Source organism: Candidatus Bathyarchaeia archaeon (assembly GCA_035935655.1).
Classification (GTDB): domain Archaea; phylum Thermoproteota; class Bathyarchaeia; order 40CM-2-53-6; family 40CM-2-53-6; genus 40CM-2-53-6.
In genome coordinates, this window is the sequence record DASYWW010000062.1 from 115,343 (window position 1) to 171,810 (window position 56,468).

Consider the following 56,468-nt stretch of genomic DNA (forward strand, 5'->3'; position numbering starts at 1 on the left):
TCTCGACACGGTTATCGTTCGTGGTCAGTGTCGTACTGGTGCCTGGCTGTGCAGCGTTCGGTCCAATCACGCTGGTCGCGATTGAGAAGCTGCTGGTGCTGACTGTTACGGTTGCGGGAGGTAGACCTGTGAGTGATACTACGGTCTCGGTGGTTGTAGTGCTAGCTGGGTCGGGCACACATGATCCAGTGCAGTCGGTTACCATGTAGAAGGTGGTGGAGGAGGAGAGGTGTTGTGCGGGGTGCAGTGAGAACATGTTCGGGTCCGGGGTATTTGTTGCAAAGTGGATGGTAGTGGCTCCGGCTACGAGCTCTGACTTGTTCACGGCCCAGTAGTGGACACCAACGTATGAGGTGCCGGCAGAGTTGAAGTCGTTCACCGAGATTACGTACTTGTCATCGTTGGTTCCTGTGACAGGCTGGTCAGGAAGATGACCCGAGTCAGAGACAGAGTACAGGTTGAAGGTCCCTGTGGGGTCATTGCTTGTCGAGACGGCGAAGACGACTCGAGCGTTAGGAATGTCAATGATCGATGCGAACCATCTGCCGCTACTCGAGTCATAAGAGACTTGCGGGTCAGACATTGACGAGGCGGGGAGGCCGAAGAAGCTGTCCAGTCCGAAAGTCGCCTTGGCAACAGCTCCAGTTTTTGTGTAGATTATGCCGGCGAGGTTGACCATTTCGAAAACATGGTTTGGCCCTGCGCCGACGATCACGTCGGGAGGCGAACAGCCACAGGGATTCGGTGATCCGCCTGGAGCTCCCTCGAGGATGAGACCCACGGTCACGGTCTGTGGTGTGGGAGTGCTCGGTGCGGTTGCAACTGTCTTTGCGGCTTCACCTGTTGGGACGTATCCTGTCTGTTCGGCCTGTGTCTTGGCTTGATCGTAGGCTTGGAGGCCCTGCGAGTGCAAGGGCGATTGGTTAGTGTTTGTTGTTGACTGTCCTGTCTGCTGGAGACTGCTCACATCCACAGTGCCGATGAGACTGGTTGTTCCCGGTGTTAGCGTAGTTGAAACGGTTGATTGTGCTCTTGCTGCGGTTGGGAGGAGTAGGAGAAAGCTGGCGAAGAGGAGGAGTAGTACGCGACTATTTTTCATGAAAAACACCGGGGCTACCGGTTTTGAATATAACAGTTTCCGGAAAGAGTGTGTGTGTCGAGGATAGTGCGCGGCCGGCAAGAAATGTACGTGTTCGACGAGACGCTCTTTCGATGGCATTAAACGCCACCAATTCTTGCTCTCGGTGATTCGACAATGATGCCGTTCGAGGAGGAGCATTTCATCGGAGGAGTTGCAAGCACGGGGATGGCTCGAAGAACTCGGAGTTTCAAGTCTGCCTACTACATTAGCACTGGTGGCCCTGTAGGCTACGGAATCTACTTGACTGACAAACGCCGAGTAGGCGTTTCATACAACAGAATAGTCTCTAGGTCTTTTTACCCGGCCTACGCGCTTTTCCTCATCTGGATTATCTCTCTCATCGGCCTCATTGCCTATGCGAGACTGACAGGCTCTCAGGAACTTTTGCCACTCCCGTTTGTGATGGGCTTGGCTGTGGTAGCCTTGGTGTTTCTCGTCTACTGGAGTCCAAAACAAGCATTAAAGAGAGTCGAGCATAGTACCATTGCCTCGATTGAAGGACTTAGGAACGCGACCTCTGACATTGCGCTGAATAGAGCCGATATCTCCAAAGTGACGGCTCGACCGGGCTTAACCATGATCACTATGAAATCCGGAGAAACACACGCGTTCCTCAGCGGCCTTAGAGGAAACAAACCCAAACGTTTCCTCAGCCTGTTAAAGGCGTTCTGTTCATTGACTCCATCAATTGAGATGACCTTGTCCGATTCTTCAGGAAAGAACATGCAGGAGGTCGTAGGACCGATCCGACACGCCTAACTACCGGCAGCGAAGCGCGGCTTCATTCTGACGAAGTCGTTCATCCATCCTGCGTGATTCGCTGAGGTTGGCTGATACAAGGCTCCAGGCGGAAAACTCGTCAGGGTCCGAACTATCTTTCCTATGGTGGTTGCTATGCGAGCAAACTCTATTGAGGTTATGAATTTCCTGGGGGCGTAGTATCATTGTCCGAAATCATACTCTTCTTGGCGACGATGCGCTCGGTTTTCTCGATGACCTTCCGGACTATGCCCAGATATGTTAGAGCTTCATGGATTCCTGTTGCCGCGAATCCGACACCTTGAGCAATTTCCTTATTCGAGAATTTCTTCGACATGCGGCTAAGATCCCTCTCCACACCTTCCAAGTAGCTCTTGAACTCCTTTATGGCAAGCAAGGTCTTTTCTGCCCTTTCACTCTGGGTCTGTTCAGACTCCCTTCCCAACCTAGTTGCCTTTCTAATCAGGGTCGTAGCCGGTTAATGGGGGTCTGAAATATTTGGTCCCGTTGACCGGGATAGATTGACTGGCGCATCATGTCCGGTGCGATTTCTCTGCGCTCTAGGGAACGAAGGTTCATCCGCGATGCCATCGAGGACGGATTTGTCTGAAGGTTCCCGCTTACCCATTCCGGGACAATGACTGCTCTGAGGAGTTGTTGCACTGTGACGTCTCTTCTCCTAGCTTCAGAGGCTAGGACCTTGAACGTGCCGTCTCCGACAGATAGGATAAACTTGGCCATCTATTAAGCACCCGACCATTGTCGGTCAACCCCAGCCTTAGCGTCTGATCCGTTCTTCTTGTCTACTCTTCCCTCGACTTTGAAATAGACATCTCGATCACTCATCCAGTCTCCGTGGACTTGTTCGTCACCGATATCAGTGTACACCCCGTCAAGCCAGACCCTAACGTCCAGTGCTTCTGAAGAGTCGATGAGGTCGGCTAGTAGGTCTTTCAGACGGCCGTTTTCATTGTTCGAGAGAGTCGCAACCATTCTCCATCAATCGTTATCTTTCTCTACTTTTCTATATAACCACGATGTTTACAACTTAACACAGTGTGGACACCCAGCTCGTGTCTAAGTTCCTAATGTTGGTTCTTCGCAAATACGTGGCCAGGAATCGCAGGATATTTTTCCTGTAGCTTCAGATGGTATTCGACACAGAAGCTTATCGCAAATCATAATCGAATTCTAGGATTGTTCTTCTTCCTGTACATTGAGGCTATCGCGCCTATCGTACCGATTGCTGCAATCACGTTGCCCGCAACTATGATCCCAACAGGGTCGAAGACTGTTTGCGAGCCCTGACCCTTTGGCGTCGAAGGGCCCTTTGGATTGGAACCAGACGTGGTCATCGATGGTTGATTATTGTTGGAACCCGACGGGCCTTGCGGATTAGGAGATCCAGAAGGCGGAGATTGTGGCGGACCTTGTGCGCCTGTCACTTGGACCGTTACGATAAGCGATTGCGAAGCTGCCAACGGAGCGGAGCCAGTTACGTTGATCTTGTATTCCCCAAGCTGAGCAGAGGTCGCGTTTATCTCAAGAGTGGAGGCCGCGTTTCCTCCAGGCAATACGGCAATCGTCGAAGGGTCCGCTATAGCTTGAACCCCAGAGCTCGGGGAAACTGAGGCGGTGAGAGATACTGGCCCGGTTAGACCCTGACTGGTTACAAGGATGGCACCGTTTGCGCTAGTGCCGTTGTGAATGTTGAACGTGCTGGGTGTCACAGAGAGATTGAATCCGACTAGAGACGCTTGCGTTGTGCTCAGCGTTTGGCCTGCGACACGAGCCGGTGAAATTGGGATGACGAGGGCCATAAAAATTAGGATGACAAGTGAGATCCGCAATTCTGACCACGATTTGGTTGTCTTTAGTAGCTCCTTGCTCATTGGAGCATATTAGCTCGAAGTGTATAGGTGAACGCATCTGAACACAATGAAACACTGTGATCGCGGAACTCAATATCTACCTGTCAGACTGGACAGGGGTAATCGGAACAATAGTTGGATACAGTGTCGGTTTTCGCGATCGTCTACGTCATGGGCAGTTTCGTCAGGATTCTAGGTTCGACATGCTGGCCGCTTTCAGACCTGAGAGCTCTGAGGAGCCTCTGGAAAAGTCTGTTGAGAAAATAACCAGCATCAATGGAATCACAGCCAGCGAGACCCTCATATCATTCAGCCTTCCCGAAAACCTCTAGATTCGAGCCATCGGACTCTCCAAAATCCACCTTTTTCTCGCGACCGAGACCGGCGAAGACTCTGCGCATATCTACCTAAAGTGTTCGAAAGTAATCAGTTCTGGGACTCTGTGGACTGACCACTCAAATACATCGGCAGAGAGGGTTACCTTGGGGACCCGTCAAGAGATTGCTATCGAAGAACATGATAGCTGTTCGCATTCTCCCTGTCACACTCATCGTCCTAGCGGGAACCATAGGAATATTTGGCGTGTCACAAATGGTCAATCAGGTTGGCGCCGCTGCAACCGTGCGCGGCACTTACTTCGATCATGTCGTGATCGTTGTCATGGAGGATCATGGCATGATGGAGATTTGTGCGCAAAACCCACCCCCTTGTTCCAGTTCAAATGGAGACCCTTACATTTCCGGTCTAGCGAATACCTACTCGATAGGAACCCAATACATCGGAGTTTCTCACTTCAGCCAGGCAGATTATATCGCGCTTTTGGGGGGAGGAACCTACGGTTGCGTCAGCTATCCATGCCAACCATCATCACACTTGAACCTTGTAGACCGTCTTGAAACAGCGCGGTTGCCCTGGAAGGGCTACATGGAGAACCAGGGTGCGGCGAGTGGTTGCGATCTCAATTACAATCAGCCATATACCCCAGAACATAATCCGTTTGTCTTCTTCAAAGATATCACATCCAACGCTGCACGATGTTCCAAAATTGTCCTAGCAAATCCAACCGGCTGCTCCGCGACTGACTGCGCGTTGATCAATGATCTGAACTCTGCCACCGCGCCCAGCTTCATGTGGCTCACACCGAACAATTGTAACAACATGCATGGCTATCCCAGTGGATGTGCTTCCTCAGTTCCGACGGGGGACAACTACCTTAGCAGTCTGGTTCCCAACATTCTCGGAAGCCAGACATTCAAGACAAAACGTTCTGCTCTTTTCCTCGTCTTCGACGAGGGAAACGGCTACTGTCCCCTTGACGGCAGCTCTAAAGACTGTGTCTACGCCGTCTGGGCCGGCCACGAAGTCAAGGCCAATTTCGTCACGAACAAGTCCTACGACCACTACTCGTTCACACGGACGATCGAAGACAACTGGAAGCTGGCTAGCTTGGGATCTAAGGATGTCTCCGCAACTCCCATGACAGAGTTCTTCTCAAGCACACCACCGCCGAGCAATCTAGCTACGGGTTTCACCTATAGCCCATCCTCACCACAAGTGAATCAACAGGTTACTTTCACAGGCTCGGCGACAGGTGGAACTGAACCATACACTTTCACCTGGGCCTTTGGCGATGGTTCAACAGGGACAGGAAATACCGCAACCCACGCCTACCAGTCAACAGGAAACTTCAACGTAGTCCTAACTGTGAACGACAATGGGTCGCCGAAACAAACCGCAAACTCACAGCACTTGGTCACAGTATCCAGCCCTCCTCCTCCACCACCTTCTACCCTGACAACTAGCTTCAACTACAATCCACCATCACCGACTGCTGGCCAACAGATCACGTTTACGAGTTCCGCCGGCGGTGGAACTGCTCCCTACGTCTTCAACTGGAGTTTCGGCGATGGATCAACCTCGACAGGCTCCACCGCGACACACACTTATCCCACTGCGGGATCATACACGATTGTCCTCAAGGCAACTGATAGCGGATCTCCCAAGCAGACAGCGTCTTCTCAACAAACCATGACCGTCACCAGCCCACCCCCACCACCTCCCCCGCCATCCACTCTCACAGTGAGCTTCACCTACAGTCCATCCTCGCCTCAAACAGGACAACAAGTAACATTTATCGCCACAACATCAGGCGGCACAACGCCATACTCTTACGCCTGGGATTTCGGCGACGGCTCGACAGGAACAGGTCCTTCACCAACCAACACTTACTCGTCGGGGGGAACTTTCACAATCATCCTGACCGTCCGAGACAGCGGGTCGCCGCAACAGTCGGCCACCTCTCAGCAATCAGTCACGGTCACCACTCCGCCACCTCCCCCTCCTCCGCCCACGCCGTTGACCGCTAGTTTCACCTACACCTCGTCAAACCCCACCGCGCTGGAACTCGTACAGTTTACAGGAATCGCTTCTGGAGGGACGCAACCTTACACCTTTAGTTGGGACTTTGGCGACGGATCCTCAGCCACCGGTGCCTCGGTCAGCCACTCCTATCTCCTCCCCGGAACCTACACGGTAACGCTGACCGTGTCGGATGCGAACGGCCAGACAGCTACACTATCGAAAACCATCACCGTCAGCGTTCCTCTTATTGGCCCCTAGTCCCGCGATCCTAGGTGGATACTGCAAAGGCAGGAGCGATGAAGCTGCAAATCTACGCGGTCCGAAGAGATTAGACGCGTGCAATCGAGGGAACCTAGTCCTCAGCCTCCAATTGTTCTCTTTCAGAATCGCGCCGAACACAGGTGTTCGCTTGTGTTCGATGGTGTTCCATTGTGGACAACTCGGACGTGTTCTGTCAAGTTACGGAATGTTTCTCCCAGAAAGACAACTCTTTCTGACAGGAGTGTCCCATGTTCGTCAAAAATGATCTCGTAGCAGACGAAACCGCGATAGAACAGGAAACCGAAACAGAAAGGGCCGGCATCGAGCCAACAGGGCCAGACGACCTGCTGAGTCTATTGTCGAAGTTCCTCGAGTCTCCCGGTAATGTATTGCTTGTCAGAGGACCACCGGGCGCCGGAAAGACCACCCTGGCATTCGAACTGCTCAAGAAGACGAAAGGGCCTCGAATTGGCCGTCACATGATTCCTCCCAACAAGGTCTACGTGTCCAGTCGAGTCTCGCCGACAAAGCTGCGGAAACATTTTCCCTGGATAAACGAGGTAGTCGACTCAATGTCCGGCAGAGTCGCAAGACAAAACTGGACAGAGTCATCGCAAGATCTACTGGTCACAGAGACGGACAACATCCTAAGCAAGGTTGTCGCTGCAAAGCGCTCAAAACAGAGAGGGCTCCTCGTAATTGACAGTTGGGAGGGAGCACTCCGGAACACTCCAGAATCCGGGCGCCTAGCTCTCGAGTCAAACATCCTGTCAGAACCTGGCGAGAGCATGGTGGGAGTGATACTCGTCAGTGAAGACGGGGAACTCGGACTCGCTCACCTCGTCGACGGCATTGTCACACTATCCTCATCCCTGCTGGAAGGAAAAAGAATCCGGACAATCTCTATCAATAAGCTTCGGGGACTGCGAGTCCAGACACATCAAGCGCTCTTCTCCCTAGACGAAGGTCGATTCAATATTCTGCCCCAGGCAGAATTCCTAGTCCCCGCGGCGTCAAGCCCTAGAATTCTTGCGGCAATTCCCGACTCCGAGCACTCCTTCTCCACAGGAAATTCGGATCTCGACAAGATGCTGAGCGGCGGAATCAAAAAAGGCTCATCCCTCCTGATTGACATTGACAACAGCGTATCGCCTGAAGCGGTAAGACTCCTTCTCAATATGTTCAGGGCCAACTTCGTTAATCAAGGAGGCGCATGCTTCATTATTCCCCTCGGCACATTCAGCTCAGAGAGCGAGGCAGAATCCCTCATACCGCTCGTTGGAAACAAATCGTTCGGGGAAAGAGTCCGAACCGGAGAGTACAACCAAGAACTTCCAGCAGCAGAGTGGAGAGTTCACCTCAAGGGCAAACTCATCGAGGACCTCTCTCAGTTTGACAGTTCCTGGAAGGAGCTCGGAACGATCTCGCAATCAAGGATGCTGACCGCCGATATCGACAAGGTCGTACAAGTCTATGGAGAAGACCTAACACTTCCAGGCCTCAGTGAGATCGGGGCGAGCGTTCGTGATTCAAGGGCCCTCAGTATCGGTGTAGCCTCCCGGCCGACCAAAGTCCGAGAGGACTTTCTAAGAATAGCAGACTATCACTTGAAGCTAAAGAGCATCGATGGTTCCCTTGTTATGTACGGGATGAAACCTTCCACAAACATTCACGGGATCTCATTCTCCTTTGAGAAAGGATTGCCACTAGTCAAATTGACCGAGGTGGTCTAACCCCGAGATGAAAGATTCTGGTCTAAGACCATGACTCCAGAACCTGAGAAACCGAGCTTCTTCGTTAACGAAAAGGAAACCGTCGATCCCAATGTGGAAAGTATGCATGAAAGGCCCAGTAACAATACCTTTAGGGGAACGATTCCAAATGCTCCTTGCAGGCGGAGAAGAAAGCTAATAGTAGCTCACAAAAGAGACAAGTCAAGCAACACCATCGTTCTTGGACTAGGCACGGCACCTCAAAAAGGACGACCGTCACAAAATCACTCTTTCAGACTAGATCAGGATACGATTGATGGGTTGCATGCCATTTCAGAAAAGGAGAGAGTCAACGTCAATGCTCTGGCCAACAAGGCGCTTAGGAGATACGTAGAGTATGATGTTCTAGCCGAGAAATTCGGACTCATAACCATATCCAAGGCATTGTTGAGAACTCTCTTTGCTTTAATGACTGAACAGCAGGCTAGAGATTTAGGCCGGAAGTCAGGGCATGAAGCAGGCCCAGGATTCGTAACTTTCTGGTACAAGAAGTTCGATGTTGAGAACACGATCAAGGCCATTGGGAAAGTGACGTCTGAGTATGGGAGAAACTTTAGTTTCGACTCATCTTTCGACGGCAAGACACATGTTCTCGTTATGCGGCATGAAAGCGGGAAGAATGCTTCTGCGTACTATGGAGAGTCTGTGAAAGCTGTGTTCGCGATGCTCGGACTTGATTGCAAAGTAGAAGAGAATGAAGACCAAGTCACGGCACACGTTGACATTCTTCCCTCAATCAAACTACCCCCATCTACGCCGAAAGTTGTAACGACTTCCACCTGACCGTGCCCGAGTCGCGGGGATCGAACCCAGACGTTTGTGGGCCAATTCACGCTTTTTCTTGCTTGAATGAAACTACGGGAGCCGGCAGCCCCTAACCCGAATGATGCAGGGTGTGCCTGGATTTAAAACCGGGCCCCACATCGTTCTCCTCCAACACGAAAGATGGAAAGATCCGCAGACTACAAGGCCTCAGGGGGAAAGTTGGTCCGGATCAGACTGAAAGAAGAACACGGCCTAATCAGAACGATCAAGATTACCGGAGATTTTTTTCTGATCCCTGAGGAGAGTTTGCGGAAGCTTGAGAGGATGTTGGAGGATGCGCCGTTGCGGGAGCCGGAATTGCGTCTTCTTGTCAATCGTTTTTTCCGTGGGACTCAGGCCCGGGGGCTAGGTGTTTCTTCTGATGATTTTGTGAAAGCAATTCTCTCAGCGAAGGAGACGATTTAGATCTTGGAAACTTGGCGGCTGGTTGATCTAGAGTATCGGGATAATCCGTTCATGAACCTGGCTGTTGAAGAGGCGATACCGCGAATGGTCGGGGAGGGAAAGGCTCCAAGCACGGTCCGTTTCTGGCATAACTCCAACACGATCGTCATCGGCTGTTTCCAGTCTGCAAAGTTGGAGGTGAACATGGAGGCTTGCAAAGAGACCGGGACCGAGATTGTTAGGAGGTTCACGGGTGGAGGTGCGGTCTATCATGATAGTGGGAATTTGAATTATGCGATATCGTTGCGAAAAGGTGATCCCATCGTCCCGGATCAGAATCTACAATCTGTATTCCAGAGATTATCTGAAGGCGCGGTCGATGGCTTGCGAAAACTGGGCGTAAGGGCAGAGTTTCAACCGGTCAACGATATCCAAGTTGACGGGAAGAAGGTTTCTGGGGCTGCGGGAAGCATTCGGTGGAACACAGTCTTCCATCACGGATGCATTCTTGTCAATTCCGATCTCAGCATTCTTGGAAAGGTCCTGAATGTTCCCCGAGTGAAGTTGGAGGAAAAACATGTTGCGAGTGTGCTGAAACGAGTGACGACTGTGCGAGATGAACTGGGCCGGGATGTATCCACTCGTGAGGTTCGGGACGCTATTGTGGATGGGATAGAGAATTGTTATGGGGTTAGAGTGGAGCCTGGTGACTTGAAGAAAGAAGAATTGGGGTTGGCGAAGGAGTTGTATCAGACCAAGTATAGCCGGTTGGAATGGAACTTGGAGCCCTGATCAAGACTCGGCTCCGGCTTCGTCAAAGGCTGTATTCTAGCTCTAGCTTCAGGCATCGTGATCTTTGTCAGAAGCTCGCCGTGTGTTCTGAACCAGTCCGGTATTATGACCGCGCGCAATAGCTCCTGGACTGTTACTCCGCGCTCTTTTGCTTCACTGTCTAGGAGGTCGAAAGTTTGCTGTCCGAACGCTACCATCACTTTTATCGAGGACACTTTTCCGTTTTCACACCATTTTCGCGAGTATCCCTGAGGTCCTACAAAATGGACCCGAGAGATGTTCACACTATCGACTACGCTTACCAGCTAGAATTGATATAAGTCTGCCGGAAATAATCCTATCAGGAAACCGAAAGAGCGACTCCTAATTGGCGACAAGGGCTCGGCTTATAGACTCGATTGCTGGATGAGGAGAGAACTACCACTAGTACAGCTACTGGAATGGTGGCGCGAGAGGACCCACACCCGACCACCTACTGCGCAATGAGTCTTGTCCTGCTGGATCTGAGGACCGGTCGGGGTGTCGGGGCTTAGAATGTCTAAATTGCCTTCGCTGGCAGGACTTCGCGGGACAGTTGGTCTGACATGTTGCCTTGTGGCTTGCTATCGCTCGTCCGCCGATGATTTAGTGTGCCTTCGAAGCTGAAGCTCACAGAGTTCGGACTCATGGCCTCAAAGGTGACGCTCGTCCCGACGGTGCCCCCGCCTCGGAGGGCTCTAGAAGTTTGTTTTTCTCGTCCTGCCACGCTGGGACAGGCCCTCCTTGAGGGCTGATCCTTCTGGTCCGTACCCGTAAGTTCTGAGCCACAGCTTGACGATCCCGATACACGTTCGACAACGGATCCTCTTGGCTTGGACAAGCTTCCTCTTCCATATTTCCCTAGTAGCGTTCCAGCTCTCCTGGCTGGCCTTTCTCAACTGTCTACTCCGGTTATAGTAGTTCGTCCAGTAATCAACCCAACCCTCAGGTGTTGTGGGTGGGTGCAGACTTTCCATGTCCTACAGGATGATGCCCCGTCATTCTAGTTCTACCGATCGAGATGATCAGGCATCGGTATGACCTTTTCCACGTGTCTTGATGATGATATCAAACTGGGGAGATCTTGAGAAAACTTATCTTCGATCGTTTCGATCTCTCTTCTGATCTTCGATAAGGCGAGTGAGCGATTCAACATGTCAGAGGATGCTGGGAAACGTCGACAACCTGCTCGTAACAGCAAGAGCAGGCGTAGTCGTAGGCAGAGACGGTTCGAATCGAAGAAACACAAAAAGTAGGACGGACTTCTGAATTCCTGCGGGAACTCACATTGCGGGGTCCACCCAAGTGTCCAGAAAAAAGCTCTCGGGGAACCGCGCTCTTCTCAAATCCTAAGGCAAACTTGAGATCTGTCTCAGGTAATTGTCAAACTATCGGTCGCGCAACAGGATTCTATTCGGGGGTCTAAAAAAGGGGGGAGGTTGTCGGAGCTATTATCGGATGATTACGCTTTGAAGAACGGTGCATAAGCGAGAAGTGTCTCGCTCTTGAAAATTCCATCAAGGTGACTAACTCTCTCAACGGAAGTCTTCACAATGTCTTCAGAGGTTCTTGCTTGCCAGAGGGCGACTATGTCGAACTGTCCGGGTACCGTAGATGCTTCTACGAAGCCTGGGATGCTGCTGAGCTGCTTGATGACGTTCTCGCTGGTAGTGTGCTCACATGTTAACAAAGAAACGCCGAGAGCCATTTGGTTCTCGAATTTCTTAGTAGGCTGAATACCGTCGAAGCCCGTGTGAGTGTCGGTGGTGCGGATGTCGGTGATATTGCGGATTTCTTTGACTGTCTGGTATACGTTGTGTGGTGTGTTTGGTTTCAGGCGTAGAACTAGGTCGTATCGGCCTGTAACCGGTGCGATGAGGTCAATCTGGCTATTGCGCTTTAGCTCCTCAACCACGTTGGTGCTGCGGCCCGGATTGACGGTCGCGAACACGTAGGTCGGGAAATTCATATTGGTTTGCATTGTTGTTTTTTCTACTGCATTTTATTGCAGAGTAGTAATACCCATTACTTGCTTATAAGACTTTTATTTGAGACCATACGCTATGTTACATGAGGATAGAAGGTCACAAGGCTCATGGCAGCTCAAAGGAACAGCGTCAGCGTCCCCGAAGCGGTACGCGAGATTCTGACCAGAAACTACCCCATCTACCAATGTTTGAAGATGAAGCTCATGAATTTCCACTCCCTCGCACAACTCATCCAACCCCAAGTCAAACAGCTCAGCGGGAAAGATGCAACCATCAACACTCTAGTCGTAGCGATCAAAAGATTCTCAGACACATTATCCAACGACAAAAGCCCTGACGCCTCAAGAGTCCTCAAAGACGCGAGAATATCCCTTTCAAGCGGCATAGTCGATGTGACGATAAGAGCGCCTAAGACGCAGTTCTCAACCATCATCAAAGAATTGTCAGAGGTCTGGGGCGATCTCTCAGAGTTCCCGCATGTTTTCCCATTATCAAACTCGATTAAACTCATCCTCCCAGGAGAAGACTACGCTCTGGTCCGTGGAAAGCTGGAACATCTTCGGGAAGCAACCACACAGGCGAACGTGGCCAAGCTGACACTCAACCTCCTGCCCCGCGCCGAGATGACCCCTGGAATAGCATCATACATAACGGAATTATTGTTCAGAAACGGCATCAATATCCTAGACGCATTTCTGGGCTACGGAGACATCATAATGGTCGTTGACGAGAGAGACGGACCCCTGGCCTACGACATTCTACAGGGAGAAATCCACGGCTCCACCAAATGGAGGAGTGGAAACCACGAGCCCCCACGTTAAGGCGGACCCTATCTCGTAAACCGTGCAAACTTTCTTGAGCAAGAAACACCGGCCCGTTTCCCATGCCAAAGTCGTACGTAGCTAGGCAATCATACTATTTCGAGAAGGCGCCGCCTGAGAAGGTGTTCCTGGCCCTAACAGAGCCGAAGATGCTTGTGAAATGGTTCCTCTCGAGAGCAAAAGTCGAACCGAAGAAAGGTGGAAGTTACTCCTTCGATTGGGTCGGTGGATATCACATGACGGACAAGGTGAAGAGATTTGAGGCGAACAAGGCCGTATCGTTCGCCTGGTCAGACAAAATAAAAAACGGAGAGATCGCGAAGACCACTGCCTCGTTCGAAGTAGCCAAGAAAGGAAAAGGGACGCTATTGAAGCTGCGCCATACCGATTTCAAAGACCCCGAACATTTCGCTGACTGTTCGTCACGATGGGCGTACTACTTGACGAATATGAAGTCGGTTTTGGAGCAAGGCGTCGACCTACGTTCAAGATACGATGGGTAAACGTGAGTCCAAGTGAGGACAGTGACTCTCGTGCACGTACGCACACACTGTGTGTATAAGAAGGGGCCAGTCGGGCCTCTGGGGAGGTTGAACTGCTGGTCGCGGTCTTACCAGACCACTTAAGTAGTACTGGAGACCTTGGTACTACCGAGAAACGTTGGCGGAACGGCTTGTCAAGGTAACCAGAAAAGGCCAAGTTACGATACCATTGGAGCAGAGGAAGAAATACAGCATACGCGAAGGTATGAAGCTTCTCGTCAAGGACAGCCCTCAAGGGATCCTGTTGAGCCCGGTCAAGCCAGTAGAGGATCTCGCTGGGATCGACGCGGGAAAAACCAGTATTGAAGATATGAAGAAGAAACTTGACAAGATGCGCTCCGAGGACCGTTATTGAGCCCGCCGCAAACCGTTGACACTCGTTTCTTCCTCACCCATTTCCTTGCGCATACCGATTCTCTGAGAGATAGGTCGCGACGAAAGATCACTGAGCTGCAGCGCCAGAACGCAATAGTTCCCACAATAGTTGTTCACGAGGTCTACAAGTACGAATATGAAGAATCGGGGGTGGAGGTTGCGAATTTGCGGATCGATTCGATACTGAGGTCCAGCTTCAGGATCATCGATCTCTCCACGCCGATAGCCATCACTGCTGCAACCCTAAGAGCTCGCCACCGGGGACTTCCAACCGCGGACGCTATAATCGCAGCCACAGCCCTGCACCAAAAGGCTAGAAGAATCGTCTCAGACGATCCACATTTCTCGAGGATCGAAGGACTCACGACAGAATGGCTGTAAGAGTGGACAGCAGTGTCGAAGGAAAAAATTGCAATAGAAAACACTCATTCGGTATTGAGAAATTCTTCCTGTGGAGCGAATAGGTCTCAATCACGTCGTCTCTCGGTTCGTCTTCGCTGTCAGTGGTTTTTGTCCTCAAACGTAATATTAGTCAAGTAATCAGCCGACGAAGGGATTGGGAGACTGAGACTATCCAGAGTGTAGGTAAAAAACGGTCGTGGGTCCAAACCTATGCCAGGATTGCCGGGATAATCTTCCTGGTCGCAGTTGTAGCAGGCCTCATCGGCGAGGCCACTGTTCCATCAATGCTTGTCGTGCCAGGAGATCCGGCTGCTACCGCGCGCAACATCGTTGGGAACGACTTGCTCTTTCGTCTCGGCTTCGTTGCCTACATTGTAGAGGCGTTGACCGATGTGGCTCTTACCTTCCTGCTCTACGTCCTGCTCCGGCCTGTCCGTGCAAATCTGGCCTTCGCCGCTGTACTCTTTCGAGTCATGGCCACTGCAACGTTCGCGTCCGGCGAAATCTTCTACTTCGCCCAGAGACAGATTCTAGGAGGAGACCAATACCTGAACAACTTCACGACTCCACAATTGCAGACGCTTGCACTATTGTCATACAACGTCTCCATCGCGGCCGGCAACCTCTCCACCATATTCTACGGGACAGGCTCGATCATCCTCGGATACTTGATCTGGCGATCAGGATACCTTCCGAGAATCATGGGCCTGTTATGGGTTATCGGCGGAATAGGATTCGCCACCGGAACCCTAGTATGGTTCACAGCTCCAGCTTATGCTTCCATCCTCTTGATGCTGCCGATGATCATCGCGCTAATCATACTGGGCGCGTGGCTTCTCGTCAGAGGAGTCAACCTGGCGAACTGGAGAGAACGCGAGCCGGGCGGAACCGTCTAGAGTGTCGATCTGATAACAGATTATACCTGCCTCTTACAGGCTATCATCTGATGCTAATTGTCGAAGGATCAGAGAGAGACTAGTAGGATAGAGGCGTTCAGCGACGGGGTCATAGCCTTCGCCATCACACTCCTGGTCTTGAATCTCAAGGATCCTTTGCTAGATCCGGCTTTGAGTCGGGGATCACTGTTTCAGGGATTATTGACGCAGTGGCCTGCGTTCTTTGCTTTCGTCACGAGTTTCGCGACGATACTGATAATGTGGGTGAACCATCATAACATGTTCACATTCATACGGCGGGTGGACACGACCCTATTGTTCTTGAATGGTCTCTTGTTGTTCTTTATTGTCCTGACAGCTTTCACGACCTTGCTCGTCGCGAACCACGTTGGTCTAGGCCAAACCAATGATGGAAGAACCGCTGTTGCTATCTACACTGGGAACGCTATGATACTGGGTCTGGTCTGGTCGACAATATCGTACTACTGTGCGAAGACTGGGCTCGTCCCTGCCGCTCCAGGCGGGATACGATATCTCATTGGTCCGGTCCCCTATGCAATCGCTTTCGGATTGAGCTTCGTCAACGCCTTCGCTAGTTTGGTAATAGTCTTGATTATCGCTGGATTCTGGACCCTGGCTTCAAGGGGTTTCTGGAGAACGGCACTAGCAGAAACCGCGTGATTGTGAATTGAAAAAGAAACTGTGGGGAGTCTGCGATAGCTTGGGAGCTTGGAAAGCGAAGAACCCATCCGAACCAAGAGTGAGTATCGTTACACTGCTCGGCTAGAGCGCTCACTCGAGCGAGTGGCCGCAGCTGGGACACTTGTCTGCGGAATTTCGAGAGACGGCGGAGCCACAGTGGGGGCATAATTTAAGATCAGCTTCGTCAACAACTTTCGGCTTTGTCATGTTTTCTATTTCTTTCTCTCGGCGCGAAGGACCAATCGGAACAGGATTCGCGATTTGACTTGTCCGCAATTGACGCAGAGTGGCCCTCATGCTGCGCCTCAAAAGCAAGAATTGGACGATGAAGTAAGCCAAGATGTAACCATAGAAGATTCCGGCTGCCAGTTTTCCACTGATTCCCAGAGCTGGGAGGATGATAACGATGGGAATGAAACCCAGGAGAAGAGGAACAAACATCCGAATGGCAAACCATTGCCGTGCCCGTCCGGCCTCCTTCTTCGCTTGCCCCCTTGAAGATGATGACTGACTCATCCGGCTCCCTTTTTTCGAAAGATACTAGTCCTTCACGCTACCTTTTGATAACGATTCTAGGGTTGCTTTTGAGCGGGTCCGGTCTGTCCGCTCTCACGACACAAAAATCTTGAAACGTATCCCCCTTTTCTCAAGTCTATTTTCGTTGTCTTGCACTGATAATGGGCGAATTGTCGTGTTTGGGGCGTGATATGGATTGGAATCGTGGGGTGATTGTCGGGCCGGTCAAGAAGGATTTCGAGACAGCTCTGGTGAGGTTGTCCCAGATCCCGGATCAGGGCTGGAAATAAGCGATTTTTCGGAAAATCTTCGTTTTTCTTTCTCTGCGTTAGGTCGACAAACGGCTAGGATCGGGGTCCTCGTAGCCAGGCTCGGATACCTGTCTCCTCAACGTCAATGACTAATGGCTGAGCCTGGTGTGTCATCTGTTGGCCGAATGAGTTGACGAAGCGGATTGTGGGCTGTAATGTGTATTTGCCCGGATGATCTGGCCGAGCCTGCAAATCTATTTGCAACGTCTCCAGTGGGGAGAGTCGTTTGCCGCTCAGGTTCAGGATTCCAGCGTGGACCGTCTTTTCAGTCTCGCTGGTCCTAACTGTCAGTCCGGACTGAGAGAGATTTTCTACGCTGATGAGACTAATACGTGTCTGGCTTGGATTCAGGATGGTCAGCGTCAGTTGGGCAGGTTTTTCGGGATAGAGAGGGCTCACGGGTGCGCGCAGGGCCGCGTGAAGGAGTGGGCGATCTGCCGTCTGGTGAATAATTGTCTGATTCAGCGCTGTCGGTGTGACGATGCCTGTTGTGGACTGTGCGATTGAGGCTGCCGGTATCGGGCCCACCGTGAGGGTTGTGTGTTTTTCCGATATTGATTGTAACAGACGTTCGGCATCGTCCTTCCGTGCCGTGTATCCGGCACGTTGGAACATTTCTATGGCTTGGTGAGTCTGCTCTTCGGCTTGGCGGTACAGATTGTCGCGGTCTGCTTGAATGAGAGTAGACTCGGCCTCAGCAAGGTAGGCGACCGCGTCGTACATGCGCCCAGTTGCAGCAAGCCATGAGACGCTTGACGTGGACCCTGCGTCTGTAAAATTGCTGTGGGCGATTGCTAGATATTTTTTCATCTTCTGGAATTCTGTTGCCGCGAGGTTGTCTTTGTAGTGGATGCCGATGGCTAGGGCTCGGCAACAGGCAGCCCAGCCTCCGAGGAGCGAGGATACCGAACGGGTCTTGGATGTTTTTTTTGCCTCGTCGAAGAGTAAGGCAGCTTGGTCATAGTGCTCTGCTCTTAGGGTCTGTTCCGCTTCGAGCATTGCCTGGCTCGCACGACAGATAAGTGCGTGTCCACGCATCATGTCTCGGGTCTCAGGATCGTCGTATGCCCTTGCAAGCTTGTCGAATTGGTCGGCTGCTTTTGAGAGTTGGTTGATGCTTTCGGCGAGTTGTCCCTGTCTTTCTAGGAGGTGGGCTCGATCGAGAAGGACACGTGATTCCGCATATTCCCTGCCAAGAGTTGCAAGGCTGCGCCAAGAGGTCGTTTGGTCAGTTGCATTTACGGTGGAAGCGTCTAACCATTTTTCAGCTCTGGAAAACGTGTCGACGGCCATCGCCAGGGTCTTGCTAGAGAGTTCGGGATCTGTTTGATTCTGCTCTTCCGCTTTCGATGTCAGAGCCCATGCCTCGAAGAAGCTTGATAGTGCCTTGGACGCGTTTGTCAACTCGAGAGTCTTGCTGGCTTCACGATAATGTTCGACTGCGGATTTGTAGTCGCTCTTGAGGTAAGCAGCTTGTGCAAGAGTCGCAGAGGCTCTTGATTCCAGTCGTTGGGCTTGATCGTGAAAGTCTGAAGCTAAACCGGGATATTTTGTGGCTGCTTCCTCGTAGCACTTTGCAGCGTCGAGAAATGTTCCGTTTGCTTTTTCGAATTTCCCCGCGTGAACGTAGGCTTGGCCGAGCTTGATGAGGGATTCTGCTGCTCGAGTTGGAAGCGTTTGGTTCCTTGCAAACTCGTTGCTTTGTTGGAGGTTTCTCAGGGCCTCTTCGTTCAGGTGAGGGTCGCGGGTTTCCTGGTAGAGGTCGAGCTGGGCGCTCGCAAGGTCGTACAGGTATTTGGCAAGTATTCTTTGTTTCAGGCCGGGGTCTAGTGCGAGAGGGCTGTTGAGGACGCTTCGCGCCGTGTCTGTTGCCTTCTGAAACATGCTAACTGATTCGGTTAGGACCTTTTCCTTGTCTGCGTCAGAGAGTCGGGCTGTCTCGCGTTTGATCTCTCCGTAAAGGTAGAAGTGTTCTGCGTCTCCCCAATCCCAGTGTGAGTAGAATTGCTTCGTGCTTTGCTCGTACACGAGGCCGGCCTTCCACGCCTCGTCTAGAGTCCTTTTCTTCTGCTCATTCTCCTCTAGTGTGGCAAGGTAGTATAGGTAGAATCCGAGGTTGCTACTCTGGTTAGCTATCCCGGTGGGTGGTGATTGTTCGGCGATCTTCCGACTGATCTCCACCGAGTCTCTAACGAGACGGATGCGTTCTTCTTTGGTCTTGGGAAACCATCGAGAATAGAACGCCACAATGTCGCCCATAGTCCACAGGATGTAGCCTGGGCTGTTGCGGAGTCGGCGAACTCCTCCGAAGTATCGTAGTTCTTCCAGCCCTCTGGCGGATTCCTCCTTGCTCTTTCGTAGGAAATTTGTGGCTTCGCCTGGGTCTTCGAGCGCTGATAACTCATCGAGGTATGATCGTAGTTTTGCGGCTAGCTGGCTGCCGAGCGCCAGATGGTCATCTGTAGCGCTGACCTTGGCGAGGTATTCTGTTGGGTCGATGATAGGCGGGGTTGTCGGGAGAAGGTACCAGGACTCGATCTGGTCCCATAGCGCTTGGGCAGATATCCTTGGATCGGCGGGCTCTTTGATCTGGTGTCGTAGTGTCTCGAATTGTTCTATCGCTTTGTTTCCAGCGGTCTCTCGATCTTGGTACTCCGGTAATTGGGTCCACGCAAACTGGTGAGCATCGATTTGTTCAATGATTAGGAGTTGTTGTTGGTCCCTGTTGAGGTTGGCATAGAATGGTCGCGTTGGGTCTGATGCTCGTAGGCTTTGTTCTAGGGCCGGGAGCCGGGTTAGAATTTTTGGGTCGTAGTTCTGGAGGTCGTTGGAGATGATGAGCATCTCGAGAGGAAGGGTCGGAGCTATTTCGTTGGCTCGCGCAGGATCGGCGGTCCATCCTTCCATGAGTGCCCTGAAGGCTTCATGCAGTTGAGTGAGGGCTTGGCCGTTGTCGACTGCGGTTTGGGCGGTACAGTATTTTGATAGGCCATTGTATCGGGCTGCTATGATCTGAGAATTATTCTGAACGGCTTTCCCGGCTCGTTCGAACTCGCTTGCTGCGAGAAGCATGAGCCTGTTGAACTGGTCATGTCGAACTGTTTGAAAAGCGGCTTGAAAATGGCAGTGGGCAGAGTAGCGCCAATTGTTATGCGCTCCAGAGCTGTTCGTCCAGGAGCTATTCGTGTCCTCTAATTCTCGTGCTTGGTCTAGCCAGCGGTAATTGTGACTGGGAGCTGGGTTATCGTCCGGATTGCGCCCGATTGCCGTCCAAGACAAGCTCTCTGAACCGTGAATGAATATGGTTCCGGGTTATGGGCTTTGGCTTTTCGAACTACGGTCGAGCCTCTCTTCATGACGGTCTGGGAACTTGGAATCACCGTCTAACGAAAGAGACCGAGCTGATTCTGGAAAGTCGCTGGCTATCCGATGTCACATCAGTCCGATCTGGCGCATCAGTCCGACTTGGTCATAGAAGAGCCGTTCTTCAGCAATCTCCCCTTTGCTGTTCCAAGTTGCTACCGTGCAGAATTCGACGTGAAAGCCTTTTCCTGAGGCTGGAATTGTCTTTCCATCTGGCATCTTCATGGGACCCTTCATTGTGCCATAGAAATCTGCGACTGAACAAGTATGGTTTCCTTCGGCGAACAGGGTCTTGTAGGGTCGATTGATGAGATGATTGTCCGGGAATATTTTGAAGAACTCTACGGCCTCGAGGTCATGGTTTTGCCTTCCCCTTGTTGGCTCAGGTTGGCCGGGCCAGTAGACGGCAACGTCTTCCGTATGCCGTTTCTTGAACGTATCCCATAGGGGACTCTGCGGTCCGGCATTCCATGCATCATCTAGGGTCTGCATTAAGTTCTTCAGATTCAACTCTGTAACCTGCGACATACTGAACCGAGACAAATATTGGACCTGTAGTTTCTTAAAACAATAGTGTTGACTGATGCGTCTCCTATCCTGAAAAACAGGTCCTCAGCAGGCAGGCTTTGAGGTCTAATTTCCGTCGAGGTTCGGCGTGTCTGTCTTTTGCTTTGGTTTCATGTTTCAAGCGATGAGAAGCAAAATGATTCCTGTGAGGATGAGAGCGAGGCCAAGAAAGAGCGAGAGGCCATACAGCGGGACATTGGACAAGCCCGCGAGGGTTTGGAAAGACGGGTAGTGCGTTTGAATGAAAGCACTGACAAGAACGAACATTAGCAGGATCATTCCTAGGATGATGAGCGCGAACCCTAGTGTTTAGAGAGATTTCAGATCACCCCATGACAACGTCGGACCTTATCCGCTACGGGACAAGGGAGATGTGTAGAGAAACGTCGATCGGTCTTGCCTTGGACATGCATATGCGTGATAGGTCGGACTTTGCATTGTTATCGTGACAAGCATTGGTCAAGTGCAGGATCTGCGGAGAGACCGTTGGCTGGAGGTCTGTCAACGGACACCGTCGGATGAAACATCCAGCGTACCATCGTGCGCTCATGCGACTCGTTTGGATACCGTATCTTCCCGCGGCATTTTGGTTTACTTGCATCTACTTCATTTATCTGGATGCGTTCAACTACTCGCTCGTCCGGCTCCTTTTCAGCTTAATCGGAATCTCTGTAATCATTTTCTTCGTCACTTACCTTCTGCTCTGGCGCAAGATGGCCAGAGTCCGAAGCAGGTCACGTGCCCCCTTCGAGGCGGAGAAGGGTCAGAACGGCGAGAAGTCGGGGAAACCTGAAACGGAGCCGCAATAATACGAATCTAATGAGGGTACTCGGCATCATCATCCCCAACAACTTCAAGGCGACTCCGCTTCAACGAATGGCCTCATCGGGACGCCTCACGGGAAGCTTCGCCGACGAAGTCGTCACACGCGACCAGTTTGACCAGCAAGACGACGCAAGCCATATTCTCGGTTATCCTTGCGAGACAAAATATCAATAGGGGTCTCGTCGGTGTCTTACAACAACGTGTTTGTAGATCGTTTATCGGCGAGATTGTCCAACGACGGATATTCTATCCAGAGAGCCATAAAGTTCGCAACGTACGACCTCGATCTGTTAGCGACGAAGGTCGAGTTGTCTGTCCTCAAAGGCAACAGAATCCATGTAATTGTTGCCACAACGATGGAAGTTCCCAATTCCGATGAAATCTCCTCGTTTTCCGAATCCGCCTACCAGTACGTCACAGGGAATTTGTCCGGGCTGGTCCAAGCGGCCGTACAAAAGCCGGTAAAGGGGAAGCTCAACCTGTACGTAATACCTGTTACTGTCTCAAACGACTTTTCAGAGGACATCAAAAAGTGGATTAGTAGTAATATTCCTGCAAAACACTTCGTCCCCTTCAACTATCCAATTCTGATCTCCAGCAATAACGGGCAGGTCTTCATGTGCAAGAAAACCCCGGTCCTAGGCGCCCTTGCCTGGAAGGGCCTGATGAAATTCGTCGAGAAACAGCTCAGTCCTCAGAGCTAGGGGTCCACTTTATCGTTTCATCGAGTCCGCTATTCCGAGGGCCAAGTAGTAGAGTCCAAAGAGGATTGGACCAAATGAAACGACGTAGACTCCTCCTGTCACGCTAGATGCGGCAGCAAGAAAGGTTCCGACTGTTATGAGTGCTCCAATGGCAAACGCGATGAGGCCAATCTTGATGCGTCTCTTGCCTCTGCTTCTGATAGCCGTCTTCCTTTGGACTCTTGCCGTTTGGACGATTGTCTGAGCTTTGTCAGCTTGTACCCCCTTTGCAACAAGCGCGTTCACTATCTCGGCATCCTTCTTTCCTAGAGACAATTGTCCGAAGACAAACTGGAACAGCTGTCTATCATCAGACGTCGGGAGACTAGCGAGTGGAACCGACGAGGACAATTCGAATTCGACACTAATTTCGCCCATCAGGCTATTTGAGCGTATACACTGAACGCTATCACCGGATCAATCGCTTCATGCTGCACTCTTGGCTCCAATGGATAACCTCTTGATGAAAATCCAATAAACATTGGGAAAACCTGCTCAACGAGAGGGACGTTACGCGGCATGTTTTTCCCGGGGGAGCCGGAACTGGCTCGAGTGACAGTCAGTGGACCCTAGTCTGAAGACCTGGAAGAGGGAACTCGTGTGCGACAGATGTAGAAGATGGGCTTCTGCTCTGACCTTGATCAAACCCGGTGATACTTGGAATGGATCCGGGACTCATCCGGAGCTAGTGGGTAAGAGACTCTGTTACACTTGCATCGCGCAGATACTAAGACCACCCGTACCAGATTCGCCAGCAGAGGTCCCAGAGGCAATACTCATAGTCTCAACGGCTGTCATCTTTCTCATCGCACTATTGGTCAGAATCGACCCCACGATTCCGGGATTACTATTCGTCGGATCACTCGGAATTGTTGCTTTGAAGCGAGAGCTGAAAAGCAGGTTCGACGGGCGGCCGTCGCCCTGGCGACGGAACCCGGTGAAGAGTCAGCGAGCTTGGGAGGCGTGGAAAGCTAGAAAACCATCCGAACAACTAGTGGGAATCGAATTACTGTTCGAAGAACTTCCAATGTGAAAAATCTAAACTAAGATCCGGGAGCTTCGAGAAATGGGCAACCTATTAGAAGACGTTCTCACCTAACGCTCATCCAGCCTAGGATCCGGAATGGGTGAAAGCCTATTAGTGTTTTCTCGAAGAAGTCAATTATCTTGGGCCGCTCGCCCTTCGCTTGAAATATCATCTCTCCTTTTCGTTCAACACAATCCCAAAATTGACAACCCATGCGATGCTTTCTCATCCGGCTATACGTCTCCTGCCCCGGCACTGTAGCTCAACGCCCACTCCAGCACAGGGTCATGCCCGGACCGGTAGTCATTCCAGGAGGGGATAATTTCCTTATCGGGGCGGATGAGGTTTTCGCCGCTCTCTACGAATTTGTAGAACTTTACTGAGTACTGAACTGTCCAATGCGAGTTGGGCAGCTTCATACTGCGGGCTTCTTGGTAACTGTTGGGCTTCTCGCCAATCTGCTGGCCGACCAGAATAGCGCTGGTCTGGTAGCGGAAATGGGCGGAATTGGACATGGCCGCCGAGAATGTGCTTGGACCGATCAATACGAAAAGATGGCCTTTACGGTTTATTTCCGAGAGGTCGCGAATTGGATGCACTAGATACTTCAGCCCCTTCTCATAGTCACCCCCTCCGTTCAACCGCATATCTATGACGAGCTTGTCAGGAGTATGTCGACTGATCTGCCGAAAGAGCTGTCTGGAATGATTCCTTAGATCCTTGTAACCCCGAAAGCTTACGTAAATCGCGTCATGATTGCGAAGGTGGGCATACCAGAAACTCACGCCGTGCCTCTGCCGAAACAGCGGGGGCTCCTTGAATACATGAGTCCAGTTCGCTCGAGAACGTTTCCTGAATGCAATTGGATGCGTATCGATATTGAATTCTCTTCCGTCGTCGTTTGCAAGAGTGTAACGCGTCGTGTTACGATCATGGATAATTCCGGTTCCATGAAGAACTGAGCCTCTCGTGAGCAAGGTTGTGACGCGTAGGTCGCGCAAGACTTGGGTTTCGTCCCCGGGCGTCAGGGAAAAGAGCATTTCACGGGCACGCGTGATCGGCGTGCCTTCAATCTCAATCACTCGTCCCCCGAGGGCCCCTTTGTAATCAGATGTACTCTCTACCACGCGGTATTCCTCGCCGAACCGCTCTAGCTTGAGGGGGAATGTAGCATCGTCCGTGGGGGATGGCATGTACGTGTGCCCATCTCCAATCATATTGGTGAGCCGGTTCATCCCGACATAGATTTCGTCGCTGTTGAGGTGGTCTATGTTTCGGTCGAGTTCGGCGACTATGGTTTCGAAACGTTCACGGGAAACATGGTGGAAGGCGTTGGCGTGGCGCTTGGGCAGTTCCCGGGCGAGGAATCGGAGATCCTCGTGCCACTGCGCCGTGGTTAGAACGCGCATCCTCGTCGCCCCGCAACTCCGATTCTACGATTAAAGACGCTCGGAGCTCAATTCCCAGGCTAGAAACCGGCGAAAAGCTCGGGTTCAAATCGAAAGATGAGTACCATAAGGCACAGAAGGAAAGACTCAGTTCCGACAGGATCCAGAGCCTGTGAGTCATCGAGTAACCGCGTCCTGCGACTGTCGGTGTCGCATGAGATTTCAGCTTGAGCGTTAAACGCTCACCAGGGGCCAAGAATCTAACATGACTTGTGGAGGTCCAAAGTACGTTCAGGGTCGGAGCTGCCTACAGCAGGGTAAGCTTGGCCATCCCTACAAGGAAGTAATCTCGCATCTGACGGGACAATCCTACGGACACTGCCCTGAATGTGGTAGTAGCATCAGTCATGAAGATTGGATTAGGCGCGATCAATCAAGGCGCCACAAGATTACGCAGTGAAATTCCAACTAGAAGAAGCTAGCCGAGAATTCATAGTCACCAACAACTATTTGGCGCAACCTCTCGAAGTGTGTGAGTTGGCGATTACCGAGGCCAGGCAGCCATGAAAGCCCCTGAAACTGTCTCTAAGCGTGAACAATAGGCCGAGAAAATTTTGGCGATCAAGAAAAGAGACTCAAAAAGATCGCCCCGGAATATTCGAAAGAAGCAAGGAAGAACAGAAAAAAGGAGTCTAACGAATTTGATTGCCGAAGGCAGTGGGTAAAGCTGTCTCTATCAAATCCCATATGCGAGTAAAGGCTTATCTACTACTTGGTATAGTGCTGTATACTATTGAACATTCGATTGGTAAGATGGTCTTTACTTGAGCGATAATCTAGAAGAAATAGGAAAAGAACTCCGCGACGAGATCCGGTCCTTCAAGACCGAGATACGCCGCGAGCTAGCCGAAGCCCTCCGTGGCGCGGCCGAGGGCTCGATTAGAGTAGACGTCTCCAGGGACGAGGCGGCCCAGACAGAACCCGCAAACGTGGTCGTCAAAGATCTAGTCAAACTGATCCGGGACAATGTTCGTTCCAGCCTCGTCGAGCGTGGCGAACTGGCAGTCGATGAGCTTGTTGAGAAGATGAGCGAGGACAAAGCCTCCGACCTGCTCAAATCACTCGCCAACAACGAGAGAATTAAGATCGCAAAAATGCTGTATAACAGCAAGATGACATTCAGCGATATCGGAACAAAATCCGACCTCAAGAACCCCTCTGTCATCTATCACATTAACAGTCTCAAGAAAATGGGTCTCGTCACAGCCAGCGACGAGGGTGGTTACGAGCTCACACGTCGCGGACGACTACTAGTCAGAACACTCGCGCTCATGAACGAGGCATTGGGAGGAGAAAAGATTGATTGAGATAGGACGGGAGAGAATCGTCGAGATCGGTCTCAAGAGAGTCGGATCCGTCGCCGGCAGCATCGCCAGCCTACTAGTACTAGTCTGGCTCGTCAGGGGATGGGTCTATCTCTCCGCCTACTCCGCCGCCCTGCTCACCATAGCCTTCGGACTCATCTACACCCACCACATACTCGACACGAAGCTCAGCGCCGGAAAAACACGCGCTTTATCCAGCCTTTTCTGGAGCATTGCCGGAAGCAGCATCATCGTACTTCTCTCGATAGTGGTTCTTGGATGGATCGCGGGAATACAACGAGACACGTTCCCAGCCAGCATCAATGACCTGGTCCCCAACCTCCTCATCCTGACAATAGCCACGGGCATCGCGGCCTACGCATTCTACCGGCTAGCGCCCCGGTCAACCGGTCCCATCACGAGCACACCAGCCATCAAAGTCACCTCATCCTCAGCCCTCGACTTCGGCAAGGTACGATTGTCCACAAAGAACGACTCGATGATACTCCCGATCAGAGCCTCCAAAGGAACCGTCGGTGCCCTAGTCTACGGAGACGTCCAAGCAACCTTCGACACACCAATGGGTAAAGTAGTCGGCAGCATCCCCGGACCAGTAACAACAATCGGCGTCCCATTCCGCGGGGAAAAAGCGAATGGCGATGAGATTTCCAAGCTAACCGGCAAATCCCTCGACCAACTCCTCGACGAGACCGATGTTGACACGACCCTTCCACGCGGCGAGATCTTCACCCAAGGCTTCACCCCTACTAGGTACGGAGAAACCAGAATTGATTTACCCTTCATCCGGATTAGCAAGAGAGCGGATGGCGAGAATGTCAAAGTCGGCCCGATAAGCGTCAGCACCGGGCCACGCGCAGAAGACGACGTGGAGGTCGGACCTTTCGATTTCAGCCCCTGCGACTTCATCATGAGCAATGACGATGGACGGACCTGGTTCGCCTCAGACGAAAGGGGATCAAGAGGCTCACGACGAAGACGACGCTTCGGCAAACGATGGATAGCCAAAGCCAATGAGGGAAACGCCTACCTCAGCGCATCGCCTGAAGGCCTCCAAGCCCGCTGGAATGGCTCTTCCTTACGCTTGAAAGGCGATTCGATGAAGATGGCCGTCGGACAGGACGGCTTCGTCTACACTCCGACCGAGCTAGAGACCTATTCCCCACTACACACCCTACACGTCACACCAACAAAGGCGACGCTAAACGCGAACAAGTTCACACTGAACATCATCGGGAACAGGGTCATCCTACGGTCAGAGGATGGATCCAAGAGCACAGAATCACCTGGTCTCGCCAAGGATCTCCTCGACCTCTTGACAGAGACCGCCAACAGCCAGGTCAAGTCGGTCATGAGCGGCCAGCCCATGGAACTGGACGAGATGCTTCTCGGGACAGAGGAGGTCCTCAAGAAACATGAATGATTCGACCATAAGACAGCAGCCTAGTATCATGATCCTGTTGGAGAGAAGAATAGCACGATGAAAGCCGTCATCCAGGAAAAATATGGACCTCCAGAGGTCCTTGAACTTCGAGAAACAGAGAAACCAAAACTAATGGGAAATAGACTCCTAGTCCGGATACACGCGACAAGCGTCAACCCGGCTGACTACCATCCGATGAGGGGCATGTTCCTCGCCCGTGTGATGGGCCGCACAGGAATACGCAAACCAAAAGATGGAAGATTCGGCACAGACTTCGCAGGCGTCGTCGCTGAGCTCGGCCAGAACCCTTCACATTTCAAAGTCGGAGACGAAGTCTACGGCGTCGTCCCCGGCGCCGCCGCCGAGTACGGAGCAGCACGAGAAGACCGGATCGCACTAAAACCATCAAACAGCACGTTTGAAGAAGCCGCAGCCGTCCCCATCGCAGCCTTCACCGCCCTCCAAGCCGTCCGCGACAAGGGAAAAGTCCAATCAGGCCAGAAAGTTCTCGTCAACGGTGCATCTGGCGGAGTAGGAACATTCGCCGTCCAGATCGCAAAATCCTACGGGGCAGAAGTCACAGCCGTCACCAGCACACGAAACCAGGATCTAGTCAAGAAGATCGGCGCAGACCATGCCATTGACTACACCCAACAAGATTTCACCAAGACTGGCGAGAAATATGATGTTATCATCGACACGATCGGAAACCATTCCGTCCTCGACATCAGACGCTCACTGACCCCGAATGGAAGGTGCGTCGCGATCGGGTTCGGTGGCTTGACCGGCTTCTTCGGACACATGATTCTTGGATCACTATCCTCCGCGGTCAGCAGCAAGAAAGTCGGCTTCTTCGTAGCAAAATCCAACTCGAAAGATCTCGAATTCCTCAAGGAACTCATAGAATCAAGAAAGATCAAACCGGTGATCGATCGAACCTACGCGATGAAGGAGATCTCTGACGCGGTCCGGTACGTCGAGGGACCCAACCACCGGCCCGGACACGCCCGCGGAAAAGTCGTCGTCACCGTGCCCTCGAACCCAACCATAGGAGCCAGCCCATGACGATCCTCGTCGTCGGCGGCCTCAACGGTTTCGTCGGAAGCAACACCACCGAGGCACTCGTCAACCTCGGCCAAGACTGCGTCGTCACCAGGCACAAGAGGCCAGAGATTCCACGATTCCTCCAGTCACGCATCGATCACAAACGCGTGATCATCGAGGACGCGGACGCGACCTCGATCGACGACCTGCGAAGGATCGGTGAGAAACACAGGATCGACGGTATCGTAAACGTCGGAGGCGGCTTCAAAGTTCCCAAGAGTCCCTATCCGGGTCTCAAGGGCTACTTCGACATGCTCGACGCCATGTTCCAGCTCGCGCAGGAATGGAAGGTCAAACGCGTCACGTTCTCCAGCACCGGCGGAATGTACCTCGGACTACAAGGAACCGCGAGCGAGGACCAACCCATCTATCTTCAGAGCCCACTCCCCGGTATTCCGGGAATCCTCCAACGCCAGAAGATCGTCGAAGTCGCCAGCGAGGAATTCACCAAAGCCACTGGTATCAGCTCGATCTGTTGTCGGCTTATGGGCTTCTACGGACCTTTCCAGGACGTGGACCAAGCCAGCGTAGCAAACCGGCTTGTGCACGCAGCCGTCAGGGGCAAACCGCTGGATCTCGAGGGAGCCTTCTTCAGCTTCACAGACGACGCCGTCGATGTGCTGTACATCAAAGACCTCGCCCGCGCCGTCGCCCTGCTCCACACCGCCGAGAAGCTGAACTACAACGTGTACAATATCGGCACCGGCAAAGCAACACCGAATCGGGAATTTCTTGAATCCACAAAGAAAGCGGTCCCGGGCTTCGACGCGACTCTTCCACCTGGAAAGTTCCCCTTCCCAGCAATACTCATCATGAATACCAAGCGATTACAAGCGGACACTGGATTCACACCAAAATTCGACACCCAATCAGCGATCCAAGACTATGTCGACTGGCTGAAGGCAGGAAACCCGAAGTAGAGAGGTTCGGTCGTTGGAGCTTCTAGAGGCCGACGGTCTCGCAAAATCGTTCATCGTCAAGGAAGGCCCTATCTTCGGGAAAAGCCCCAAGACCGCCAACGCGCTGAACAGTGTCAGCTGACAGAGAAATACGCTCAAACAAAGGGTGTAATCGGGACCCACTAGGTTCGAGCGTGTCACCGTCCCTTGATTCGCTCGGTTGAACTCGACAATTATTCCAGACGACAACAGTTGCTAGTGTGAAGAATTACCTGTTCAGCTGGAGACTATTCATCATCGTCGTAGTCGTTATCGCAGTTGCTGTCTTCACGGTTTACTCGGAATCTCAGCAGACGGTGGCTTGCCTTGCCTGCCCCGTCTCTTACACGGGGAAGGAGCAGATCGGTCTCAACTCCGTCCGGGTCAACTCAGCTACGAGTATAATTCTCAGCGTAACCAACATAGGCAGCTTGAACATCGGGCTCGCATCATACTACCTCAAAGACTCCAAGGGAGATATGTACTGGAACCAGACGTGGTTGGGCCCCACCCTGAGCCCCGGCGGATCCGTAACCGTGAATCTCTCGCTGACAGGAAATCTCACAGGACAGCCATTCCAGTTCCAGTCGGGACAGGCTTACACTGTCGAACTCGTAACTGCAAGGAACAACCCATTCACGTATACTTTCACAGCTTGATCACGTCTGCCGATAGCCCGCCAGTCTTTTCTCAACCGGGTCCCCTAAAAGGCAGCCACGCCTCACCAAGTAAACGAGCAGACGTCTTGCCAAGACCGTAAGTCCCTTACGAAAGTTACAGAATATCTCGATATCTCTCCGTCTATAAATTGCAAGAGGTCGAGATCCAGCGCCTGATCCTGGCCGAGCAAACAACGACTTGTACACCGTGTTCAAAACTGTAGTGTTATCCGTTTATCTCCCGTCATTGGAGTGTCCTTGAGAAGAGTGGAGTATTTCTCGGTCAGCCCTGGTCATCGTTCGCCGAGCGTGCTCCACGATCACCAAATAGGAGGTGAATAGTCTCGAAGAAGATAGCGCTCCTCCTTTTGGTCGTAGCAGTCCTTCTCCTCCCAGCGGTTGCTCTTGGTCATGCAGCCTCTAACGCAGGCGGTTCAGACCATGCAAAGAGCAAGGGTCATCCCGACAGTGACAAGCATCAAGCAACAGACCATGAAGACTGTGACCATGACGATCGGGCCGCGGATGCAACCGGCCACGCTTGTGGAGTAGCTCACAAGAAAGCAGGGATGTAGCCTGGCCCTGAAGTCAAGGCTGCTCATTCGCCCAATTTTTTTCAGTCAACACTAACTTATCGGACCACCATGCTCTTGGCTCCATAATTCTCGAAACCTTCTCTTCCCCCCCTGCCTGATCAAGAGGACAACACCTAGCCCTGCCACAAACAGGACAAGCTTGTTACAACGCAAACTTTCTTGAATAAGAAACGCTTGGCCCATTTTCATGCCGATTGTTAGAGTACTAATGTATCCGGGAAGAACGCAACAGCAGAAGGACGATCTCGCCAAGGCAATCACGGACGCCGTAGAGAAGATCGCAAAGGCGCCACGGGACCAGACAATAGTCGTCATACAGGAAGTCCCCAAAGAACAGTACTACGTTGCCGCAAACCGGGCAGCGTAAGAAAAACACCATCGACAGAAAGGCTTGTTGACAATCAACCCATGAAGAAAAGATATCCGCTAGACTGGAAATCTTAGACTAGGGGTTGTTGGATGCAGCCGATCCTCTACAACCCTCTCTTTTAGATAGACAAATCTATCCGGCAAGGAATCATCGTAGTCGAAGTTCGGGGTCACGGAGAACTCCTTGTACAATTCTACTATTGTCCGGTAAGCGATGACTCGTGCACTCGTCCCTAATCTCTCCATCAATGTCTTCACAACATCCTCAAATCTGCCAGGGATATCTTCCCGGCTGATTCCTTTCTTGTTTAGGAAGTCGTAGATCCAGTCGCGGATGGGTCCACCCATTCCCTGTAGGACACGGTCGAACCAGTAGTCGACAGCCAGTTGAAACCCAGACATCAAGTTAGAACGCATGGATAGCCCAAACGCGTGAATGAAACGGCGAGGCAACGACTGGATACGCATAGCGTTTCCAGCATTCGAGACAAACGGTAACCCCTTATTCCCTGCCGGAAGCCCGACCCTACCCCTACCCTTGTGACTCGAAGGGCCGTCCCTACTTCGAAGCCAAGCCCGACAGTCCTTTCTCCTTCCAGGTCGAAGGGTCTTGGTAAACCCCAACTTTCTAAGGTTGCATCTTGTCGGAACTTGTATCCAATACTATCCTTGTAGATAATAGGAAACCACCTAGTTTCTTCTTATACTCGTGCGTTTTTGTTTTTCTTACGGGCCCTCCGAGGTATTAACCTGATGACCACCCAAGAGACCCTTCGGGGTCCTCTTGGTTCGGGTTTTGCCGGAGGGTCCGTTCGAATTCCGAGCGCTTTTTTCAATGGTGAACGAGCTCGAGATCCCTAGTAGCATCCTCAGTTCGAAAGAGTCCGGGGAGACGTCGTTTCAAGACTCTGTGTTTAGTTGTCGGCGGAGGTTCGAACGGTCTTACCTATCGGGCCTTTATGTCTACGTCCTTAAAGTCATTCATTGACGTCCAAAGAGTGGGGGAACAGAACACTTCCCGATGGAAGTAGTTGGATCAGAAACGACCGCGAAAATCCGTTTCGGAGAAGAGAACGAATTTTCATAATAAGAGAAGATCAGAGCGAAGAAGATCGTTCGTTTCACGCTAGACTCGGGACGAGAGGAAAGACTTGACGTTTCCATCGTTCGATTTGAACGACCGGTTTTTTTCATATTAAGACTTGTGGTACAATCAATCCAGCAGAGTTTGCTGTGGATAGATGCGGCCGGCTGGTGATATCTCTGGTGAATTGTAATTAATGTTCGCATCGAGCATCTTATATTTCAAGTAGTCGTGTTCGTAGTTGGTCATCAGGTTGAAAACCAAAAAATTGGAAGCGGTACCACTGCAACTTCGCCTAATGGTTTGTGATTCTAGCGTACCTCTCTCCTGCCTCTTCCTGCGGCTGGGAGCACGCGCATAACGGATTCGTCCCATCACATCAAGATCGCGACTCGAACAATTATCCTCTGCTCGGTAATCATTCTCGGACTCGGCTACACAACATCTCATTTCTCCGCCACTATTCAGACCCCGGCCACTTCCAACGCATCGACTGCATTCAACTATGTTGTCGTCATCCTCATGGAAAACCATGGCCTCAGCGACATTGTCGGCCCCGCAACCTACATGACGACCCTGGCAAACACCTACGGTCTCGCGACTCAATACACCGCGGTAAGCCATCCATCAGAACCAAACTACCTTGCACTGGTCGGCGGTGACACCTTCGGAATTAGCAGCGACGGTGTCTGTTGCTGGACGATTAACTCGCCGAACATAGTCGATCGGATCGAAAACGCCGGGCTGACCTGGCAAGCATGGGCTGAAGATGCTTCGGGTTCCGGAACTTGCCGCTTCAGCCCACCACGGTCGGCAGACCACTTTGGTTTCCTGGAGTTCAGCGATATCAACACCACTTCTCGTTGCGGTAATTTCCACTCGACGCAGTCATCTTCTGATTCAGAGTTTGTCAATGCTCTCAACAACAGCCCCTCGAACCTCATGTGGCTGACCCCTAACGACTGCAACAACATGCACGACTGCCCCGTCACCACAGGAGACACTTACCTTGCTGGTCTGGTACCCAAAATATTGACGAGCAACCTCTTCACGACAGAGAAAGCCGCCCTCTTTATCGTCTTCGACGAGGGTAACAAGGGTTCTCCTAACGACTACGTCTACAGCCTGTGGGCAGGCTCAGCCGTCAAGAAAGCTTACCAATCCAGTAGCCAGTACAGTCACTACTCTTTCCTCCGCACAATCGAAGCGAACTGGAACCTTCCTTCGCTTACGTCTAATGACGCGAACGCGCCAGCCATGACAGAGTTCTTCAGCACTCCAATGTCCAGTCAATTACAGGCTAGTTTCACCGAGACACCAAAGGCACCGAATGTTGGCATGTCAGTCACCTTCACGGCAATTGCCTCGGGAGGTAATTCGCCTTACACCTACTCGTGGACCTATGGCGACAACGGGACGGGGTCAGGGATCTCCAGCACTCACGCATATGGATCAATCGGAAATAGAACAGTGACCCTAACGGTCCAAGACTCGTCCTCCCCCTCCCAGACCACCAACAGCTCCCAAATCGTTACCGTGTCAAGCGGATTGCCATCCGCTGGGGTTGACTTCGGAACCTGCATGCCCCTCCCCAAAGGTTGGAGGTGCGGCAATACTAACGGTTTGACAGGTAGTTCCGCCACTATCGTAAATGGCGTACTCGAGACTCGGGAGTCTAATCCAAACGTTGGAAACGACAGCAGATATTACTATTCAACTGGCCAAAAAGGTACATTCCCTTGGTCACCTTGTCAAGCGCCCGCCAACGGGACACTGCCTACCAACATTACAACAGTGAGCACTACATTTACTCCACTGGTCTTTCTGCCCTCAGGATCGTACCGATACCACCTCTACGTCGCCCTTTACTACTGGCTACCAAAAGGCCCGGTTGTTGCAGGATCCTCTTCGTATCGCTGCCTCGACACGCAGGTCAGAGTTCAGAACATCAACGGCACGTTCAGTCGCGTCGGGACAACTGCAACCTACAATCCCGGCGATTCGTTCGGCTGGAGCAACGTTACTGTTGGTGAGGTAGCTATGGGTCAAACATACAGCCTTACGGCGAATGTTGAAAACCAGTGCCGACAAGACCTCATGGCTTGGGGTTTGGACCCGAGCACTCCATGCCAACTCGCCGGGATTGAAATCGGCACCGAAGGCTATCAGTTCCGAGAGCTCGACGTGAACTGGCTCAAGGTTAACCTAGTAGCAACCGCCCAACCAGGAACGCTGGCTGCTGCGATCAGCGCAACACCCAATAAGCCACACGCCGGAGAGACCATGTCTTTCTCCGGCTCGGCAAGCGGCGGGACCGGCCCATACACGTACTCTTGGAGTTTTGGAGATGAAGCAACAGCGTTTGGCCCCACCGTGAACCATGCGTATCCGAGATCTGGAGACTTCAGAATAGCGTTGTTTGTAACAGACAGCTCTGCAATAACCCAGACATACACCGCCACGCAAGTCGTACATGTGAACTCGTTCTGCGTCCCGGCCAAATTCATCAGGGCGGACGTGAACCATGATGGACAAGTCGACTCGGCCGACGTCGCCATAGTGGCTCAGGCGTTTCAATCGACACCGTCATCAGCCAACTGGAACCCCTCAGCGGATGTCAACCAAGACGGGATAGTGGATATTGTTGACGTGGCCATCATAGCATTCACCTTTGGTCAGTCAGTATGCTAAGCTAGAGTCCAACTGTCGTACTCAACCCCGCTCTTTCTTTGGATTTCCTCTAGCCATAGTTAGACGATCTCCGTCAACGATAATCTAGGGTAGCCGCGTTCAAAGCCGAATTTTACACCGTGAACGTTTGTAATCGGTTTGACCCCATAGATCAAGAGTGACCCGTTGACGGTCTGCATTTTCAAGTGGTAGTCAACCGCTCTTAGAAGCTCTTCCCTCAGACTTGTCGGTCGTGAGATCACGCCAACGCTAAGTGCACCTGAATCACGGATGCCTGCCCCTATTTCGGCAATCCCTGGAAGTCCTAGAGTTTCGCCGTAAAGTTGTACTGCCTTATCGAAATCGTATTTCAGTACTCTCGCGGATGAGATAGCTCCAAGCTCATTCCATGCATTGTTGAACGCGGCCAGGTCTCCTGTTAGATTGCCTGAAAGCTTCACCCTCCATTTTTCGTCGCGAAGAACTTGGTTGAACTCTGCTATCCGGACCCGCTCGTTTAGCACTGTATCTCCAACGTATGTTTTCAGAGACTCAGCTATGTTCTGTGAACTGAATATGCTGTAGGGAATGATGAAAGCAGTTCCTCCCTGGTTGATGAAATTCGCTGCCATTATGTCGAGGAGAAGCTTCACGGAGTGAGGCGAGACGGTGCTGTTGACATCCAACAAAAGAGAAGAACCCTTTCTGACTCCACCGTCCAACAAAGCATCAAGATCGGGACTACCGGTCGAGTAGGAGGACTCGGAGTTACGCACGGGGCTGAGTAGCTTCGGATTGACCGATCTATCAATGTCAAAGTGAAATTCAACCCGGGGTAAGAGAGTGAATTTGCCCCCATCGAGCGAGAACAGCGCCCCTTGTGTATGGAGCCTGAACCCGCGAAGCTTGTTGACAACTACGCTCCTCACAGTTCTATCTTCTAGGTCGGATAGCGCCAGTGTAACGATGCCGTCCACGAGATAGTCGAGCTTAGGAGAGTTTACGCTTTCGCTCACGATCACTGCGCTTAGTTTGCTCTCATCCAGATCTTGAAAGATCGCTGTTTCCATTGCGTGACGTTCTTCCTCTGTCGCGTTGGCTACTGCTCCTTCCCAACTATCCACAACTATGATGCCCTTCTGTTTAGCCCGTTTCAATGCAATAATCCTGTCAACAATATTCGATGCTCCTCCGTTTCGACTGTCTCCTCTCGTCCTAGTGGCTGTTGCCTGTCTTCGAGACATGGAATCGAGGACCTCACGAACCCCCGGGAAATGTCGCCGCAGCTTCGAGGACGAGACCCGACTTGATACGTACACCTTATTGGCAGAAATTGTGTGAGGACCGATGCGAGTTCCTTTCGCCTCATTGAGAAGTTCCAGGGCGAGAGTTGTCTTGCCAGTGCCCGGGGCCCCTTGAATGAGCAACACGTTTCCTGGCGATTCTAGAAATCTTGACATAAGGTCTAGAAGGTCGCTAGCCTTAGACTTCTCAGCCCCTATCTGTTCCGCCTCAACCTGAGGTTCTAGCGCGGTTTCGTCCTCGCCGGAGACACCTTCAGCCATCATGATATTCTAGCATCACGAGGACTCTTCTCTGAGGACAAGCATTGTGTAACTCGACAAGGCACTCCAAGGTTGAATACAATAGAACACAATGAACATCTTACGGAATGTATCGAGATGCAAGAAACTTAGATGAAAAAGCTCAAACACAGTAGAGAAAAAATGGTATCCAGTTTCGCGCTCCGATCTTGAAGAGGTCCCTCTACTCAGAGAGCGTCTCCATTTTGGCGAGTCACCTGTTACACTCGGCTTAACCTGCGCCCGAGAATATGACAACCTTCAGAGAGGTTGTCTTTGTGCGGACGACGATAGTAGAAACGTTTCAGTCGACGATGAACCAATGTTTCACTATCGTTGTTGAGGAAATACTTGGCCGGAGCGTCAGGGAGGAGATCTTCCAGTTACTGGAGAGGAACGGGATCGAACCGTTGGAAATCTCCAGCAGGTTCGACGACGTAATCGAGGTTCTCACAAGGGTCTTCGGAATCAGTGCCCAGATTCTTGTCTACAAGACGGTGACGGAACTCTACAAAGAGTATTCATTGCGGACTGGCTTCGCTTTCGGCGAATCTATGAAAGATCAAGTTGCCCAGCTACGGGAAAAGGTAGCGAACGACCTTCTGAAGCCTAGGCACTATACCAGCATCGACCCTTGATGTAAGTCAGCCGGAGAAAGTCTCGATAGAACACTCGCAGAATGACCCTTGTGGAATCTCGGACAGGGGACTTGTCAGAATTAGTCTATAAATAGCGCGAGGGAAGAGTGCTTTGTAATGTTAGTTCTTTTCGAGAAAGAGGGAAGTTTCCTCTGAAGGCCAGTTTGATGCAACCAGGCAAAAGGCGAAGAATAATGAAACCTGAGAAAAGGAATTTAGCGCAAAATCGCCGGCAACAGTCCTTGAAGACCAAGAAGATTGTGAATGCAGTTGACTCTGTTCTAGGACCCGGCAAGACCGCTCCTAATTTTTCTCTTAACAGTACACCGGATCAGAAGGTGTCCCTGAACGATTTCCGGGGACAACCTGTTATCCTTGCTTTCTACCCTGCAGACTGGAGTCCCGTCTGCACCGACCAGTTATCATTGTACGCAATGGTGATGCCGGAATTCAAGAAGTTCAACGCAGAGCTCCTCGCCATATCCGTAGACAATATCTGGTCCCACCTCGCTTTCGCAAAAGACCGCAAGCTCAACTTCCCGGTGCTAGCAGATTTCGAGCCGAAGGGAGTCGTCTCCAGAAAATATGGTGCCTTCAAAGAGAAGATCGGCGAGTCCGCTCGAGCACTCTTCGTAATCGATGAAAAGGGAATCATCAGATGGAGCCATCTCTCCCCTGACGGGATCAATCCCGGAGCTGACGGAATTCTTTCAGCCTTAGAGAATCTGAACAAGACCCAGGCGACTGGGGAAAGAAGCTGACCGCGAAGATGTCCGGGACAACGACGGTTGCGCGAAAGAAAGTCGCGGGGAAGACCCTACTAGAGCCCGCCGGCAAGGAGACAGCCGGAAAGTATCAGGCCCCGAAATTGGAAATTCCAGTCAGTCCTGAGCGCGATCACATAGAAGGACCATTGAAAGCGGCTCTGACCCTTGTTGAGTATGGAGACTATCAATGTCCGTATTGTGGTGCTGCTTATCCGGAAGTGAAAAAGGTCCAGAAAGAACTCGGCTCTGACCTACGGTTCGTCTTTCGCAACTTTCCTCTAACAAACATCCACGAGCACGCTATGAAGGCCGCGGAGACAGCAGAGGCAGCATCTGCCCAGGGCAAGTTCTGGCCTATGCACGATTTTCTCTACGAACACCAAGCCACTCTCGGCGACCCTAGCATCGCCCTTGGCTTTGCAGGGAAGCTAGGCCTTGACACTCGAAAATTTGAACATGGGATAGCTCAGCACATGTATCAGAAAAGAATCAAGGACGATTTCATGGGGGGAGTAAGGAGCGGTGTTAACGGAACACCAACGTTCTACGTCAACGGTGTCAGACACGACGGAGACGCAGTCGCCAAAGCCCTAATCGAAGCCCTGAACCATAACAAGTAACGGCCCTTCACTCGGGAATTCTTTCACATTTCCTGCCATCTCTTCCTTAATCGATCCTAGCCAATTCTCCTCTCGTCCATGCGAGCGGTGACGGTCAAGGAGGTCATGTGGTGTTGGAGTTGCAACAAGGTCATGGAACATGATGTTAGCAACCACCCTGGTTCCGCTGGCGGATGGGTCACGATTGTCTGCAAGGGTTGCAGAGCAACGCAAGTAGAGCAGCTGTGGAAAGATGGAACGATACGAGATTCTCTTCGAGGACAAATCTAGGATAATCCTATCCCACGAGAGCGGGATCACCGGAGCGAGGCCTGGACGCGAAAGCTTCACAGAACAAGCCATCAATCGTGCCTAGCTGAGGCCTGCAAGGCTCAGAACATAATATGATAGGCCGGCTATCGCGGCCGCTGCGGGAATCGTGAGGACCCAGGCGTAGACTATTCTGCGCGCCACTCCCCATCTTACCGCTGAGAGTCTGCGTGTCGAGCCCACTCCCATGATCGCCCCGGCTATGGTGTGAGTTGTGCTGACAGGGATTCCAAGGGACGCCGTGGCGAAAAGCGTTGTGGCCGCCGCAGTTTCAGCGCTGAAGCCCCCAAAAGGATGCAACTTTGTAATCTTCATCCCCATGGTCCGGACGATCCTCCACCCTCCGAAGTATGTCCCGAAACCCATGGCGGTTCCCGCCAACACTATGACATAGAATGGAAGATAGAACGTCGAACCTAACAGTCCCTGCGCGAAAAGGAGGGCCGCTATGATCCCCATTGTCTTTTGAGCATCATTCGTTCCGTGCCCTAGACTGTAGAGCGCTGCAGAGACAAGCTGGAGCCGTCGGAACGCGTGGTCGGATGCGGAACGGGAATAGCACATGGCAATTCTCACGGTCAGCAGGACCAGACCAATGGCGAGGAAGAAGCCGATCACGGGAGACAAGAATATGAAATACGCTATCTTGCTGACGCCAGCGACCTGGACTACGCCCCAACCTCCCTTTACGACACCTGCCCCGATGAGGCCGCCGACCAGGGCATGAGACGAACTTGTGGGCAATCCAAACCACCACGTAATGACGTCCCAAGCGATAGCCCCGGTGAGAACGGCAAGTAGCAGCCAGGCGGTGACAATCTTCGGGTCTATCGTTCCTTTGCCGATGGTTGAGGCAACGTTGACTCCGAAGACGAAGGCTGCGACGAAATTGAAGAACGCGGCCCAGAGCACAGCGACACGCGGAGTAAGAACTCTGGTAGAAACTACGGTGGCGACCGAGTTCGCTGCATCGTGAAACCCATTCATGAAGTCAAACCCTAGGGCAACGACAACAACTAGGACGACTATCTCAAACGGTACTGTTGTAGACACTTGTGGACCCTATGTCTAGGAGTACTCTAGGATAATATCCCGGATTACCTGCACAACATCCTCACACTTGTCAGTAATCGTCTCCATCAGTTCGTAGACCTCCTTGAACTTGATAATAGCGATCGCATCGTTCGTCTTGAAGAGGGCGGCGACGGACTCGTTCAGAACAACATCCGCCTCGTTCTCCAAGGTGTCGACTTCATTGCATCGAATCTCAATCTCAGAGGCCTTGATCTTTTGAATGCTGGCGAATGCGAAGTCGATTTCCCGGACCGACTTCAAAACCAAGTCAGCGAACCGTCTCATCGGCTCCGTTGGCGAATCGACCTCATAGAGAAAAAGACGGTTGACAGCGGCGTAGATGTAGTCCAAGACATCGTCGTAGAGGGAAGCGAGCTTGCTAATGTCTTCTCTATCAATGGGAGTGATGAAAGTCTTCACTAGGCGATCATAGATTGAATGAACGATTTCGTCTCCGTGATGTTCAATGTCCTTTATCTTGTTCCTCTTGTCCGCCAAGTGATCGAAGTTCTGGATCAGTTCACTGAAGGCGATTGCTCCCGCCAAGACATTCTTCGACTCTTCCTCCAAAAGCTGAAAGAAGATTTTCTCTCGGGGTATCAGAAGCTCCCTTAGGCCCATATGTAACAAGCGGCGCGAATCAGCCCGGAGATAAATCGTTTCGGTTAGGAGAACTGGGTTTCATGCTGCCGTTGCCTGCCCTCTCCATTATTGGCTGAAATAGAGCTTATACGGGATTTCTCACTGCGCAACGTTTCACTTAACCGAAGGGAGCGGCTGTGATACGGAATACAAGTACACTGTACTAACGAACACGACCATTGGCGCGTTCATGTCCCAGCTTGACGGGAACATCGTGCTCATCGCTCTGCCTACAATTACGCGGAGGCTGAACGCGTCGGCCTTCGAAGCCCTCTGGGTGTTGATGGGCTACATTCTCATGACCGCAGTCCTGCTGCTATTGTTCGGCCGACTGGCCGACATGTACGGCAAGGTGCGTCTCTACAATCTCGGCTTTCTAATCTTCACAATCGGCTCAGGGCTCTGCAGCCTCGCCCTCACCGGGACGATGCTCGTCTTCTTCCGTCTTGTCCAGGGAGTCGGAGCGGCGTTGATATGGGCGAACAACGCTGCCATCTTGACAGACGCCTTTCCTCCCAACGAGCGAGGACGTGCCATCGGAGTTAACCTCGTAGCTGGTATCAGCGGGTCCGTGATCGGCCTCATACTTGGCGGGGTCCTCACAGCTTCTTTGGGTTGGCAGTCGATATTTTGGATAAACTTGCCAATAGGCGCGTTCGCGACATTCTGGGCCTATAAGAAACTCCGTGAACTCGGCACTGTAAAGCATGAAAGAATAGATCTGCCAGGGAACCTGCTGTTCGCAGGAGGATTGTCAGTATTCCTAATCGGGCTAACGCTGGGAGCATTGTCGGGATATACTCTTCTCGACCTGGTAATGATGATCGCGGGCTTGATCGCGCTCGTCGGATTTGGCTACGTGGAACTCAAAGCCCCGACCCCATTGATGGACTTGAAGCTATTCAAGATCCGACCTTTTACTGCCGGAATCCTGAGCAACTTCCTCGCCTCGATCTCGAGGAGTGGAATCTCACTCGTGTTGACGATCTTCTTTCAAGGAGCATTGCTCTATGATGCATTGACAGCAGGTATTCTCCTGATCCCCTTTGCAGTGGCCTTCGTCACTGTCGGACCCTTGAGTGGCTTTCTCTCTGACAAGTATGGGGCCAGAGGATTTACCACAGGAGGTCTCTTGATATCGGCCGCGGCACTGTTCGGGTTCGCGCTGGTCCCAGGGGATGCGTCCTATCCGGTCCTTGCATCGCTCATGGTTGTTAGCGGAGCCGGTGGTGGAATGTTTGTGGCACCAAACATAAGCTCAATCATGAACGCAACCCCGGTAACCAGGAGAGGCGTTGCTTCAGGAATGTCAGCGACTCTTGTCACAACAGGAGCACTTCTCAGTCTCTCGATAGCGTTCGTTGTCTTGGCGACAAGCATCCCGTACAATATTCTCCAAGAAGTCTTTGCAGGCATTACCCCAACGAGTTCGAACGCGTCTAATATTGCCCTGTTCGTTTGTCCCATGCATACCATATTCCTGATAATGGGAATCATGAGCCTCGTTGCCGTAGTCCCTTCAGCATTAAGAGGCCAAAAGTTCGAGGGAGTTCCCGAATCAAGAGTCGCCAGCGCAGAACCTGTAGGGTAATTCTTCACCACACTCTTGTGCTTGCTCATTTCAACATGTGGCCCTGGACGGTGCCTCTTTCTCTGACTGAAGCCTATGTTGTGAAGTGTTCGTGGGGGTGTTGGTGAGGATCGACAATGGGGACCGGCGTCACGACCAGCCTTCGCAAGCCTCGGATTCTAGATTTGACTGAGGCTTCCAGTTCCGTGGCGACTTCGTGAGCCTCGTTCAACGTCATATTTCCCTCAACCTCTACCTCTAGTGCCCCCGTTATGAATGGGCCGGCTCGACGCAGCCTGAGATCTCTTATTCCCCTGACATCGGTATGGGATCTTATCAGACGTTCTATTTCGTGAGAAAGTTCTGGCTCGTGGAACTCGTCAAGGAGGACTAGGGAGGATTCTCGCAGAGCTACGTAGGCGACCGTAAGAATGTAGACTGCCACCAGCATTCCTCCAATGGCGTCCGCGAAGTGAATTCCGAAGGACGCGACGAGAACGCTGCCGAAGGCTACGAATGATGAGGACGCGTCTTTGATCGAGTTTCTCGCGTCAAGTTTCAGAGAGGAGATGTTGTACTTGTTGGCTACTTTGCGCATCTGGAGGGCACGGTAGAGAGAGCCCAATCCTGCGGCTAGAAGCACAGCTAGAGCAAGGGGAGGCGCATTAAGAGGTACGGGATGCTGGAGAGCCCTGTAGGATCTCAGGAAAATGTAGCCTGAGACTGCTACGAGAACGATCGCGGTGATGAGGCCTGTGAAGCTCTCGACTTTGTAGTAGCCGAATTGGAACCTGCGAGTGGGCTTGCGGCGTGAGATGCGGAGACCGGCCCAGACAAAAAAGCTCACTACCGCGTCCGAGATGGAGTCAATACCATCTGCGAGAAGTGAGATGCTTCCGCTAATTAGGCTGAAGACTATCTCGACAATGCCGAGAGCCAATAAGGTCCAGATGGAGACCTTTGCAATTCTTTCTCCTTCCTGGAAACCGTGGCTTTCGTCTTCCAACCCTCGCTCGGTTGCCCCCACTTCACTCTCTTAGCTTGATTCACCTGAGGGTATGTTGATTTAGGTTTGGACCTGCGACGAGTGGTCAGGTCCCTCTCGGTTACCATTAATTATTCGAGCCCTATCCCATATTTGCCATGGTCCTAGTTGCGAAAGACATTGTCGAGAAGGAGTTTCTTTCTCTCTCAAGAGAAACATCGGCGCTAGAAGCGGCTCGACAGATGAAAGCGAAACGACATGGATACGCGATCATAGCATCCTCCACTGGCAGCCCGGAAGGGATAGTTACCGAGTGGGACTATCTCTCCAAGATTGTGGCCGAGGGAAAAGACCCTTCGCATGTGAAGCTCGGAGACATTATGACAAGTGATCTCGTCTCCGTAGACGCGAACGTCGGACTTGATCAGGTCGCGGAGCTGATGGCTCACAAAGGGATTCGAAGAGTTCTAGTCTTGAAGGACCACAAGGTAATCGGCGTCATTACCGCAGCAATCATGCTCTCCAGACTGAAAGAATACGTCGACAAGGTCTCATCCACAATCGCAAGACTCCAATCCCCAATGATGTAGAATATGACTGGCCAGCAACAAAGTGCATGGAATGATTACGGCGGTAGTGGGCCAGAAATCTATGAGCGTTACATGGTCCCATCTCTCTTTGGCCCTTGGGCAGTAGACCTTGTCAAGTTAGCCGCTCCTGTGCGAGGTGAAAGCGTTCTCGATGTAGCGTGTGGAACGGGAATTGTAGCCCGACTTGCAGCCCAACACTCAGGCCCGATGGGGAAGGTTGTTGGGTTGGATCTTAACCCTAGCATGCTAACAGTTGCCCGCTCAGCATCTGCAGGAACAGAGAGTATCGAATGGCGAGAAGGTAACGCGATGGCCTTGCCTTTTTCTGACAAAACATTCGATCTGGTTTTGTGCCAACAAGGGCTGCAGTTCTTTCCTGACCGTCTTGCTTCCTCAAAGGAGATGCACCGTGTTTTGGTTCCCGGTGGAAGGCTTGCCCTTAGTGTTTGGACTTCTATCAGCAATTGTCCCGGGTTCCAGTCCCTCACAGAAGCGTTAGCAAATCATATTGGCTCAGAGGCAGCCGCATTTATGCGGTCGCCCTTTAGTCTGGCAAGTGAAAGCGAATTGCGCTCTCTGGTTGAGAGGGCCGGATTTCATAACGTGAAAATCCATACAGCATTCAAGGGATTGTTCTTTCCGTCTCCGGATGAGTTCGTCAAGCGTTATGTGGCGGCATCACCTTTAGGGCCCATGGTCGCTAGAGCAGAAAGCAGGTCTCAGCAAGCGTTGCTTGAGGATGTGAGTGAGGCTCTCCAGTCTTGTGTCAACGACGATGGGTTGACATTTCCCATTGAAACGCATTTTGTGCTTGCGAAGACCTAGTGAGGAGCGCCCGGTATCGTTGATTTGTGAGGCCTAATCCGCTCTTTCGGGGCAATGTTTAACACGGGAATTTGCGAGTTCTAGTACGTTCTCCTATGGCTCAGATGCTCCAGTTCAACGGACACGGGGAGCTGGCAGCGGAGATTCTGCGTCTGAAAGAGGAGAGAAACGCGGTCATTCTAGCGCACAATTACCAGGTTCCAGAGGTCCAGGACATCGCGGACTTTGTAGGGGACTCATTAGGTCTATCGCAAGCTGCGGCTAGAACGCCTGCGGATGTGATCGTGTTCTGTGGAGTTCACTTCATGGCAGAGACGGCCTCGATTATCTCGCCAAAGAAAACTGTGTTATTGCCGGATCTAGGTGCTGGTTGTTCGTTAGCGGCGACGATCGATGGGGAGAAGTTACGGGCCTGGAAGAAAGAGCACCCGAACGCGGTCGTTGTTTCGTACATCAACACGACTGCCGAGGTTAAGGCCGAGAGCGATTATGTCTGTACCTCCAGTAACGCGGTGAAGGTCGTTAGCAGTATTCCTAAAGATCGAGAGATTCTCTTCCTTCCGGATCTTTTCTTGGGAGCATACGTCAAGGAGAAGACCGGACGCGAGATAGAGATTTGGCCGGGGGAATGCCATGTTCACGCAGGGATAACACCGGATATTGTGAATCGGAAGCTTGCTGAGAATTCCGACGCGGAGTTTCTGATTCATCCTGAGTGTGGATGTGTTACCCAGTTTCTCTATTTTGCTGAAAAGGGCGATTTCAACATGCCGATGATTCATGTTGCCTCCACCGAGGGTATGGTTCGTCGCGCAAGAGAGTCGAGCTCGGACAAGTTCCTTGTTGCGACGGAGACTGGTATCCTTCATCGCATGCGAAAAGAGAACCCGGACAAGATGTTCCTCCCGGTGAAAGAGGACGCTGTCTGCCAATACATGAAAACGATAACTTTGGAGAAAGTGGCTAACTCGCTGAGAAACATGGTCCACGAGGTCAGAGTCCCGGAAGAGACGGCTGGAAAGGCGCGCCTGGCCATCCAGCGTATGCTCCAACTGGCCTAGCTTAAGAGTGCTCGCGGACGAATTGGAGGGACGAGAATCCCTGGCGTCTGTATTCGATGTTGGATCAGAGGCGATCGTCCCTGCACTAGTTTTGCTCGCGATAGGCTTCCTGGTAGGGATTGTGCTCAAGAAGACTGTGAAGCTCGGGCTCGCGATCATTTCTCTCGTCGGTTTTCTTGTCGCAACAGGCTACATCAACCTCCAACTGAGCGATTCCTCGAAGGCAACGATATACCGGGTCTTCTCGCAAGCGCCAGCCGTGGCCAGCCAAGCCTCGGCAGTCGCAAGCATACTGCCAATCACCTCCGCAGCGTTTCTGGTTGGCCTTGCCCTAGGAATTTGGAAAGGCTGACACAAACAGAGGACGCTATACCCTAGAACTGGACGCCGGGGAACATTACAATTTAGATTGAGACCCTTGTAAAGGGCGCTGAAAGCGACATGTCAAGGGTCCTAGGAAAAGACTCAGGTCTCTTCAGTAATTTTTCAAACCCGAGCGAGAAAGATAGATGCGAATCCTGCAGCAATATTGCAACCTGCAACGTATGCGGTAAGTCGATCTCTGGCTTCGAACATATCGGCGTGAGGGCCACAGCCGGTCAAGAATCCGGAATATGGCACTATGCCAGTCCCTGTCGTCACCGAAACCAGCTCCGCGCTAGATCCGCCAATGTGAAATATGGTGGCGGTCCACTATGGAAGAACGGTTACACCTGGCAGAACGTCTATTGGGGTCCCTACTTTGCAAGCTCGGCCGCTGCACCGTGGGTACAGAGCATTGAGAAGGCTGTTGTCGACATAGAGACTGACAAGACGTATTCCGCGGGGCTATCGCAATACAATGTTGGGATTGGGAAGCTCAACTCCCTCATTATGATTAAGACGGCTCCCGCGGCGAAAATATCCGATGGGCAAATCAGACAGAATCTTGCAAGCTGGATCTCATCGGGCACCGTTCCCAATCTCGGGACCAAGGGGGCGTACAACATATTCCTTCCACCGGGAGTTACAGTATCTCTCTCACCGGCAGAGGCGTCTTGTGCGTTCTTCTGTGACTATCACAATACCGCCAACGGGTCCAACGGTCCATTCTATACGGTAGAGCCCTTTCCGTGTACCAAAGGTTGTAACCATTGCACCAACAATTCTCTGGACACTCTGACGCAAGGATTGTCGGAAGAGATGGTGGAGTTGAAGACTGACATGAACCCGGGAACAGGATGGGTCATAGGAAACCTTGAGCTCTGCGACTATTGCGATGCGAATTTCGTATGCAACCGGATCAGTGGTGGAGAGTACGTCAACGCTTGGTACGACAAGAACAAGAAGGCCTGCTGGAAAGGCATCTGATTCTCAGGACTCGATCTATCAAGAACCATTCTGTAAATTGGGCCAATCCTCTTAGCCAAAATACTCTTCAGCGATGATCGGTATCACATTGGACCATCAGAAAATCTGACACAGATGACCTAGACAAACAGAGGAAGAATCTCCATGCCTGATCCCATCGAAGAATTTCTTTCGAACTATCCCGAGGAAATACGGCGGATCAGCGCAGAATTGCGCAAGATAACAAGAAATACGATGCCCAAGGCGCACGAATTCCTATACTATGACGCAATCAACTTCTCGCTTGACGATTCTCCTCTCGGACGCATCTGCTACATCTCACCAACGGAGAAGTATGTTACGCTAGGATTCTTGTTCGGCGCACAGCTGGATGATCCGGATCACTTGCTACAAGGTAGCGGCAAACGAGCGCGACACATTAAGATTAGAACGTTGAAAGAAACGAAGAACTCAGCTCTCAAAGAGTTGGTAAAGGTGGCATGGAGCCACGGGACCGGCCCCGTCCCAATGGCTACGCGAAAGCCCGCCCCAAGATCTAAGCGCTGAAGACTGGCAATCTACTCCTTGATAGATTGTAAGTGCGCTTCGTTGGCGTTGATCTTAGATCCAGCCGCTTCTCTTGAAGTAGTAGACGAATCCCAGCGATATGATGAACATAGCTAGAATCAGGATGTAGAATCCGAGTGGGTCGCTGGATCCAGGTTGGAAGAAGCCTGGGGTGAAGTTCATTCCGTAGATTCCTGCAAGTAGAGTGAGCGGTAGAAATATTGTTGCGACAAGTGTGAGGACCTTTATTGTATTGTCTGTCGAGGCTGAGTGGAGGCTGATGTAGAGATCCCGGACATCACTTGTCCTGTCTCGATCATTATCGATTGTTTCCAATAGCTGGAAAGAGTGGTCGTACACGTCTCTGAAGCTTCTGAGACTGGTATCCGCGACAAACGGGACCGCACCGCGCATCACCATCCCAAGCATGTCCCTGGTCGGCGTGAGAGAGTGCCTGAGGGTCATCAGTCGCTTTCGCACGGCTTCAATCGTCGTTATGATGTTGATGATGTTCTCCATTCTCTTCACCCGTGTCTTGAAGGTTGTAGCTGCTTGTTTGTCGATTTCCTCAAGCCGCTCCTCCGTTTCATCAAGGATGGGATAATACGCGTCGACCGCGAAATCCAGGAAGACGTAGAACAAGAGGTCAGGGGTGGGAGTGGTCGTGAGTGGGGAGAGGCCTCTTGTTTTGATTCGCGAGTCGACAGCATGGATTAGCTCTGACTCGACGGTGTGGATGGTTATGATCCAGTTCTTCTGGAAGAACACGAAAAGCTCGATTATCTCGCTCTTCCGGTTCTTCACGACTGGTACGTGGATGACTGCGAAGACGTTCTTCCCATAGTCCTCAAGTTTCGGCCGCTGATTCTTATGGACGACATCCTCGACCGCGTAATCGTCGAGTCCAAACCGCTGTTTCAGGTCGGCCAGCTCTTGCTCTGTCGGGCTCTCAGCGTCAATCCAGAGCAGCTCGCCCTGCTTCACCTCAACAGGGAATCCCTTCAAGGTCTCCGCTCCCGAATCTATATTGGACTTGAGAAGTGTGAGACTGATCAACGGTCAGAACTATATCCGCTCGCAATACCAAATAATAAACTGACGATGGATCACTTCGAAGCCTCATAGAAAATGATATTTCGGTATCGCTGAGTGAAGAATGGGCTCAAGATGGCTAGTACTAGGCTAGTCGTGAACAGATGGATTCGCAACTACACGAGAGCATGGTTGAAGAAAGATGCAAAAGCGATTTCCTCTCTCTTCGCGGAGGACGCGACGTACCAATCTCATCCCTTTCGTCCGGCGAATCAAGGTGTGAAGAGCATCCTGGATTATACGTTGGGGGCGTTGGATGTCGGACAGGTATACGAGGTTCGTTTTGGAAAGCCCGTCGTAGAAGGCTCCCGAGCCGCAGTCGAATACTGGACAACGATGAAAGAGAAAGTGGAAGATGTAACACTCGCCGGATGCGTAACGCTACACTTCGCAAGGAACGGATTGTGCAAGGAACTACATGACTACTGGGTCCTGCAAACAGGAAGACAACAAGCCCCACTCAACTGGGGACACTGAGACAACTCGCTCGTGCGAGACTGAGAGCGCAGGACCAGCAAAAACTGCACCAAAAGAAGCGTTGACAAGACCAAAAGCCTCTATAATGCCTGGGATGCGATTCTCCAGTCTTTCACGTCGAATTTTGCCCTAAGCAGGAGACTCTTCGATTCTTCATTGTCTACATTCAGAGTGGCAAACAATCCTTTGATATCATGTCTTCGTGCAAATTCTTTGGCCGCTGAGATTAGAGCTAGGCCTACCCCTCTTCGCCTGTGAGCAGGATGAACTGCGATGTACTCAAGCCAGAGCGCCTTGTCCCAGTCATTAACCCAGCTGAGAAGCTGAGCCAGCAGAAACCCAACCAATTTCCTATTCTCTATCGCAACAAAGCTACTATGAGTTGCGACGTAGAAGTCGAGTTGTGCAGCGTCAAGGTGGGGTCCAACTGGATCGTATACTTCTCCTGATCGCTGTCTTTGGTATTGCAAATACTCATCGATCACAGTTTTGTAAATTTCTCGAACATCGGAATAGTCTCTTTTCTGGAGCGGCCTGATCTCCAATCTTCCGAACCTGCAGGTCCACGCGTAGGCCTCGTCCCCAAAAATGGCTTGCCTCGTCAGCCCATGTTGAGATTTTGGCTGGTTCTCAGAACCGAGCGAAGATTCCATATGGCTCTTGAGTAGACCCGTAACTCCGCAGACCGGGATTGCGTGACAAACATTTGATGTCTCACCCGGTTCCGCCAGACTCTCCTCGCGTCTGTAGGAGAGCCAGCTCGTGTCGACCAAGAGAAGCATCGTCGTTACCGTCGTAGTCTTGGCCATCATCGCAATCGCGGCTTACGGCCTGTTCTCTCTCGGAGGTGGCACTGCGCGAGGAGGCAATGAAAGCGGTTTCCGATCTCTGAATGTCAGAACCCTTATCACGCTCGCAGTAGTCGGTGGGTCTGCATTCATTACCGGCTTCGGAATGAGAGACGTCATCGGCCGGGTTGTAGCTACCCGCAATCGGAATCGGCTGAAGTCTCTTCAGGAGCAGAAGAGACCGTGATCCCATCCAGACGAAAAGTCTCCTTGACCACATACACGTGGCCGGTTTTCCTAGTCGTCAGTTTCATTGTCGTCGTAGTTCTCTTGGAGTATCGGCGGGCGATAACCGGATCCTTCGATGGCCTAAAAGGCGGGTCGCAAATCGGGCTGGCACTAGCCTACACTGGCTCCCTTCTTCTCGTCGCGGCTCAGTTCTACACTATCGTCAAGAGGAGCGCATGGATCGGCTTCATCAAGGCGGTTGGTGGGGTCCGACCGTGGCTTTCGATACACATCACATTAAGCTTCATTGGTCTCATCGCAGTCCTCGTCCACGCTGGCTTCCCCTACCAGTTCAACCAGCGCGACCTCCTTGACCACGGGCTTGCCGGCCTGACCACGTGGCTGCTGGTCGCCTCCGCGGCGAGCGGAGTCTTCGGACGTTACGTATACAAAAGACTGCCGGCGATGAAGAAAGTCTTCGCCTACTGGAAACCCTCACACCTGTTGATAACAGGATTACTATTCCTCGCCGCGATCATCCACATGATAACAGCATTCGGCAACTAGCTATTTACATTTGTAAAGCCATGCACTGAAATGAGTCGCCCCTAGCTCAAGGGACGATTACGAGATGGCAAGCGAGCACCCAACAGTTATCACAATACGTCCTAGTCATGGCACGCCCACGAACGTCTACTCCTGCCCGCCATGCGGACAGGAGTGCGATAAGATCAAATTCGATAAGCCCGGTAACTGCCCTCATTGCGGAATGAAGCTGGTTCCGTTAGGGAGCGGTTGGGACAGTCCCCCTGTTGTGGCCATCCTTCTCTTCAACGGAGCTCAGATCATCGATTTCGCAGGGCCTTGGGAAGTGTTCGGCACTGCGGGTTTTTTGGTTCACACGGTGGCCAAGAGCCAGGAACCTCTTACCATGGTTTTCGGTCAGAAAATAGTTGCTGATTACACCTTTGAGAACAGTCCGAAGGCAGACATCCTGTTGATCCCTGGTGGAGGCGTCGGTGCAGCGATGGACGACCCACGACTCATCCAGTGGATTCAGGCTAAGGCGAAAGATGTGAGCCACATCATGTCCGTGTGCACGGGTGCTTTCCTTCTGGGAAAGGCGGGCTTATTGGCTGGTCAAACGGCTACGGCGACATATGGCATGGTTGATGACCTTCTGACTTTTCCAAACACTCGAGTCGTCCATGACCAACGTTATGTCGATAATGGAAAGGTAATCACCGCCGCCGGTCTCACGTCAGGAATCGATGCCGCTCTTCACCTGGTTTCCAAAATGCGCGGCAGAGGCGAGGCCCAGTCAGTCGCTCTTGGTATGGAATACCACTGGGATCCTGACTCGAAATATGCGCGGGGAGCTTTGGCCGATAGATATCTTCCCGATGGACTGGCCTTCGGAAACGCAAGTTTGAAGGGAGCCCAGGCTGAGATGATCTCCACAGACGGCGATACTGATCATTGGGAGGCAAAGATCCTTGTTTCAGAACCCAGCTCACTCACGGGGATCATGAATCTATTGCATGATCGTGTTGCCTCTAACATCGCCTCGGCAGGCATGTCCAATCGCATTTCCCACATACAAGGCAAGGTTAGTTTAGGCCGAGTACGCCCGAACGACTCCGAGATCTCATGGAAATTCAAAGATGATCGCGGAGACGGTTGGAGCGGGCTAGGTGTTGTAGAGTCAGCGACTGATCATGAAAACAAATTCGTTGTTACACTCAAGCTCACAAGACAAAAAGTAGCTCGGTGACTCAACTTTCTTCTAGGCTTTGGCGAACTCCTCGATGACTCTTGCTATCCACTTGCTTCCTTGAACAAACACATCGATCCTCTGGTTCTCGTTAGGAGCATGCGTATTGCTCTTAGCGTGGTTACAGCCAATAGCTACGGTCGGCAGCCCTAGTGCGTTTGTAAAATAGTGCATCGGTCCCGAAGCCGCGGAGGTCACGAGTGTCACGGGCTCCTTGCGAAACACTTCCCTTCCAGCCCTAGCGGCAATCTTCGCAATCGGTGCGTCGATAGAGGTCCGTGCCGCAGGATTTTCGGCTTGAAGATTCACTTCCACATCCCCGAAACCATGTCGATCTAGGTGTTGTTTCAGCTTCCCAGCCAGCTTAACCGGATCCTGGTTAGGCACGAGCCGGAAGTCCATCTTCGCCTGGGCAACAGATGGGAGAACTGTCTTGTGTCCAGGGCCGGTGTATCCCGACCAGATGCCCGCGATGTTCGCCGTCGGATTACCATAGAATGCTTTCTTGAACTCGAGTCCTGTCAGGCCGTAGAGGAAATTCTTGACCCCTAGCTCGTCTCGAATACTATGCTCTTCCAACGGCATCGCCCGTATAACCTCCAGCTCTTCCTGAGAGAACGGTTTGACGTCGTCATACCAACCTTCTACCATGATCCTCCCATCCTCGTCCGTGATCGTGTCCAGCATCCGGACCAGACGCCACGCTGGATTCTCTACAACTGCCGCACGGGCCGAATGCGAATCCTTCAGCGCGGTTTGAACTCTAAACTCAACATAGAGCATTCCTTTCAGGCCCAGGGTAACTAGAGGGCGGTCTTCGTAGTCGAGACCTCCGAACTCCCAAATGCCCGCGTCTCCATTCAGCTTCTCCTTGTACCACGAGATGAACTGGGAGAAATGAGGGCTGCCAATCTCTTCCTCACCCTCGATTACCCATTTGAGGTTGCAGGGAACGGTTCCTGTTACCTTCAAGAACGCGTTAATCGCCATTAATCGAGAGACGATGTTTCCCTTGTTATCACTCGCCCCACGAGCATAGATTCTGCCATCCTCAACTGTTGCCGAGAACGGAGGATTCTTCCACAGCTCGAGAGGCTCGACCGGTTGCACATCATAATGATTGTAGATGACAAGCGTCTTTCTGCCGGTCTTGGATTGGAGCTCAGCAAATACTACAGGAGGACCCTTGCTTGGGAAGAACTGTTCCGCTGTGAAGCCTATCTCTTTGAGAGACTTGTGAACCAGCGCAGCAGTCTCGTCTAGTCCAAAGTTCTGGGCTGACACGCTCGGCTGTCTGCAGAGGGCTTGGAGCTGTTCGACAAACCTGTCACTACTACTGTCGATCTCATGGAAGATCTCGTCTTTCCGTTCAGTGACAATCTCGCTCGGGGTCTTGGACACGCGGAATCCTCTTGTATAACGAGAATTTGGACCAGATATCAACAATTCCCTCTTTTCTCGGCTCCATGGAGCTCTGAGCGGGTCCAAGGCAAGGGTCTTTACCCTTCAAACTGATGGTCAGCTCTCACAAGCGGCTGAATAACTGTTTGATAGAGACTGTGAACCTGACCAAGAAGTTTGGCGATCTGACTGCGGTCAATGGTGTGACCCTTCGCGTTGAGGAAGGAGAGGTCTTCGGGTTCCTCGGACCCAACGGAGCTGGGAAGACCACTACGGTCAGGATGCTTTGTTGCTTGATATCAAAGACCAGTGGAGCGGCCAGGATAGCGAATTTCGAGGTGGGTAACGATGCAGATTCTCTGAAGATCAGGAAGATCATCGGATTGGTTCCTGACAATGTTGGTCTCTACGAGAATATGACTGCGTATGACAACTTGGATTTTTACGGGAAGCTGTACAAATGTTCAGAGACGCAGAGGAAGGAGAACATCCAACGGTTCCTCAAGATGCTGGGACTTTGGGAGAAGAAAGATGTCATGGCCGGAGCATTTTCGAAAGGAATGAAGCAAAAACTTGCGATAGCACGCGCGCTAATTCACGAACTGGACGTATTGTTCTTGGACGAGCCGACAGTCAATCTAGACCCAGAGTCATCTAAGACAGTGAGGGACTTTCTTCTCGAGCTGAGGAATGAGAAGAAGACCATCTTTCTAAACACCCACAACCTCGACGAAGCGCAACGCATCTGCGATAAGATCGGCATACTCAACACCAAGCTGATGGCAATAGGCACTCCCGAAGAACTTGAACAATCGGTGACGGGTAGGAAGACCGTAATTCACCTAGAGAGGGTAAACGACGCGGTTCTGAACGCGTTGAAAGAAATATCGATTGGAAAGATGGTCAGTGATAACAACAAGTTAATGATTGACGTGGTGAATCCTGAAAAGGAGAATCCTGCAATTATCCGCGCCATTGTCGAGGCAGGCGGCAACGTTCAGTCTGTCTCCGTGCTAGGTTCAACGATAGAAGATGCCTATCTGAAACTCGTGAAAAAGAAAAAATGAACCTTGGAACTTCGTGGATTATTGCGGCGAAAGACCTCAAAGTTATCACGCGTAAGAAGTCGATCCGCTACACCCTCGTCGTTCTTCCAGTCTTGCTCGCGATTCTATTCCCACTGGTGATCAGGTTCGTGCTAAACAAGGGTGCGGTAATACCGGCCCCGGTTCTCATGGGACTTCTGAATGCGTTCGCCTTCTTCTTCGTTATCGTTGCTGCGTTGATTCCCACCCCGATTGCCTCGTATAGCATCGTGGGCGAGAAAGTTGAGAAAAGCCTGGAACGGTTACTGGCAACCCCTACTACCGACGGGGAGATTCTGCTTGGAAAGAGCATTGCAGCGTTTCTGCCATCGATCATCGCGACCTATGCGGGCGCCACGATCTTCATGGCTCTCATCGATAACGAAACTTACGCCACGCTCGGCTACCTCTACTTTCCAAATTGGATCATCGGTGTCATGCTTCTGCTTCTCGCACCACTGGCTGCAGTTCTAAGTGTCGAGCTAAGTATAGTCATCCGCAAGGGTTAGCGATGCGCGTGCAGCGCACAGCTCGGGGCTCTCATGTTCACCCCCTTCATGGGCATCTACATCGGAGCGGAGATTGGGTTGATATCGCTCGACACCAACACTCTTCTCATTATCTCTGGGATTCTCGCAGGCGTTGACCTAGTTCTCTTCCGCGTCAGTACAGCCACTTTCCGTAGAGAGGAAATACTAACTAAGTGGAAATAGGCGCGGACGCTGTGTTGGTTGGCGATGTTTCTAGGAAAATTCGCAAATGGATAATCGATAGTGATAAGAACTAATGGGGTTGAGACGAGACTTATGCCAATTGTTAGTGTCGGTAAGGAAAACTCTGGAGATATTGATCTTTACTACGAGGACCATGGTTCGGGTAAGCCCGTTGTACTGATCCATGGTTATCCGTTGAGCGGTGCATCCTGGGAGAAACAACTGCCAGTTCTTCTGGCTGGGGGGTATCGGGTCATCACCTACGATCGCAGGGGCTTTGGTAAGTCGAGCAAGCCGACCTCAGGCTACAACTATGACACATTCGCCGAAGACCTACAGAAACTCGTAAACCACCTGGGCCTTCATGATTTCGCGCTTGTAGGTTTCTCGATGGGCGGTGGCGAAGTCGCACGCTACATGGGACGATACGGATCCAAAGACGTCAGCAAAGCAGTGTTCATCTCGTCAGTTCCACCGTATCTTCTGAAGGCACCGGACAACCCAGAGGGCGTTGACGGCAGTGCCTTCGATGGCATTCAGGCTGCGATCAAGGCGGATCGTTACGCGTTCTTCACCGAGTTTTTCAAAAACTTCTACAACACCGACCAGTTCCTAGGCAAGAGAGTCAGCGAACAAGCCGTCCAAGCCAGCTGGAACATCGCCGCAAGCGCAGGAGCCACTGCCAGTCTAGCTTGTGTTTCAACGTGGCTTGAGGACTTCCGGAAGGATCTAGCTCGCGTCCAAGTGCCTGTTCTGGTCATTCACGGCGATGCAGACCGAATCGTTCCTTTCCCTGCCTCTGGACAGCGAACCGCAAAGATGGTCCCTGGAGCACGCCTGGTCGTTGTCAAGGATGGACCGCACTTCATATCATGGACACACTCAGATGAAGTCAGCGCCGCACTGTTGAGCTTTCTGAAAGAAGAGAAGAAGCTCGAACTGACAACACCTGCCTAGCCAGCAAATACGACAGCAGTAGAGAATAGACAGCAAACGTTTTCAGTACTCTAAGCGAACTTGTGCTCATGACGCTTAGAGCGTCAACCAGTCCGTCTGCTGTCCCACAGCCTGTCGCGACACCTCTGACTCGCGCCGCGATCTTTCTAGTCGTTACAATCAACCCGGGGGCCGGGCATCGAGCTGCAATCCGCTCCTTCTGCGCAGATCTATCCGCGCTCGTGCGTTCCGTAGGGTTTCGCGAACAAGAAGGAACTCTTTCCTGTGTTATCGGGTTCGGATCCGATTCATGGGACCAGTTATTCGGGAAGCCGCGGCCGAGAGAGCTCCACAAGTTTCGCGAGATCCGAGCCGGAGAACGTCATGCCGTCTCGACACCGGGAGACATGCTCTTCCATGTTCGCGCGCAGCGCATGGATCTATGTTTCGAGCTGGCGACGCAGATCATGGCGAAGCTGGGACCCGCAATCAGCCCAGTAGACGAGGTTCAAGGGTTCCGTTACTTTGACAGCCGCGAC

Annotated in this window: 67 protein-coding genes (2 of these 67 running past the window's edge); 44 read left to right on the top strand and 23 right to left on the bottom strand. The window is 51.9% G+C overall.

The features are described from left to right. Positions 1-1,219: the 5' portion of a hypothetical protein gene (locus tag VGS11_12355; protein HEV2120879.1), read on the bottom strand. 1,106 nt of this gene lie to the left of the window's left edge; 1,219 of the gene's 2,325 nt are visible here — the first part of the coding sequence; its start codon is at positions 1,217-1,219; its stop codon lies beyond the left edge, outside the window. Between the two features lie 36 nt (positions 1,220-1,255). Between VGS11_12355 and VGS11_12360 the strand changes: the two genes are divergently transcribed. Further along, a complete protein-coding gene (locus VGS11_12360) occupies positions 1,256-1,900 on the top strand; it encodes a hypothetical protein (GenBank protein HEV2120880.1) in 645 nt (214 codons plus the stop codon). Positions 1,901-2,057: 157 nt separating this feature from the next. Here VGS11_12360 and VGS11_12365 read toward each other — a convergent pair whose 3' ends face one another. The 4 genes from VGS11_12365 to VGS11_12380 all read right to left on the bottom strand — a co-directional run bounded on the left by VGS11_12365 (position 2,058) and on the right by VGS11_12380 (position 3,750). After that, a complete protein-coding gene (locus VGS11_12365; GenBank protein HEV2120881.1) occupies positions 2,058-2,345 on the bottom strand; it encodes a hypothetical protein in 288 nt (95 codons plus the stop codon). Between the two features lie 17 nt (positions 2,346-2,362). Beyond that, the gene (locus tag VGS11_12370; GenBank protein HEV2120882.1) at positions 2,363-2,641 is read right to left on the bottom strand and encodes a hypothetical protein; all 279 of its coding nucleotides are present in this window, start codon (positions 2,639-2,641) and stop codon (positions 2,363-2,365) included. Positions 2,642-2,644: 3 nt separating this feature from the next. Then, entirely contained in the window at positions 2,645-2,893 is a 249-nt protein-coding gene (locus VGS11_12375; protein HEV2120883.1) for a hypothetical protein, read from the bottom strand. A 185-nt stretch (positions 2,894-3,078) separates the two neighbouring features. Further along, positions 3,079-3,750: a hypothetical protein gene (locus VGS11_12380; protein HEV2120884.1), complete on the bottom strand. Its 672-nt coding sequence runs from the start codon at positions 3,748-3,750 to the stop codon at positions 3,079-3,081. A gap of 98 nt (positions 3,751-3,848) precedes the next feature. Here VGS11_12380 and VGS11_12385 point away from each other — a divergent pair, with 98 nt between their 5' ends. The 6 genes from VGS11_12385 (at position 3,849) to VGS11_12410 (ending at position 10,166) form a co-directional block, all read left to right on the top strand. Continuing rightward, positions 3,849-4,103, top strand: a complete 255-nt coding sequence (locus VGS11_12385; GenBank protein HEV2120885.1) for a hypothetical protein — start codon at positions 3,849-3,851, stop codon at positions 4,101-4,103. 169 nt (positions 4,104-4,272) lie between these two features. Then, the gene (locus VGS11_12390; GenBank protein ID HEV2120886.1) at positions 4,273-6,390 is read left to right on the top strand and encodes a PKD domain-containing protein; all 2,118 of its coding nucleotides are present in this window, start codon (positions 4,273-4,275) and stop codon (positions 6,388-6,390) included. 251 nt (positions 6,391-6,641) lie between these two features. Beyond that, positions 6,642-8,126, top strand: coding sequence for an ATPase domain-containing protein (locus VGS11_12395; protein ID HEV2120887.1), 1,485 nt, complete (start codon positions 6,642-6,644; stop codon positions 8,124-8,126). A gap of 30 nt (positions 8,127-8,156) precedes the next feature. Continuing rightward, the gene (locus VGS11_12400) at positions 8,157-8,948 is read left to right on the top strand and encodes a hypothetical protein (GenBank protein ID HEV2120888.1); all 792 of its coding nucleotides are present in this window, start codon (positions 8,157-8,159) and stop codon (positions 8,946-8,948) included. Positions 8,949-9,110: 162 nt separating this feature from the next. Continuing rightward, positions 9,111-9,395 carry a lipoate protein ligase C-terminal domain-containing protein gene (locus tag VGS11_12405; GenBank protein ID HEV2120889.1) on the top strand — a complete coding sequence of 95 codons (285 nt, stop codon included), beginning with the start codon at positions 9,111-9,113 and terminating at the stop codon, positions 9,393-9,395. Between the two features lie 3 nt (positions 9,396-9,398). Further along, entirely contained in the window at positions 9,399-10,166 is a 768-nt protein-coding gene (locus VGS11_12410; GenBank protein HEV2120890.1) for a biotin/lipoate A/B protein ligase family protein, read from the top strand. Here the strand turns inward: VGS11_12410 and VGS11_12415 are convergent. The 3 genes from VGS11_12415 to VGS11_12425 all read right to left on the bottom strand — a co-directional run bounded on the left by VGS11_12415 (position 10,124) and on the right by VGS11_12425 (position 12,165). Continuing rightward, positions 10,124-10,450, bottom strand: a complete 327-nt coding sequence (locus VGS11_12415) for a hypothetical protein (protein HEV2120891.1) — start codon at positions 10,448-10,450, stop codon at positions 10,124-10,126. The genes VGS11_12410 and VGS11_12415 overlap by 43 nt on opposite strands. A gap of 432 nt (positions 10,451-10,882) precedes the next feature. Next, complete coding sequence (locus tag VGS11_12420) at positions 10,883-11,161, bottom strand: hypothetical protein (GenBank protein ID HEV2120892.1); 279 nt, start codon at positions 11,159-11,161, stop codon at positions 10,883-10,885. 485 nt (positions 11,162-11,646) lie between these two features. After that, positions 11,647-12,165, bottom strand: coding sequence for a hypothetical protein (locus VGS11_12425; protein ID HEV2120893.1), 519 nt, complete (start codon positions 12,163-12,165; stop codon positions 11,647-11,649). 114 nt (positions 12,166-12,279) lie between these two features. Here VGS11_12425 and VGS11_12430 point away from each other — a divergent pair, with 114 nt between their 5' ends. The 6 genes from VGS11_12430 (at position 12,280) to VGS11_12455 (ending at position 15,889) form a co-directional block, all read left to right on the top strand. Then, entirely contained in the window at positions 12,280-12,993 is a 714-nt protein-coding gene (locus VGS11_12430; protein HEV2120894.1) for a hypothetical protein, read from the top strand. Positions 12,994-13,055: 62 nt separating this feature from the next. Next, positions 13,056-13,496: an SRPBCC domain-containing protein gene (locus VGS11_12435; GenBank protein ID HEV2120895.1), complete on the top strand. Its 441-nt coding sequence runs from the start codon at positions 13,056-13,058 to the stop codon at positions 13,494-13,496. Positions 13,497-13,653: 157 nt separating this feature from the next. Beyond that, on the top strand, positions 13,654-13,890 hold the full coding sequence (locus VGS11_12440) for an AbrB/MazE/SpoVT family DNA-binding domain-containing protein (protein ID HEV2120896.1): 237 nt from the start codon (positions 13,654-13,656) through the stop codon (positions 13,888-13,890). Beyond that, entirely contained in the window at positions 13,887-14,291 is a 405-nt protein-coding gene (locus VGS11_12445) for a PIN domain-containing protein (GenBank protein HEV2120897.1), read from the top strand. The genes VGS11_12440 and VGS11_12445 overlap by 4 nt, the downstream gene beginning before the upstream one ends. A gap of 122 nt (positions 14,292-14,413) precedes the next feature. After that, a complete protein-coding gene (locus VGS11_12450) occupies positions 14,414-15,208 on the top strand; it encodes a DUF4386 domain-containing protein (GenBank protein HEV2120898.1) in 795 nt (264 codons plus the stop codon). Between the two features lie 57 nt (positions 15,209-15,265). Next, positions 15,266-15,889, top strand: coding sequence for a TMEM175 family protein (locus tag VGS11_12455; GenBank protein ID HEV2120899.1), 624 nt, complete (start codon positions 15,266-15,268; stop codon positions 15,887-15,889). Between the two features lie 111 nt (positions 15,890-16,000). Here the strand turns inward: VGS11_12455 and VGS11_12460 are convergent, their stop codons facing one another. The 4 genes from VGS11_12460 to VGS11_12475 all read right to left on the bottom strand — a co-directional run bounded on the left by VGS11_12460 (position 16,001) and on the right by VGS11_12475 (position 20,946). Further along, positions 16,001-16,426 (bottom strand): hypothetical protein, encoded by a 426-nt coding sequence (locus tag VGS11_12460; protein HEV2120900.1) that lies wholly within the window; start codon positions 16,424-16,426, stop codon positions 16,001-16,003. 344 nt (positions 16,427-16,770) lie between these two features. Further along, positions 16,771-20,016 carry a hypothetical protein gene (locus VGS11_12465; protein ID HEV2120901.1) on the bottom strand — a complete coding sequence of 1,082 codons (3,246 nt, stop codon included), beginning with the start codon at positions 20,014-20,016 and terminating at the stop codon, positions 16,771-16,773. 153 nt (positions 20,017-20,169) lie between these two features. Beyond that, complete coding sequence (locus VGS11_12470; protein ID HEV2120902.1) at positions 20,170-20,628, bottom strand: ester cyclase; 459 nt, start codon at positions 20,626-20,628, stop codon at positions 20,170-20,172. A gap of 156 nt (positions 20,629-20,784) precedes the next feature. Continuing rightward, a complete protein-coding gene (locus VGS11_12475) occupies positions 20,785-20,946 on the bottom strand; it encodes a hypothetical protein (GenBank protein HEV2120903.1) in 162 nt (53 codons plus the stop codon). Between the two features lie 176 nt (positions 20,947-21,122). Between VGS11_12475 and VGS11_12480 the strand changes: the two genes are divergently transcribed. The 3 genes from VGS11_12480 to VGS11_12490 are packed head-to-tail and all read left to right on the top strand — an operon-like array spanning position 21,123 to position 22,196. Next, positions 21,123-21,476 carry a hypothetical protein gene (locus VGS11_12480; protein HEV2120904.1) on the top strand — a complete coding sequence of 118 codons (354 nt, stop codon included), beginning with the start codon at positions 21,123-21,125 and terminating at the stop codon, positions 21,474-21,476. 10 nt (positions 21,477-21,486) lie between these two features. Beyond that, positions 21,487-21,666: a hypothetical protein gene (locus VGS11_12485; GenBank protein HEV2120905.1), complete on the top strand. Its 180-nt coding sequence runs from the start codon at positions 21,487-21,489 to the stop codon at positions 21,664-21,666. 11 nt (positions 21,667-21,677) lie between these two features. Further along, complete coding sequence (locus VGS11_12490) at positions 21,678-22,196, top strand: hypothetical protein (GenBank protein ID HEV2120906.1); 519 nt, start codon at positions 21,678-21,680, stop codon at positions 22,194-22,196. 9 nt (positions 22,197-22,205) lie between these two features. Here the strand turns inward: VGS11_12490 and VGS11_12495 are convergent, their stop codons facing one another. Next, positions 22,206-22,586, bottom strand: a complete 381-nt coding sequence (locus VGS11_12495) for a hypothetical protein (protein HEV2120907.1) — start codon at positions 22,584-22,586, stop codon at positions 22,206-22,208. Positions 22,587-22,797: 211 nt separating this feature from the next. On the opposite strand from VGS11_12495, the gene VGS11_12500 reads away from it, so the two are divergent. Next, positions 22,798-23,268 (top strand): hypothetical protein, encoded by a 471-nt coding sequence (locus VGS11_12500; protein ID HEV2120908.1) that lies wholly within the window; start codon positions 22,798-22,800, stop codon positions 23,266-23,268. Between the two features lie 227 nt (positions 23,269-23,495). On the opposite strand, the gene VGS11_12505 is transcribed toward VGS11_12500, so the two are convergent. Beyond that, entirely contained in the window at positions 23,496-24,671 is a 1,176-nt protein-coding gene (locus VGS11_12505) for a hypothetical protein (GenBank protein HEV2120909.1), read from the bottom strand. Positions 24,672-25,474: 803 nt separating this feature from the next. Here VGS11_12505 and VGS11_12510 point away from each other — a divergent pair. From VGS11_12510 to VGS11_12540, 7 genes are all read left to right on the top strand, one after another. After that, positions 25,475-26,017: an ArsR family transcriptional regulator gene (locus VGS11_12510; protein ID HEV2120910.1), complete on the top strand. Its 543-nt coding sequence runs from the start codon at positions 25,475-25,477 to the stop codon at positions 26,015-26,017. Next, positions 26,010-27,455 (top strand): hypothetical protein, encoded by a 1,446-nt coding sequence (locus VGS11_12515; GenBank protein HEV2120911.1) that lies wholly within the window; start codon positions 26,010-26,012, stop codon positions 27,453-27,455. The genes VGS11_12510 and VGS11_12515 overlap by 8 nt, the downstream gene beginning before the upstream one ends. Positions 27,456-27,512: 57 nt before the next feature. Continuing rightward, a complete protein-coding gene (locus tag VGS11_12520; GenBank protein HEV2120912.1) occupies positions 27,513-28,520 on the top strand; it encodes an NAD(P)-dependent alcohol dehydrogenase in 1,008 nt (335 codons plus the stop codon). Then, a complete protein-coding gene (locus tag VGS11_12525; GenBank protein HEV2120913.1) occupies positions 28,517-29,479 on the top strand; it encodes an NAD(P)-dependent oxidoreductase in 963 nt (320 codons plus the stop codon). Before VGS11_12520 ends, VGS11_12525 begins: the two co-directional genes overlap by 4 nt. Before the next feature lie 239 nt (positions 29,480-29,718). After that, positions 29,719-30,156, top strand: a complete 438-nt coding sequence (locus tag VGS11_12530) for a hypothetical protein (GenBank protein ID HEV2120914.1) — start codon at positions 29,719-29,721, stop codon at positions 30,154-30,156. 411 nt (positions 30,157-30,567) lie between these two features. Then, positions 30,568-30,708: a hypothetical protein gene (locus VGS11_12535; protein ID HEV2120915.1), complete on the top strand. Its 141-nt coding sequence runs from the start codon at positions 30,568-30,570 to the stop codon at positions 30,706-30,708. A 231-nt stretch (positions 30,709-30,939) separates the two neighbouring features. Further along, positions 30,940-31,119 (top strand): 2-hydroxymuconate tautomerase, encoded by a 180-nt coding sequence (locus VGS11_12540; protein HEV2120916.1) that lies wholly within the window; start codon positions 30,940-30,942, stop codon positions 31,117-31,119. Positions 31,120-31,178: 59 nt separating this feature from the next. On the opposite strand, the gene VGS11_12545 is transcribed toward VGS11_12540, so the two are convergent. Then, positions 31,179-31,526: a hypothetical protein gene (locus tag VGS11_12545; GenBank protein ID HEV2120917.1), complete on the bottom strand. Its 348-nt coding sequence runs from the start codon at positions 31,524-31,526 to the stop codon at positions 31,179-31,181. 1,201 nt (positions 31,527-32,727) lie between these two features. On the opposite strand from VGS11_12545, the gene VGS11_12550 reads away from it, so the two are divergent. Beyond that, complete coding sequence (locus VGS11_12550; protein ID HEV2120918.1) at positions 32,728-34,896, top strand: PKD domain-containing protein; 2,169 nt, start codon at positions 32,728-32,730, stop codon at positions 34,894-34,896. Positions 34,897-34,955: 59 nt separating this feature from the next. On the opposite strand, the gene VGS11_12555 is transcribed toward VGS11_12550, so the two are convergent. After that, complete coding sequence (locus tag VGS11_12555) at positions 34,956-36,443, bottom strand: ATPase domain-containing protein (protein ID HEV2120919.1); 1,488 nt, start codon at positions 36,441-36,443, stop codon at positions 34,956-34,958. Between the two features lie 266 nt (positions 36,444-36,709). On the opposite strand from VGS11_12555, the gene VGS11_12560 reads away from it, so the two are divergent. From VGS11_12560 to VGS11_12570, 3 genes are all read left to right on the top strand, one after another. After that, positions 36,710-37,096: a hypothetical protein gene (locus VGS11_12560; protein ID HEV2120920.1), complete on the top strand. Its 387-nt coding sequence runs from the start codon at positions 36,710-36,712 to the stop codon at positions 37,094-37,096. A 242-nt stretch (positions 37,097-37,338) separates the two neighbouring features. After that, complete coding sequence (locus VGS11_12565; GenBank protein ID HEV2120921.1) at positions 37,339-37,857, top strand: redoxin domain-containing protein; 519 nt, start codon at positions 37,339-37,341, stop codon at positions 37,855-37,857. A gap of 8 nt (positions 37,858-37,865) precedes the next feature. Next, positions 37,866-38,483, top strand: coding sequence for a DsbA family protein (locus tag VGS11_12570; GenBank protein ID HEV2120922.1), 618 nt, complete (start codon positions 37,866-37,868; stop codon positions 38,481-38,483). Here the strand turns inward: VGS11_12570 and VGS11_12575 are convergent. The 3 genes from VGS11_12575 to VGS11_12585 are packed head-to-tail and all read right to left on the bottom strand — an operon-like array spanning position 38,454 to position 40,487. Then, the gene (locus VGS11_12575; protein HEV2120923.1) at positions 38,454-38,813 is read right to left on the bottom strand and encodes a hypothetical protein; all 360 of its coding nucleotides are present in this window, start codon (positions 38,811-38,813) and stop codon (positions 38,454-38,456) included. The genes VGS11_12570 and VGS11_12575 overlap by 30 nt on opposite strands. A gap of 21 nt (positions 38,814-38,834) precedes the next feature. After that, entirely contained in the window at positions 38,835-39,845 is a 1,011-nt protein-coding gene (locus tag VGS11_12580; protein ID HEV2120924.1) for an inorganic phosphate transporter, read from the bottom strand. A 15-nt stretch (positions 39,846-39,860) separates the two neighbouring features. Further along, a complete protein-coding gene (locus tag VGS11_12585; GenBank protein ID HEV2120925.1) occupies positions 39,861-40,487 on the bottom strand; it encodes a DUF47 family protein in 627 nt (208 codons plus the stop codon). Positions 40,488-40,686: 199 nt separating this feature from the next. Between VGS11_12585 and VGS11_12590 the strand changes: the two genes are divergently transcribed. Further along, on the top strand, positions 40,687-42,099 hold the full coding sequence (locus tag VGS11_12590) for an MFS transporter (GenBank protein ID HEV2120926.1): 1,413 nt from the start codon (positions 40,687-40,689) through the stop codon (positions 42,097-42,099). Between the two features lie 73 nt (positions 42,100-42,172). On the opposite strand, the gene VGS11_12595 is transcribed toward VGS11_12590, so the two are convergent. After that, the gene (locus VGS11_12595; GenBank protein ID HEV2120927.1) at positions 42,173-43,084 is read right to left on the bottom strand and encodes a cation diffusion facilitator family transporter; all 912 of its coding nucleotides are present in this window, start codon (positions 43,082-43,084) and stop codon (positions 42,173-42,175) included. A 137-nt stretch (positions 43,085-43,221) separates the two neighbouring features. On the opposite strand from VGS11_12595, the gene VGS11_12600 reads away from it, so the two are divergent. The 6 genes from VGS11_12600 (at position 43,222) to VGS11_12625 (ending at position 47,435) form a co-directional block, all read left to right on the top strand. Next, on the top strand, positions 43,222-43,653 hold the full coding sequence (locus VGS11_12600) for a CBS domain-containing protein (GenBank protein ID HEV2120928.1): 432 nt from the start codon (positions 43,222-43,224) through the stop codon (positions 43,651-43,653). Positions 43,654-43,656: 3 nt separating this feature from the next. Further along, positions 43,657-44,478, top strand: coding sequence for a class I SAM-dependent methyltransferase (locus tag VGS11_12605; protein ID HEV2120929.1), 822 nt, complete (start codon positions 43,657-43,659; stop codon positions 44,476-44,478). Positions 44,479-44,573: 95 nt separating this feature from the next. After that, entirely contained in the window at positions 44,574-45,539 is a 966-nt protein-coding gene (gene nadA, locus VGS11_12610; GenBank protein HEV2120930.1) for a quinolinate synthase NadA, read from the top strand. Between the two features lie 7 nt (positions 45,540-45,546). Beyond that, a complete protein-coding gene (locus tag VGS11_12615) occupies positions 45,547-45,891 on the top strand; it encodes a hypothetical protein (protein HEV2120931.1) in 345 nt (114 codons plus the stop codon). 89 nt (positions 45,892-45,980) lie between these two features. Further along, entirely contained in the window at positions 45,981-46,889 is a 909-nt protein-coding gene (locus tag VGS11_12620; protein HEV2120932.1) for a hypothetical protein, read from the top strand. 144 nt (positions 46,890-47,033) lie between these two features. After that, positions 47,034-47,435, top strand: a complete 402-nt coding sequence (locus VGS11_12625) for a DUF1801 domain-containing protein (protein HEV2120933.1) — start codon at positions 47,034-47,036, stop codon at positions 47,433-47,435. Between the two features lie 54 nt (positions 47,436-47,489). Here the strand turns inward: VGS11_12625 and corA are convergent, their stop codons facing one another. Next, complete coding sequence (gene corA / locus VGS11_12630; GenBank protein HEV2120934.1) at positions 47,490-48,440, bottom strand: magnesium/cobalt transporter CorA; 951 nt, start codon at positions 48,438-48,440, stop codon at positions 47,490-47,492. A 162-nt stretch (positions 48,441-48,602) separates the two neighbouring features. Here corA and VGS11_12635 point away from each other — a divergent pair, with 162 nt between their 5' ends. Then, positions 48,603-49,004, top strand: coding sequence for a nuclear transport factor 2 family protein (locus tag VGS11_12635; protein ID HEV2120935.1), 402 nt, complete (start codon positions 48,603-48,605; stop codon positions 49,002-49,004). 80 nt (positions 49,005-49,084) lie between these two features. On the opposite strand, the gene VGS11_12640 is transcribed toward VGS11_12635, so the two are convergent. Continuing rightward, positions 49,085-49,777 (bottom strand): GNAT family N-acetyltransferase, encoded by a 693-nt coding sequence (locus tag VGS11_12640; protein ID HEV2120936.1) that lies wholly within the window; start codon positions 49,775-49,777, stop codon positions 49,085-49,087. Here VGS11_12640 and VGS11_12645 point away from each other — a divergent pair. The 3 genes from VGS11_12645 to VGS11_12655 all read left to right on the top strand — a co-directional run bounded on the left by VGS11_12645 (position 49,767) and on the right by VGS11_12655 (position 51,794). Beyond that, positions 49,767-50,039, top strand: coding sequence for a hypothetical protein (locus VGS11_12645; GenBank protein ID HEV2120937.1), 273 nt, complete (start codon positions 49,767-49,769; stop codon positions 50,037-50,039). The two genes, VGS11_12640 and VGS11_12645, sit on opposite strands and share 11 nt — an antisense overlap. Further along, entirely contained in the window at positions 50,036-50,587 is a 552-nt protein-coding gene (locus VGS11_12650) for a hypothetical protein (GenBank protein HEV2120938.1), read from the top strand. The genes VGS11_12645 and VGS11_12650 overlap by 4 nt, the downstream gene beginning before the upstream one ends. A 64-nt stretch (positions 50,588-50,651) precedes the next feature. Then, positions 50,652-51,794, top strand: coding sequence for a DJ-1/PfpI family protein (locus VGS11_12655; protein HEV2120939.1), 1,143 nt, complete (start codon positions 50,652-50,654; stop codon positions 51,792-51,794). 12 nt (positions 51,795-51,806) lie between these two features. Here VGS11_12655 and VGS11_12660 read toward each other — a convergent pair whose 3' ends face one another. Beyond that, a complete protein-coding gene (locus VGS11_12660; GenBank protein HEV2120940.1) occupies positions 51,807-53,195 on the bottom strand; it encodes a M20/M25/M40 family metallo-hydrolase in 1,389 nt (462 codons plus the stop codon). 146 nt (positions 53,196-53,341) lie between these two features. On the opposite strand from VGS11_12660, the gene VGS11_12665 reads away from it, so the two are divergent. From VGS11_12665 to VGS11_12685, 5 genes are all read left to right on the top strand, one after another. Then, entirely contained in the window at positions 53,342-54,262 is a 921-nt protein-coding gene (locus VGS11_12665; GenBank protein ID HEV2120941.1) for an ABC transporter ATP-binding protein, read from the top strand. Further along, positions 54,259-54,789, top strand: coding sequence for an ABC transporter permease subunit (locus tag VGS11_12670; GenBank protein ID HEV2120942.1), 531 nt, complete (start codon positions 54,259-54,261; stop codon positions 54,787-54,789). The genes VGS11_12665 and VGS11_12670 overlap by 4 nt, the downstream gene beginning before the upstream one ends. Before the next feature lie 33 nt (positions 54,790-54,822). Continuing rightward, positions 54,823-54,993: a hypothetical protein gene (locus VGS11_12675; GenBank protein ID HEV2120943.1), complete on the top strand. Its 171-nt coding sequence runs from the start codon at positions 54,823-54,825 to the stop codon at positions 54,991-54,993. A gap of 93 nt (positions 54,994-55,086) precedes the next feature. Beyond that, positions 55,087-55,950, top strand: coding sequence for an alpha/beta hydrolase (locus tag VGS11_12680; protein ID HEV2120944.1), 864 nt, complete (start codon positions 55,087-55,089; stop codon positions 55,948-55,950). 68 nt (positions 55,951-56,018) lie between these two features. Continuing rightward, a protein-coding gene (locus VGS11_12685) for a Dyp-type peroxidase (GenBank protein HEV2120945.1) crosses the window boundary here: on the top strand, positions 56,019-56,468 show its 5' portion. 507 nt of this gene lie beyond the right edge of the window; only the first 450 of its 957 coding nucleotides appear in the window; it begins with the start codon at positions 56,019-56,021; the stop codon falls past the right edge of the window.

Excerpts from the sequence above, each read along its gene's own strand:
- VGS11_12360 (HEV2120880.1), top strand. The coding sequence starts at position 1,256 with ATGATGCCGTTCGAGGAGGAGCATTTCATCGGAGGAGTTGCAAGCACG.
- VGS11_12370 (HEV2120882.1), bottom strand. The coding sequence starts at position 2,641 with ATGGCCAAGTTTATCCTATCTGTCGGAGACGGCACGTTCAAGGTCCTA.
- VGS11_12375 (HEV2120883.1), bottom strand. The coding sequence starts at position 2,893 with ATGGTTGCGACTCTCTCGAACAATGAAAACGGCCGTCTGAAAGACCTA.
- VGS11_12395 (HEV2120887.1), top strand. The coding sequence starts at position 6,642 with ATGTTCGTCAAAAATGATCTCGTAGCAGACGAAACCGCGATAGAACAG.
- VGS11_12400 (HEV2120888.1), top strand. The coding sequence starts at position 8,157 with ATGACTCCAGAACCTGAGAAACCGAGCTTCTTCGTTAACGAAAAGGAA.
- VGS11_12405 (HEV2120889.1), top strand. The coding sequence starts at position 9,111 with ATGGAAAGATCCGCAGACTACAAGGCCTCAGGGGGAAAGTTGGTCCGG.
- VGS11_12420 (HEV2120892.1), bottom strand. The coding sequence starts at position 11,161 with ATGGAAAGTCTGCACCCACCCACAACACCTGAGGGTTGGGTTGATTAC.
- VGS11_12425 (HEV2120893.1), bottom strand. The coding sequence starts at position 12,165 with ATGCAAACCAATATGAATTTCCCGACCTACGTGTTCGCGACCGTCAAT.
- VGS11_12430 (HEV2120894.1), top strand. The coding sequence starts at position 12,280 with ATGGCAGCTCAAAGGAACAGCGTCAGCGTCCCCGAAGCGGTACGCGAG.
- VGS11_12435 (HEV2120895.1), top strand. The coding sequence starts at position 13,056 with ATGCCAAAGTCGTACGTAGCTAGGCAATCATACTATTTCGAGAAGGCG.
- VGS11_12460 (HEV2120900.1), bottom strand. The coding sequence starts at position 16,426 with ATGAGTCAGTCATCATCTTCAAGGGGGCAAGCGAAGAAGGAGGCCGGA.
- VGS11_12470 (HEV2120902.1), bottom strand. The coding sequence starts at position 20,628 with ATGTCGCAGGTTACAGAGTTGAATCTGAAGAACTTAATGCAGACCCTA.
- VGS11_12475 (HEV2120903.1), bottom strand. The coding sequence starts at position 20,946 with ATGATCCTGCTAATGTTCGTTCTTGTCAGTGCTTTCATTCAAACGCAC.
- VGS11_12485 (HEV2120905.1), top strand. The coding sequence starts at position 21,487 with ATGAGGGTACTCGGCATCATCATCCCCAACAACTTCAAGGCGACTCCG.
- VGS11_12505 (HEV2120909.1), bottom strand. The coding sequence starts at position 24,671 with ATGCGCGTTCTAACCACGGCGCAGTGGCACGAGGATCTCCGATTCCTC.
- VGS11_12520 (HEV2120912.1), top strand. The coding sequence starts at position 27,513 with ATGAAAGCCGTCATCCAGGAAAAATATGGACCTCCAGAGGTCCTTGAA.
- VGS11_12525 (HEV2120913.1), top strand. The coding sequence starts at position 28,517 with ATGACGATCCTCGTCGTCGGCGGCCTCAACGGTTTCGTCGGAAGCAAC.
- VGS11_12535 (HEV2120915.1), top strand. The coding sequence starts at position 30,568 with ATGCAGCCTCTAACGCAGGCGGTTCAGACCATGCAAAGAGCAAGGGTC.
- VGS11_12540 (HEV2120916.1), top strand. The coding sequence starts at position 30,940 with ATGCCGATTGTTAGAGTACTAATGTATCCGGGAAGAACGCAACAGCAG.
- VGS11_12550 (HEV2120918.1), top strand. The coding sequence starts at position 32,728 with ATGGAAAACCATGGCCTCAGCGACATTGTCGGCCCCGCAACCTACATG.
- VGS11_12555 (HEV2120919.1), bottom strand. The coding sequence starts at position 36,443 with ATGATGGCTGAAGGTGTCTCCGGCGAGGACGAAACCGCGCTAGAACCT.
- VGS11_12560 (HEV2120920.1), top strand. The coding sequence starts at position 36,710 with ATGACAACCTTCAGAGAGGTTGTCTTTGTGCGGACGACGATAGTAGAA.
- VGS11_12570 (HEV2120922.1), top strand. The coding sequence starts at position 37,866 with ATGTCCGGGACAACGACGGTTGCGCGAAAGAAAGTCGCGGGGAAGACC.
- VGS11_12585 (HEV2120925.1), bottom strand. The coding sequence starts at position 40,487 with ATGGGCCTAAGGGAGCTTCTGATACCCCGAGAGAAAATCTTCTTTCAG.
- VGS11_12600 (HEV2120928.1), top strand. The coding sequence starts at position 43,222 with ATGGTCCTAGTTGCGAAAGACATTGTCGAGAAGGAGTTTCTTTCTCTC.
- VGS11_12605 (HEV2120929.1), top strand. The coding sequence starts at position 43,657 with ATGACTGGCCAGCAACAAAGTGCATGGAATGATTACGGCGGTAGTGGG.
- nadA (HEV2120930.1), top strand. The coding sequence starts at position 44,574 with ATGGCTCAGATGCTCCAGTTCAACGGACACGGGGAGCTGGCAGCGGAG.
- VGS11_12620 (HEV2120932.1), top strand. The coding sequence starts at position 45,981 with ATGTCAAGGGTCCTAGGAAAAGACTCAGGTCTCTTCAGTAATTTTTCA.
- VGS11_12625 (HEV2120933.1), top strand. The coding sequence starts at position 47,034 with ATGCCTGATCCCATCGAAGAATTTCTTTCGAACTATCCCGAGGAAATA.
- VGS11_12635 (HEV2120935.1), top strand. The coding sequence starts at position 48,603 with ATGGCTAGTACTAGGCTAGTCGTGAACAGATGGATTCGCAACTACACG.
- VGS11_12655 (HEV2120939.1), top strand. The coding sequence starts at position 50,652 with ATGGCAAGCGAGCACCCAACAGTTATCACAATACGTCCTAGTCATGGC.
- VGS11_12670 (HEV2120942.1), top strand. The coding sequence starts at position 54,259 with ATGAACCTTGGAACTTCGTGGATTATTGCGGCGAAAGACCTCAAAGTT.
- VGS11_12675 (HEV2120943.1), top strand. The coding sequence starts at position 54,823 with ATGTTCACCCCCTTCATGGGCATCTACATCGGAGCGGAGATTGGGTTG.
- VGS11_12680 (HEV2120944.1), top strand. The coding sequence starts at position 55,087 with ATGCCAATTGTTAGTGTCGGTAAGGAAAACTCTGGAGATATTGATCTT.